This is a genomic window from Streptomyces sp. NPDC098781 (assembly GCF_044759995.1).
In the GTDB taxonomy this organism is placed as follows: Bacteria; Actinomycetota; Actinomycetes; order Streptomycetales; family Streptomycetaceae; genus Streptomyces.
The window spans coordinates 1-57,671 of sequence record NZ_JBIWAK010000016.1; the positions used below are offsets into that span (position 1 = coordinate 1).

The window sequence follows — 57,671 nt, forward strand, 5'->3', positions numbered from 1 at the left end:
CAGCTCTCGCATCTCTTCGATGCGCTCGGTCTCGAAGTCGATGATCTGCATGAACTTCATGGGTGCGTCCACAGGTGCCTCCACCCCGGCCGTGGGGGGGGGGGGGGGGGGGGCCCCCCCCCCCCCCCCCCCCCCCCCCCCCCCCCCGGCCCCGCCGGCGCCGCCGGCCCCCGCCCCCCCCCCCCCCCCCCCCCCCCCCGGGAGGGGGTGGGTCGGCCGGGAGTGCCACAGGAGGGGGAGGCACCCCGGGCCGCACCACCCAGGTGCGCGGTCAGTGCTCGCGAGGCGCGGGCACCACTCGCTCCACCTCGGGGTGGACGGTGAGCAGCTGGCGCATGGCCGACTCGGCGGCCGCGCCGTCGCCGGCGGCCAGGGCGTCGACGATCCTGCCGTGCTGGACCAGCGACGTCTCGTTCGGCCGGTCGCAGCCGGTCACCGGGCCACCGGAGACCTGGAGGGCGGCCGAGACGATCCCCGAGAGGTGCTCCAGCATGCGGTTGCCCGCGAGCTGGATGAGCAGCGAGTGGAACTCGGCGTCGGCACGGGAGAAGGTGAGGACGTCACCCTGGCCCATCGCGTGACCCATGATCTCGACCATGTCGGCGAGCCGCTGCTGGACGTCGTCACGTCCGTGACCTGCGGCGAGGCGGGCGGCGAGCGGCTCGATCGTCCAGCGCAGCTCGCTCAGCTCGCGGCGCTGGTCGTCGCGCTGCGGCCCGAAGGCCCGCCACTCGATGATGTCCGGGTCGAGGAGGTTCCAGTCGCTGACGGGGCGCACGCGCGTGCCGACGTTCGGGCGGGCGCTGACCAGGCCCTTCGCCTCCAGAACGCGGAGCGACTCGCGGACGACGGTGCGGGAGACCTCGAAACGCTGACCGATCTCCTCCGGCACGAGCGGGCGGTCGGCACCCAGGTCACCGGAGACGATCATCTGGCCGAGCTGTTGAACGAGTTGGCCGTGCAGCCCGCGTCCGCGGCTGCCCGCGGCGCGTCGGCCGACCCGGCCCAGTTCCGGATCCGAGCCTTCCCAGGCGGAGGATCCGACGCGGTCGGCGACGGGCGCCTCGGCGTAGGGGTAGCGGTCGAGTTCGCCCGAGCCGGCGAGTCCGGAGTCGGCGGCGCGGGCGGCGGTCATCATGGTGTGCGCAAGGGTACTCACGCATCTTTTGTCGGCGTCGTCTCCAACTCCCTTGAGGTCTTTGGTGAAAAGCACACGAAAGGGTGATCGCTCACCCCGTCGCAATTGACGCCTTATCGGAAAGAAATGGGCTTTCCCCGGGGAGTTGTGAGCACGACAGATCCGAGAACGGCACGGACGGTCGTCATCGGACCCGGCTCCTCAGGGTTGTGAAGAGATAGGCGCAGAGCAGGGCGGTGAGCGACAACGTCAGTGCGCCGCCCACGGGTTGACCGATCACACGGGCCACGGCCGCGAGATACCGCTCTCCCCCGAACGGCCACTGCGACAGGAGCAGCTCCCGCATCCGCAGCGGAAACCCGGCCGCCGTCCGCACGGACGGCCCTTCCAGGACCTTCTGCACGAGGGGTACGACGACGATGGGCACCGTGACGACCGCGGCGAGCCCGGCGGTGGTGGACCGGAAAAGGCCCGCGGCGAGTACGCCGGCCCAGGCGCAGCCGACCACGAGCCCGATCCAACTCGCGCCGAGCGAGAGCCAGTCGGAGGGAACTTCCGCGAGCTCCCGTCCGTAGACGAGATAGAGCACCTCGAGGTCGCAGCCCAGGGTGAGGACGGCCAGCGCCAGGGCCGTGGAGGAGGCGACGAGGAGCTTCGCGGCCAGCAGCCCGAGCCGACGGGGGACGGTGCCGCGATCCGCCGCCAGGGCGGGGTGGCGGAACTCGTCGCCGAACGCGATCGCGCCGAGCAGCCCGGCCCCCAGCGCGGCGGGCGGCAGCGGGAGCTCCCGCGGCCAGGCGACCAGCAGGCGTGCGCGGGGTGTGTGGCCGACGCGGGCCAGCACCACTGCGGTGAGGGCGGACACCACGAGCACCACGGCCGCAGTGACGAACCCGGTGCCGACGCCGGCCGCACGCCGCAGCTCGTAGCGGAGGGGACGGAGGGGGCTGGGGGCGGGGCGGACGGAGATGGGGGGCGGCAGATCGGGGAGGCCGTCGAGGGCGGACGCGGATGGGCGGGCGTGCGACGGATACTCGTCCCCGCCGGCCTCTGGTGCCTCCTCCTGAGCATCGTGGTCCACGGCGGCCCTGGCCTGCCCGGCAGGCGCCTGCGAGGACACCGCGGGCTCCCCTGCCGAGCCCCGCTCCCGGCTCTCACTCGGCGCGGCGTCGGACCTGCGCCTGCGATCGCCGGCCACGGCGATGTCCCGGTACTCCCCCTGCGGGGCATCGTCGGCTCCGGCCTCGGTGGGGCCGAAGTCCGGACCCATGTCGCCGATCTCGTCGGCGAGTTGGTGCACCAGGATGCCGTTGCGGAACGCGATCTCGCCGACCGCGGCACAGGTACTTCCGTACACCGAGAGCCGGTTGCCGGTCTCGCGGACCACCTCGACGGAACGGTGCCCCGCGCGCGCGTCCCTATTGAGCAGGGCGGCGAGGCGGGAGGCGTGCGGGGTGCGGACGGCGACGCGGGGCCGCAGCCGGGTGCGTGCGAACTCGGCGGCGTCCTGGTCGGCGACGAGCGTGCCCCGCTCCAGGGTGACGACCCGGTCTGCGGTGCGTGCGGCCTCCTTGGAGTCGGCCGTGGTCAGCAGGACCGTGCCGCCCTGGGCCGCGTGGGCGCGCAGCGCTCCGTGCAGCCAACGGCGCTCCCGGGTCGTGAGCCCGTCCGCGGGATCGTCCAGCACGAGGGTGTGCGGGTCGGCCAGCAGCGCGCAGGCCAGACCGAGGCGGCGGTCCATACCGCGCGAGAGGGTGCCCAGGCGCTCTTCACGCAGGCTGACTAGGCCGACCACCTCCAGGACCTCGTCGGCACGCCGCACCGGAACGCCGGCGGCGGCACACAACATGCGCAGATGCCCGCGCACCGTGCGCGCCGGATGCCCGGGTACGTCGCCCAGCAGCACGCCGACCTCGCGCGACGGATGCGCGATGCGGTGCAGGGGGCGACCCCTGAAGAAGGTGATGCCACGGCCCTGTTGGAGTTCGAGCATGAGTCTGAGCGCCGTCGTCTTACCCGCGCCCGACGCTCCGAGGAGCGCGGTGACACAGCCCGCGCGAGCCTCGAAGGAAACGTCGTCGACGGCGGGGGGAAGCTCCTTGCGAGGGTTGCTGGTCAGTCCGATCGCCTCGATCACCCGCAGCAAGATAGCGCGCTATGTCCGTTTTTTCGGGTAGGGCAAGGCGTGCTGCACCGGCGACAATCAGCCCGATCAGCCACCTGCTCGCACTTCCGGCCCGGCCTCGGACGCGGCGGACCGCCTCGAGCGGTGAGGCGCCCGACTCCCGCGTCAGACCTCGGGTCGCAGCATCGGAGGGTTGAGCAACGTCGCTCCGCCGGCCCGGAAGAGCTGGGCGGGGCGGCCGCCCTGCCGGGTGGTGGTCCCGCCGGTGGGGACCAGGAAGCCCGGCGTACCCGTCACCTTGCGGTGGAAGTTGCGGGGGTCCAGCGCCACACCCCACACCGCTTCGTACACCCGCCGCAGCTCCCCCACGGTGAACTCGGTGGGGCAGAACGCCGTGGCCAGCGACGAGTACTCGATCTTCGAACGGGCTCTCTCCACGCCGTCGGCCAGGATCTGCGCGTGGTCGAACGCGAGCGGCGCCACCGGTTCCCCGTCACGGCCGAAACCGCCCTGCTGCAACAGCTCGTCGACCGGCGCCCAACGGGCGTTGCTGGCGTCCCCGCCCGCGCGTGGCGCCGGCAGGTCCGGGGCCAGCGCGAGGTGCGCGACGCTGACCACCCGCATCCGCGGATCCCGCTTGGGGTCGCCGTACGTCGCGAGTTGCTCCAGATGCGCGCCGTTGTCCTGCGCCGGACCGACAGGGTCGTGGGCACGCAGCCCGGTCTCCTCGGCCAGTTCGCGCGCGGCGGCCTGCGCCAGGTCCTCGTCGGCCCGTACGAACCCACCGGGCAGTGCCCAGCGCCCCTGGAACGGCGGTTCACCCCTGCGCACCGCCAGCGCGCACAGGGCGTGGCGACGCACGGTCAGCACGACCAGGTCAACAGTGACGGCAAAGGGCGGAAAGGCTGACGGGTCGTAGGGCATGCGGCGATCATAGTCGTCTGCCTGACGATAAACACTCCCTTCGTCGAGCCGGTCGGTGGGTGATCCAATTCGGTTGGGTGGGGCTTGACCTTTGTGGAGGTCGTGCGTTGTACCAGGTCGGGGGTGGGGTGGGGCGGGGTGGGGGGTGGGTTGGGTGGGGGGGTGGAGTGGGTGGGGGTCGGGTGGCGGTCGGGCGAGGTCGGGTGGGTGGTGGGGCGGGGCCATGCGAGGGCGTCGGGCTTGCGGGCGGTGCGGTCAGGGTCGGTGTGGTGAGGTCGGGTGGGTGGTGAGGCGGTGCAACGAGGGCGCCGGGTTTGCGGGCAGCCCGGTCAGGGTCGGTGTGGCGAGGGCGTCGGGCTCGCCGGCGTTGTGGTCAGGCACCGGGGTGGTGGGCGCTCACGCTCGTGGCGTTGCAATCCGGCCCGGTGTCGCGAGGGCTCACGTTCGCAGTTGGAGCCCTTCGGCGGCCTCCTCCACCATGGCGAGGCCAAGCCGGCTGACCCGTACGGAGAAGGGGGCGCCGGCGACGCGAAGGCCCGTAAGGACGATCTCGCCGAGAGGTGCGCTGCGCATGGGGCGCAGCGTGACCGTCCCCGCCGGGGCGTCCGGGCGCAGGCCGGCGAGGGTCGCACACAGCAGCACCCCGGCCGCCGCTGCTGTGGCCGCGGGGCGGCAGGCCGCCGGATGCGGGAGGGGGACGCTCCCTTCGGTGCGCTGCTCCCCCGCGTACATGTCGGGGAGCCGGTGCCCGAAGGCCCCCGCGGCCGCCAACAGGCCCTTCAGCAGGGCGCTCGCCTCCTTCTCGTAGTCGGCGGCGGCTAGGCCGGCTACCGCGACCGCCGTCTCGTGGACTCTCACGGCACCGCTGCGGTGGCCGAACGGGTTGTGTCCCGTCTCCTTGGCGCCCAGTCCACGCAGGCCCCAGCCCGAGTCCATGGCCGGACCGCCGAGCAGCCGGGCGAGTTGTTCGGTCTGCACCTTGTCGAGGAGGCCGGGTGCTTGTTCTCCTCCGCCCAACAGACCGGAGTCGAGAAGGTGGGCGGCAGCAGCCCCCAGATACGGTACGAAGCGTCCGTCCGGGGTGCGGGCAGCCGCGGGCCTGCCGCCGCCCAGGTCGTCGATCCAGAATTCGGCACGGAACTTCGTCCGCAACGCCCCCGCCCAGTGCCGCAGCTCGGCACCGCCCGGTCTGCCACAGAAGTCGAGCAGATCGGCGCCGAGCAGCGCCGCACGATGGGCATGGGCTTGCGTCTCGCAACGGACTGGGCCACCGGGTTGAGGGTCGGGCAGATAGACATCGCCTCCCACAGCGGTCCGTAGCCAGGTCAGGCAGCGCTCGGCGGCTGGGAGGAGTTCCTCGATCTCGGGTTCGGGCAACCCCCAGCGTCGGGCCTCCGCGAGGAGCGCGGGAAAGAGCAGCGTGGCCTCCGTGCCCGTGCAGCCCGGCGGCAGATGTGTGCCGGCGTCCCGCCTCGGCCCGGGGATCATGCCGAACTGGCCGCCTTGAACTCTGAGTTGGGCACGGGCCAGAGTGCGCAGCGTGCCTGCGGCGAGCCGGGTGCCCAACGGCAGGCTCATCCGGGCGGCGGCGAGGGCCTCGGCCGGGGCCAGGCCGCAACGCCAGGGAGCCCCGGCGGCCAGGTAGGTGTCGGAGGGGTGAGCTGGGTCGCGCACCATGAGTGCCTGGAGATCGCCGATGCTCGTGCGCAGCAACGCATCCACCCCGGGATGGTCACCGTCCGCCCGCGCGGGAGCGAGCGCACCGGTCGCGGCCCGGCCCACGGCGCGGACAGGTCCGGCTCCGGCCGGCCTGACCCGCAGTTCGATGCTCGCACTGCCTCCCGGGGGCAGTTCGAGCTCCCAGCGCAGCAGACCTGCCGAGGCCAGCGCCTCGGAGGGCGGCGGGTCGGCCGTGACCACGGAATTCCCCTTGGCACACGACCAACGCAGGCCGGAGTCATGCACGCTAGCCGGGAGTTCGGGTCCTGTGTCGCCGCACGCGATGGCAGCCAGGTCGGCAAGATCCGTGGCCAAGGCGATCTCGACCGGAAGCCGCAGAGCGCGGGCGGCCGCGCTGCGCAGTGTGATCCGTTCCGTGCCGTCGGCATGCCGGGTGCGCTCGACAACGACGTCCGGGTCGGGGCCGGCCTGCGGGGAGGTACGCAGCGTCCCCACGAAGCGGACGCAGTCGGCAGCGGTCATCCGGGCCTGGACTGCGAGGGGTTCGCGTCCGGCCACGCGGATCTGACAGCGCGAGAGGACGCGCCGGCCCGCGCGGTAGATCCCGTCGAGTCCCCGTCCGGTCAACTGGCCCTGGTCCGTGGAGATTGCGAGCCCGGGCAGCGCCACGCAGATCAAGGCGTTGTGGGTGGGAGGCAGGGCGGCGGAACGGCCTGCGGCCGGTGGCTGGGCCAGCGGGGGCTGGGTGGGCAGAGGTTGGCCTGGGGCCGGGGAGACCGGGGAGGCCGGGGAGCGTTGCAGCGGGGATGAGGGGAGGCGCTGGGGTGTAGTTGAGGGTGGGCCTAGGAGTGCAGACGAGGGCGGAAGTTGGGGTGGGGATGAGGGCGGGCGTTGCGGCCGAGGCCAGGGCAGGAGGTTCGGGTTCCTCGGGCTTCCTGGCTGCTGGAGAAGCTTGACCTCACGTCCTTGACGTCCTTGCCCGTCCGGACCGGCGTCTTGGCCTGATGCGGGCCGCCAGGGAGCATCTGAGACCCGGTTGACGCTTCGGGCAGCACCACTGGAAGTCCCAGCAGCGCGCTGACCCGCACGGTCCCGCGCCACGTGCGGCGCCGCATCCTGCCGCTGGGACGGCACAGGACCACCGGTTGTCGAGCATTCGTCGGCGGCTCGAGAGATCGGAGTCGGTTGAGACATGGGGCGGCTTCCTCTGCGCTCATCGCGCCGCAGACGGGTGCGGCGCCGGCTGGGGGATCCGGAGTTGCGGGCGCGGTACGGCGGTGCGGCCGGTCCAGGCGTACCGCCACTCAGGTGAACGGGGCGAGATCCCTACGGGTCACGCCCGTCATGAGCCGGCCCCGACAGCGGGCCAATGCGTCCGTCGGATTCGCCAGGTGGGGCCAGGCGCTGTGAGGCGCCGAGGCACAGGTCAGCGGACCAAACGGGCCGCTTGCGGTGGCTCGGACTCGGCACGTGGAACTGACCACTACGGCTTATGTCACTGACGTCACGACCCCAGACCACCTCACCGTGCGGCTGCTGTCACCAACTGCCCTCCACGCCTCACTCGTCCCCCTCGGCGCACGCGTTTCCGGAACGCACACCATCGGGGAGGGGCCGATTCCGACGCGCGGCACCCTTCCGCGACAGGCGCGCAGCCGTGCCCTTCGCGCCATACGGAGCCGCACTCCTCAGCACACGCGGTGCCGTGCCGCCCTGCCGCTCGGACCCCGGACGTGCACCGGAAGACGTACGAGCACGGCCCGCACCCCGGCCTCGCCCGGCCGCCCTCACGGACCGGGGAACGCCGCCGACCGCACCCGCTGGGCGCCGAGCACCTCGCTGATCATCCGCCCCTGAGGTCGACGGGGTCGACGCACCATCCACCGCATCACCCCGTACTGGCTCCCCGACCTCACTCGCTTCCAGCTCCGCCTTCTCCGGCCGGCAGGCAGGCGTCCGCCCTGCGTCCGTCCGCTCACGCCCGGTGCGTTCCGCTCGCAGGCAGCGGCGGATCGACTCGGGGTCCAGTCCCTCGTTGCAGGCTTGATGCAGCAGACGGGCGAAGAGGTAGTCGGAGTCGGCGCCGAGTGCCATGGCGAGTGCCTCCCGGGCCTCCAGCTCGTCGCCGCTGGACCAGGCGACCCAGCCGGCCAGGGTGAGAGGCGCCGCGGCGTGCTCGCGGTACGGTCCGACGCAGCGGCGGGCCAGAGCTCGCCAGAGTCGTAGAGCGGGCTCGGCTTTGTCGCCTTCCATCCACTCGGCCACCCGGTCGCGCATCGCACGGTCCTGGAGACCGTGAATGAGCCTCGCTGCTTCGTCGTGACCGATCAGCTCGTCGTCACGGAGATCCGCGGTGAACGTGCCTGCCACGGGCGGGGCGGTCGCGAACCGGCTCAGGAGCAGCTCGGCGACTTCCAGCGTCTCCTCTGCCACGCCCGGTCGTTTCTCATCGTCGATGATCCTGTGGACCAGTTCGGCCCCGACGGTTTCGAGAGCGTGCTGCTGTTCCCGCACGGGGCCGCTCTCCCAGGGCAGCAGCCTGGCCCGCAACTCACGCAGTGAGCCTCGTACCCGCACCCCGGCATAGGCGGCAGCGGCTGCCAGTACCGACGTACCGGGCAGACCCATCGGCCGGCCCTCGGCAGGACAGCACTCCGTCCTGTCGCAGCAGTACGACCAGAAGCGGCCGTCGGAGATGCACAACGCCTCGATCACCGGCACGTCCAGGCTTCCGCACGCGACCCGCATTTTCTGGGCCAGCGGTCGCAGCCGTTCCATGACCTGTCGGCCCGTCTCGCCCTTGCCCGGTTCCTGGCAGAGGAACGCGACCATTTCCTCCGGCCGTGTTCCCCTGCGCTCGCTGCCGGTCACCAGTCCATGGGCCAGCTGCCCGGCCGCGTCGTCCCAGTCGTCCGCGCTCGCCGGAATGCCAAGCCGCGCCCGGCCGCCGAAGCGGCCGCGGCCGTCCTTGTCGTGGATGGCGACCAACACGATGCTGTCCTCCGGGCGATACCCGAGCAGATACGGCAGGGCGTCGGCCAGTTCGGACGGGGAGCGCAGGGTGACCTGGTGTTGGGGCAGGTGTGCTTCGTACACCGGGCAGTCGAGCGGGTCTACGGGACGGGGACGTGGTCCGTTTTGGCCCTTCTCTCCGTCCTGCACGTCATGCCCTGCGTCCTGCACGTCATGCCCCGCCTGCGCCTCGTCCCTGCCCTGCACGTCGCGCCCGCCCCAGACGTCACGCAAGCCACCGGCGGCGTTGGCGCTGTCAGTGGCTCCAGGGGCCCAGCGCTGCTCCTCGCCCGAGGCGTCGTCGTGGTCAGAAGATCCAGTCGTTCCGCTGTGGTTCGTCATACGCCGACGATCTCGCGGATCACGAGACTCCGCTTTGCCCTGTGGATAACTCCGAGCAGGGACACGACAACCCTCGAAAACACCCCGCCACCCCAAGCACACCCTCACCCCTCTACCGCCCTGCCCGAGCCCGCCGCCGCGACCCGCTCACCCCCGTTTGTCAGTCCCGTCCTGTTGTATGGAACCCATGGAGCACACGAGCAACGCGGATCTACGGGCGGCGGCCGACGCGGTCCTCGCCCGTCTCGTCGGGGACGCCACGGGCGCAGCCCGCCTGCGCGAGGACCAGTGGCGGGCCATCGAGGCACTGGTCGCCGACAGACGCCGGGCCCTCGTCGTGCAGCGCACGGGGTGGGGCAAGTCCGCGGTCTACTTCGTGGCCACGTCCCTGCTGCGATCCCGTGGCAGCGGCCCCACCGTGATCGTCTCGCCGTTGCTCGCGCTCATGCGCAACCAGGTCGAGGCCGCGGCCCGGGCCAGCATTCGTGCGCGGACCATCAACTCCTCCAACACCGAGGAATGGGACACGATTCAGAGCGAGATCGCGTCGGGCGACGTCGATGTGCTGCTGGTCTCCCCCGAGCGCCTCAACAACCCTGATTTCCGGGACCAGGTGCTGCCCAAGCTGGCCGCGGCGACCGGCCTTCTCGTGGTGGACGAGGCGCATTGCATCTCGGACTGGGGTCACGACTTCCGCCCGGACTACCGCAGGCTGCGCACGATGCTCTCCGATCTCCCGCCCGGAGTGCCCGTGCTGGCGACGACGGCCACCGCCAACGCACGCGTGACGGCCGACGTCGCCGAGCAACTCGGCACGGGTGGCAGCTCCGACGCTCTGGTGCTGCGCGGTCCACTGGACCGGGACAGCCTGAGTCTGAACGTCCTGCGCCTGCCGGACGCAGCGCACCGGATGGCGTGGCTCGCCGATCACCTCGACGATCTGCCGGGCTCGGGGATCATCTACACGCTCACGGTCGCCGCAGCCGAAGAGGTCACAGCCTTCCTGCGGCACCGCGGGCACACGGTCGCCTCCTACACCGGCAAGACGGAGAACGCCGACCGGCAGCAGGCAGAGGACGACCTGCTCGGCAACAGGGTCAAGGCTCTGGTGGCCACCTCGGCGCTCGGCATGGGCTTCGACAAGCCCGACCTCGGCTTCGTCGTGCATCTCGGTTCGCCCTCCTCCCCCATCGCCTACTACCAGCAGGTCGGTCGTGCCGGGCGCGGTGTCGAGCACGCCGAGGTGCTGCTCCTTCCCGGGCAGGAGGACGAGGCGATCTGGCAGTACTTCGCCTCGCTGGCCTTCCCCTCCGAGGACCTGGTGCGCCGCACTCTCGACGTCCTCACACGGTCGGACAGGGCCATGTCGCTGCCCGCCCTCGAGCCCCTGGTCGAACTGCGCCGGTCGCGGCTGGAGACCATGCTCAAGGTCCTCGACGTGGACGGGGCGGTACGGCGGGTCAAGGGCGGCTGGGTCGCCACCGGCGAGCCGTGGGTGTACGAGGCCGAACGATACGACTGGGTCGCCCGTCAGCGCAGGACCGAGCAGCAGGCGATGCGCGACTACGCCTCCACGGCGGGCTGCCGTATGGAATTCCTCCAGCGTCAGCTCGACGACGAGGGGGCCAAGCCGTGCGGTCGCTGCGACAACTGTGCGGGCGCCCGCTTCACCGCCGACATGTCCACGACCGCGCTGGACGCCGCGCGCGTCGACCTCGGCCGGGCAGGGGTCGAGGTGGAACCGCGACGCATGTGGCCGACGGGGCTGCCGGCGATCGGCGTCGACCTCAAGGGCCGTATCCCCGCCGGTGAACAGACAGCGCCGGGCAGGGCGTTGGGTCGTCTGTCGGACATCGGCTGGGGCAACCGGCTGCGACCGATGCTGGCGCCCCAGGCCCCGGACGGCCCCGTACCCGACGACGTGGCGAACGCGGTCGTGGGTGTCCTGGTCGACTGGGCCAAGGGCCCGGGCGGCTGGGCCTCCGGAGCGCAGGACGCGTCACCGCGCCCGGTCGGCGTGGTCTCGATCGCCTCACGCACCCGGCCTCAGCTCATCAACTCACTGAGTGCGCGCATCGCGGAGATCGGCAGGCTCCCGCTGCTGGGTTCCCTGGAGTACTCCGAGGAAGCGGCGCCGGTTTCCCGTAGCAACAGTGCGCAGCGGCTGAAAGCCCTCGACGGCGCCTTGGTCGTGCCATCCTCCCTCGCTTCGGCCCTCGCCGAGGCCCAGGGGCCTGTGCTGCTTGTGGACGACTTCACCGAGACCGGCTGGACGCTCGCTGTCGCGGCGCGCATGCTCCGCCGCGCGGGGGCACAGGCGGTGATGCCGTTGGTTCTGGCCATGCAGGGGTGATCACGACCGAGGCGGGGTTGATCACGACCGGCACGGACGTGCGGCGACCGCGTCTGCCCCAAACTCTGGACGTACGTCCACATCACGGCGTAGGACCTGGTTGCGCACGGTCGCCCCGCGTGTCCCATAGTCATGCACTGGGTAGGGATATAACCCGCGCACCAGCAGATATCGGTCGGTGGCCCCAATTGCTCGTTGCCGCATCCAGGTTCGACAGGAAGAATTGGAGTCCGCTCCCCGCGCGGCTCGTCCGTGATCCGGAAGGGCTCTCTGCGGTGTGCGTTCCCCCGAATCAGACCTCGCCCGCAGTATGGGCGCGTAGCCGAAGGGAGGACCGTGACCTTCGGATTCGCTCCGTCCTCCGCGGCATCCATGTCGACGTCAGCCGACCTGTCCGCCGCATCCGCCAACCCCTTGGCCCGCATGCTCGAACCTGCGGAATGGGCAGCGGCGGGCATCCCGCTGCTGCGCAATCCCCGCGAGGTCGTCAGCGGTCTGCACTCACGGCACCGCCCCAGGCCGGCGACCGCCATCGTCGCGGTGCTCGATTCCGAGGAACGGCTGTGCGCGAGTGCCTCGTTCATCCGCCGACCGGCTCCGGCCGACGGTTGGATGTTCCGCAATGCGCTGCTCGCCCAGTTGCGCCGAGTCATCCCGCACGACCTGCGGCGCCGAACTCCGGTGCGGACTGCCGTGCTGCTCTACTGCCGTGAGGGCGACGCCCGTTGGACGGAGGAGGACGGCGCCTGGATGTGGGGACTGCGTGACGCCTGCACCTTGCACGGTCTGCGTTGCGGCGCCTACATCACGTTGACGAGCGACGGGTGGCAGGTCCTCGGCGACGGTCGCGGCGGCCGCCGCCCCAACGCCGATTCGTCACCGGAGCCCTTCGCCACATCCGAGTCACCGGTCCCGTTGCCGCGCACCGGCGGCGCTGCCTCGGAGGTCCTGCGGCGCGCGGCTGCCCGCTGAGACCACGGCCGTACGCTCAGGGCACGAACGACCGGCGACGGCACAGCGGGAGAATGTCGATCGACGTCACGGTCGCGCCGTACGACGTATGCGAAACGGCAGCCGAGACACTCCGAGCGAGCGTGCGTGCGTTCGGCGACGTCGCCGCGACTACGGACGCCCACCTGTGATCTCCGCGGATCGGCCCAGGCCGCCGCGGTCCCGACGGCCGTCCGTCGTGGACGGCGTTGTGTCCCGAAAACCCGCCTGCGCCTGCGCACGGCACGTGTTCACGCGTCCTCCGCGCACGCCGAAGGCCTCGCCGTGCGGAGACGCCGCCTCAGCGGCGTCCCATCCCCCGCTGTCCCGCGGAAATACCCGCCGGACGAACCGGATCAGACGCCCGCGCCCAACACCGAGTTGATCCGCTGCGGGTCACCGCAGACGATCAGCAGGGCGCCGGCCCGGCTGAGGGCCAGAGGCAGGGCGTCGGCAGCAGCGTTGTCGGGTCCGCCGTTGACGGCCACCACGACCACCGGTCGCACGGCGGCGCGATCCACGACGGAAGCGTCGGCGTAGAACACGTCGTCGCCCGCTTCGTGCTGTGCCCAGTAGGAGGCTTCGCCGAAGGACAGTTCGTGGGTGGCCCACGGATGCTGTTCGCCGGTGGTGATCACCAGCACCTCGCCCGGGGCACGGCCCGAGTCGAGAAGCAGGTCGACGGCCTCTTCGGCGGCGTCGAGGGCGCCTTCGAGCGAGGCGGGGATCAGCTGGATCTGGGGGGTGGTCGCCGACACCGGGGCGGGGGCGGCGGCAGGGGGGCCCGACGGTCCGGGCTTGGCCACGGCCGCATCGCGCGGCGTACGTTGCACCGGCGGCGCGGGCCGAACCGGCCCAGGTCGACCGGGACGCGACGGAGCCGCGGGACGCGGGCCGGGTACGGGACGAGGGGTCGGCGCGGTACGGCCACTGGCCGGAGTGGCGCGGGGACCCTGGGCACTCTCGTGAATCTGAGGCTCCTCGGGAATGAGAGGCATGAGCTGATTTTTATCAAACGCTGGTACGACTCGCGTCGGCGGGTGGCACACGAGTGCGAACGAAATCGTCAGAAGTCGAAGCCGAGCTGTCCCTCGATCTCCGGAACGCTTGCGTCCATCCACGTGCGGACCTTCTTGAGGTGCCGCCACTGGGGCAGCGCATCAAGATACGCCCACGACAACCGGTGGTACGGGGTGGGTCCCCGCTCCGCCAGTGCGGCCTTGTGCACGGGCGACGGATACCCGGCGTTGTCCGCAAAACCGAAGTCTGCATGGTCGATACCCAGTTCGGCCATCATTTTGTCGCGCTGAACCTTGGCAATGACCGAGGCCGCCGCGACCGCCACGCAGGACTGGTCGCCCTTGATCACCGTACGGACCTTCCAGGGAGTCCCGAGATAGTCGTGCTTCCCGTCGAGGATCACGGCGTCAGGGCGGACCGGCAAGGCTTCCAACGCGCGCCCCGCGGCGAGGCGCAGCGCGGCCGTCATCCCCCGCTCGTCGATCTCCTCCGGAGAGGCGTGCCCGAGGGCGTACGACGTCACCCACGTCCGCAGCGCCTCGGCGAGCTCGGTGCGTCGCTTGATGGTGAGCAGCTTGGAGTCCGTGAGGCCCTCGGGAGGCCGACGCAGTCCGGTCACCGCCGCGCAGACGGTGACGGGGCCGGCCCAGGCACCGCGCCCCACCTCGTCGACACCGGCAATGATCTTCGCTCCGGTCGTGGCTCGCAGGGAGCGCTCGACGGTGTGAGTAGGGGGTTCGTACGGCATGGCGCCCTTAGCCTACGCCGACCGAAAGCCGCTTCGACACCCCGGTCCACCGAAGCGGCGACCCGGGCGGCGCAGCAACACCTCAGACCCCTGCCGACCGGAGCAGGGGAAGCATCAACTGGTCGATCATCTCCTCGAGATCCTGGTCATTCCATTCGCTTGCGCACATCTTCGATCGATACATCATCATCGCCGGAATGGCGTCGAAGACGTAGCCGTTCGCCGCATCCTCCCGCACCTCTCCCCGCTCAATGCCACGGGTGATGACCTCACGGAGCAGCTTGATCGTCGGCTCCACGACACCCTCGAAGATCACGGTATGAAAGCGCTCGGCCTGGACGCTGTCGCATTCGTGAATCACCGATCGGAGCGCGAATCCAGGGCGGGAGAACATCGCCTCACGGGCCTGCCGACACAGTTGGAGCAGATCCTCACGCACACTTCCGAGGTCGGGCGCCGACTCGAAGCGCGGCAGGCCCGCTCGCAGCGCATCCGCGACGAGATCCTCCTTGGACGGCCAGCGGCGATAGACGGCCGCCTTACCGGTCTGCGCACCGGCGGCGACACCTTCCATCGTGAGGCCGTTCCAGCCGACGGTGCTGAGTTGGTCCAGGGCGGCATCGAGGATCGCGCGTTCGAGCACGGCGCCGCGCCGACGGAGGGAGGCCGCCTGAGCGGGGGCGGTCGTCCAGCGCGAGGTAACCATCTGAGCGTCTCCAACGAACAAGGGAAGCGGGATTCCGGGGACTTGAGCCCACCGCACGGCAACTACAGGGGACAAGCCGCGCGACGGTTTTGCGAGTGAACGCTTGCGTTCACTAATGGGGACTCACTACGGTTGACGCGACAGTGAACGCGAGCGTTCACTACGGCACTTGTGGGGGACCCATAGTGACAACCTCTCAGTTGATCAAGGATCAAAAGCCAGGTGCGGCCCGCCGGGAGGGGCATCCCGGCATCGCGCTCGCCGTCATCGCGGCCTGCCAACTCATGGTGGTACTCGACGCGACGATTGTGAACATCGCGCTCCCGCACATTCAAGACGCTCTCAAGTTCAGCACCACCGACCTCACCTGGGTCGTCAGCTCCTACACGCTCACCTTCGGCGGTCTGCTCCTCCTGGGCGGCCGGGCCGGTGACATCCTGGGGCGCCGCCGGGTCTTCATGTCCGGCATCCTGCTGTTCACGCTGGCCTCGCTGCTCGGCGGACTCGCCCAGGAACCCTGGCAGTTGCTGGCCGCGCGCGTACTCCAGGGCGTGGGTGGCGCCATCGCCTCGCCGACCTCGCTGGCGCTCATCACCACCACGTTTCCCGAGGGGCCGGAACGCAACCGCGCCTTCGGTGTCTTCGCCGCGGTATCCGCGGGCGGTGGCGCCATCGGCCTGCTCACGGGCGGCATGCTCACCGAGTGGCTCGACTGGCGATGGGTGCTCTTCGTCAACGTGCCCATAGGCATCCTCATAGCCGTGCTCACACCGCTGTACATCAGCGAGTCCGAACGGCACACCGGCCGTTTCGACATAGCGGGCGCACTGACTTCGACGACCGGCATGGCGTCCCTGGTCTACGGCTTCATCCGCGCGGCGGACGAGGGCTGGCGGGACAGCCTGACCATCGGCTCCTTCGGCGCCGCCGTGGTCCTGCTGCTGGCCTTCGCGTTCATCGAGTCGCGAGCCAAGGAGCCGATCACCCCGCTCAGGATGTTCGCCGACCGCAACCGCTCGGGCACGTATGTGATCATGCTCAGCCTCGCCGCGGCGATGTTCGGCATGTTCTTCTACATCGTTCTCTTCGTCCAGAACGTGCTGCAGTACAGCCCGATCGAGGCCGGCCTCGCCTTCCTGCCGGTGACGGTCGTGATCGCGCTCGGGGCGGGCCTGTCGCAGCGCTTCCTGCCGGTGTTCGGACCCAAACCGTTCATGCTCGTGGGCTCGGCCCTCGCGGCGATCGGGCTGGCTTGGCAGACCCTCGTCAGCGCCGACAGCTCGTACGTCGGCGGAGTCCTTGGCCCGATGCTCGTGTTCGGGTTCGGCATGGGGCTGAACTTCGTGACACTGACGATCACCGCCGTCTCCGGGGTCGCCCAGCACGAGGCCGGTGCCGCGTCCGGGCTTCTCAACGCCACGCAGCAGGTCGGCGGTTCCCTCGGTCTGTCCATCCTGACGACGGTCTTCGGCTCGGCCAGCAGGGACGAGGCGGAGAAGCAGCTGCCTCAGTTCATGGCGGAGGCGTCGCCCGCGCAGAAGGCGGAGTTCGCCCAGACGCATCAGCTCCCCGGCCGATGGGGACACGAAGTGCTCACGCAGGGGATCTCGACAGGCTTCGTGGCGGCGGCCGCGATGGCCGTACTCGCCCTGGCCACTGCGTGGTTCGTGATCCGGGTCCGCAAGAGCGACCTGGATGCCCTCGCCGGGACGACGGGTCCGATGGCCGGCTGATCCGGCCGGGCCCCCGAAGGGCCGCGGATGGCCGGATCGTGCCCGGGGGACATACGGCGAGGACGACGAGCCGGCCATCCGCACCACTCTCACGGCGACAGCTGACGCGCCTGCCCCGCAGGTACGGGCAACCGGCACTCCACGCCAGGCGGCGGTCGCCGCAACCATCAGCACAGCCAGCACCGACATGACCCCCACGGCTCCACCTCCCGCGCCCCTCTTGTGACACCTGCGTGTCCGGCCCAAGCGGCCGCACACCGACTGCCACGACAACGCGCCGACGGTCACGCAGAGTTCCCGGGATGCACAGAAAGTTATCGAGCTGCCCGACAAGGTGGGGAAGCCGCGGAAAATGCGGTCCCGGCGGTCCGACGCGACGCCGTCACACGGACGTCGGCACCCACTCCGGCAGCGCCTCGGTCCGCTCCGCCCATTCGGCCGGCACCGCTCCGGCCTTACCGGACCCGATCACGCCGCCCACGATGGCGCAGGTGGTGTCGACGTCACCGCCGACCTGGGCAGTCGTCCAGAACGCCTGCTCGTAGTCGCCCAGAGCCCGTGCGGCCGACCAGAGCGCGAAGGGCACCGTGTCGTGGGCGGTCGTACGCCGGCCGCAGCCCAGGACAGCCGCGACGGTGGCGGCGTCGCCGTAGTCGAGCATGTCCCTGGCGCGCCGCAGCCCGGCTCCGACCGCGCTCTTCGGGATCAGAGCCACGACGTCGTCCAGGAGAGCCTCGGGGCCGGGCGGACCGCCGGGGGCGGCGGCCAGCGCGGCAGCCGCGGCCACGGCCATGGCGCCGACCACGGCCTCGCGGTGCTGATGCGTGGGGTAGGCCGAGATCTCGGCCTGATGGGTCGCCTGCTCGGGGTCATCCGCGTACCAGGCGCCGAGGGGCGCGATCCGCATCGCGGCGCCGTTGCCCCAGGATCCTCGTCCGTTGAAGAGTGCGGCCGACAGCTCGCGCCAGTCGCCGCCTTCCCGGATCAGGCGCAGCAGCCGGTTGACCGCGGGTCCGTAGCCGCGGTCGAAGTCGTGGTGCTCGGCGAAGGAGCGAGCCAGGGCGTCCTGGTCGATGCGGTGGTGGGCGGCCAGGACCGCGACGACGGAGCCCGCCATCTCGGTGTCGTCCGTCCACTGCCAGGGGCCGGGCGGCAGCTCACGGCGCTTGACCAGCGGGTAGTTCACCGGCACGAAGAACTGCGAGCCGAGCGCGTCGCCCACCGCGAGTCCGCGCAGGCTGGCCAGGGCGCGGTCCAGGCGCCCTTCGGGTGAGGAATCAGCGGTCATCGCTCTGCCACTCTATCCGGTGATCCCATACGGTTCCGGATCTCGCCAGCGTTCGAACGGCCGGTCAAGCGTGTACTTGCCGTCGTCCCCGAGAACGAGCATCCGCATCTCCGCGTTCCCCGGGTTCGACAGCGATTCGAATTCGGCGACCGTCCAGTGGAACCAGCGCATGCAGAACAGCCGCATCGCCAGACCGTGGGTCACCAGCAGCACGTTCGGCGGGTGATCGGGCGCCTCGAAGCTGCGGAACAAGCTCTCCAGGAAGCCACCGACCCGGTCGTACACGTCGGCGCCGGACTCACCCTGCGCGAAGCGGTAGAAGAAGTGGCCGTAGGCGTCCCGGTATGACTTCTGGAGGCGTACGTCGTCGCGGTCCTGCCAGTTCCCCCAGTCCTGCTCGCGCAGGCGGGGCTCCTCCCGCACGCGTATGAGCTCGGAGTCCAGGTGAAAGGCGCGCAGCGTCTCGTGCGTACGACGATAGGGCGAGACGTACACACTGACGTGCTCGCGGCCGAACACGTCGCGTAGTCGTTTGCCCGTCTCCTCCGCCTGCCGCCAGCCCCGCTCGGTCAGGGCGAGGGAGTGGTCGGGCTCACGCTCGTAGACGGTGTCATCAACATTGCCCGTTGACTCCCCGTGCCGGACAAGGACGATGCGCCGTGGTCGTGCCATGCCGAAACCCTAGATCGGCCGACGGCTGATCGAGCACTCGTACGGGCTCCATACGGCGTAGGTCACACATTTTCTGCACCACCAGCCACACCGGGGCACACGAGGGGTGGGTCCGGATTTCAAACCGTCCAGGTCGATTCGAGCTCCACGATGTCACCCGTAAGGGCCGCCACGTCGGCCTCCGTCTGGGCTCGCAGCGCCAGCCGCTCCACACGCTCGGTGCGGTATTTGCCGTGCTCCGCGGCCGACTGCCACATCGACAGCACCAGGAACTCAGGACCCGGCGCCTCACCGAACAGCCCCCGGATCATCCCGGGCGAGCCGGCCATGGCGGGGTTCCACACCTTCTCCTGCATCAGCGTGAAGTGCTCGGCCCGCTCCTCATGGACACGGCAGTGGGCCACCCGGACGAGGTCCGCGTCGGTGAAGCGCGGCTCGAAGCCGGTCTTCACGTCGAACCGATAGTCGAAAAGCTTGACCTGGCTGTCCTTGAAGGTGCCCGACTGGGCCGCGGCCAGCCGGTCGTGGGAGCGGGCCATGAAGGAGTCGTAGAAGGAACGGCTCTCCCAGAACGAGAAGATGTGCGCAACCCCCTGCCGGCCCCGACTCCACCCACCACCCTGCCCCCGAAATCCCGGCTCCCCCAGAAGCCCCGCCCATTTTCGCTGCCCCCGCTCGAAGCCGCGGCGGTCCACCACGGTGCAGCGAATCCACTTGACCAGCACCGCGCCATGGTAAGGCCACGGAGCGTGGCGCCGGTCACGCTCGGCCGGAGAGCTCCTCCGCGCACGATCCCGGGTACGTGGCAGGATGGGCAACCGGCCTTGTCCACTGGGCAGTTCGGGCAGAGGGCAGACGCGTTGCGGGGAAGGGGAAGCCTGGTGAACGCCATCAACAAGGGGATCCGGAAAGTCGAGATCTCGGTCAAGTGGGATCCGAGTCCGGCCGGACAGCCGCCCACGGATCTGGACATAGTGGCCGCGACGTACCTGGCAAGCGATCCCTATGGGGATCCCGCGTATGTGGTGCACTTCGACAGCCGTTCGCCCGACGGCACCATCTACCTCAACCGGGACAGCAAGGACGGCAAGGGCTTCGGCTGGGACGAGGTGCTCACCGTGGAGCTCGACCGGCTCGACAGCCGGTACGCGCGCGTGCTGGTCGGAGTGGTGATCCAGCAACGCCCCGCGCAGCGCACGTTCGTGAGCGTGATCAAGCCGGCCCTGCGTATCCGCGAGGGGTACACCGTGATGACCGAGGACGACTTCGGCGGTGTGCTGGGGTCCACGGCGGCCACCGTGGCGGAGTTCGTACGGCAGGGGTCGGACTCGTGGGAGTTCCGCCCGGGCATCCTCGGCTTCGAGGACGACCCGGCGACGTTCACGGCGACCATGGGCGGGGTTCGCCGGCCATGAGCGTCGCAGCACGCGCGTGGGGACGTTTCCCGCGCGTGGGCAACGCGCAAAGATGAGGGGCGCCGACCAAACGTCGGCGCCCCTCATCTTTGCGTACCTGTCGTCAGGGGCCCCTCAAGGGCTACCTGACGACCCAGTCCCGCGCGGGTGTACTGGCGGAGAGTACTTATTCATGGCGTGCGCTATTCCTCGACATCCGGCTCCCGATCGGGGAACGCACGCAGCCTTAACTGTGGCGCCCTGTGGTCGGCGAGCCACCGCATCCGGTTATCTTCCGCCGTGAAGCCGGCGCGTGCGGTGTGGGTCCACTCGTCTCGGTCGAGGACCTTGAGGTACGTCGACCGGAGCTCTTCCTGCTGCGCCGCAGTGCACCCCGCAGCCTTGGGAGGCTCCGTAGTCAGGTGCTGAGTAAGCAGCGCGATCGTGAAGTAGCGCTCGACGGTCGGGCTGAGCGAACCCACATGTCGAGCATGAGCTTCCAGGACCACTCCCGAATAGGGGTAGTGAGCGAGGGTGAGTCCCATCCCCCCGCAGTCGCTCATCAGATGGAGTAGCCGACCGATATGGTCGACCATCTCGCTGTCAGAATCTAGGTCTTCAAGCGCCTCATGGAGCTTGGCGACTGTGGCGACCTTGCCGGCGAAGTATCCGTTGAGGAAGTCGCCGTCGCAGGCCCTGCGAAGCAGCCAGGGTCGGGCAGTTGGATCGTCGAGTCTGCAGAGTGCTTCAACGACATAGACGCGTCCCCAGCCTGTGACTCGCTCGGCGAGCCAGAGCAGGGCTTCAACTCCTCCTGTCTGCCGCTCGAAGGCGTGTGCCGCGAGCGGCCCGAAGCGGTCGGAGAGCAGCCCGATCGTCTGAATCAGTGGGATGTCGTCGACGGTTCCCACAACGGCGAGCAGGGCAAGCCCGACTGTTACTGAGCAGCGATCAATGCCATAGCGGACGAGCCAGCGGCCAGTTTGACGAGCGCGTTCTGTGTCCACCCGCTCAGCCGCAGCGGCGATGTGCTCGTTATGGTGAATCGGTATGTAGACGTCGTGGAAGACATCGGCCAGTTCGCTGGGCAGGGCAGAGGCCCTGGCGAAATGCGTGTCCAGAATGAGCGCAATATCCTTGCCGGTCAAGTGCCGGTCTTTGGGCGCCTTCGGGCCTCGGCGACGGTGCAATGCGTCGTCGGGAAAAGGGTACCCGTCGCGCGGAAGCGGCTCATCCGGAACCAGTTGATGTAGCCGCAGCGCGTGGTCGAACAGCGTTGTCGGCGATCCGGGCAGTCCTGTCCCGGTCGTCTCGCTCATCGACGGACGGAGGACTCGATTCTCTTGATCATGGCCCGGAGCATGCCACGAGAGTAATTGCCGCGACAAGCCCTCAATGCAGCGGCGCGTTGCATCAAGCACAACAGCCAGGCGTCACGCTCGTCGAAGGCGGTGGAGCCGTGAGACCGGCTCCACCGCCTTGAACAGCTACTTCACGCCCTGAAGGCGCTCGGTTTCAGCTGCAACCGCTCGTCGAGCCGCAGCCCTCGCAGATGTAGCAGGAACCGGCCCGCTGCATCTTCGTACCGCAGGAGAAGCACAGCGGGGCGTCGGCCTGGATGCCCAACTGCATCTCCACCAGCTCGGCGCTGGTGTGAGCCTGCTGCGGGGCGGGCTTGGCCGCCGAGGCGTCGGCCTTCGGGGTGGCGACGGCCTTCAGCTCCTGGGCGCGCGGCGCCGACTGGGCCAGGCCCTCGACGTCGACGTCGTCCTCGCTGGACTCGTAGGAGCCCGTCTCCAGGTGACGCTGACGCTCCTCGGCGGAGTGGATGCCGAGTGCGGAGCGGGTCTCGAAGGGCAGGAAGTCCAGCGCCAGGCGACGGAAGATGTAGTCGACGATCGACTGCGCCATCCGCACGTCCGGGTCGTCCGTCATGCCGGCCGGCTCGAAGCGCATGTTGGTGAACTTCGAGACGTACGTCTCCAGCGGCACGCCGTACTGGAGGCCGACGGAGACGGCGATCGAGAAGGCGTCCATCATGCCGGCGAGCGTCGAGCCCTGCTTGGACATCTTCAGGAAGACCTCGCCGAGACCGTCGTCCGGGTAGGAGTTGGCGGTCATGTAGCCCTCGGCACCGCCGACGGTGAAGGAGGTCGTGATGCCGGGACGACCCTTCGGCAGGCGCTTGCGGACCGGGCGGTACTCGACGACCTTCTCGACCGTCTCACGGATGGTGGCCTCGGCCTTCTCCGTGATCTCGGTCTTCTCCTTCTCCTTGGTCTTCGCGGAGAGGGGCTGGCCGACCTTGCAGTTGTCGCGGTAGATCGCGAGCGCCTTGACGCCCATCTTCCAGGCCTCGAAGTAGATCTCCTCGACCTCCTCGACGGTCGCCGACTCCGGCATGTTGACCGTCTTGGACAGGGCGCCGGAGATCCACGGCTGGATCGCGGCCATCATGCGGACGTGGCCCATCGCGGAGATGGAGCGCTCGCCCATGGCGCAGTCGAACACCTCGTAGTGCTCGTGCTTGAGGCCCGGGGCGTCGACGACATTGCCGTTCTCGGCGATGTGGGCGACGATCGCCTCGATCTGCTCCTCCTGGTAGCCCAGGCGGCGCAGGGCCTGCGGGACGGTGCCGTTGACGATCTGCATCGAGCCGCCGCCGACCAGCTTCTTGAACTTGACCAGCGCGAGGTCGGGCTCAAGACCGGTGGTGTCGCAGGACATCGCGAGACCGATGGTGCCGGTCGGGGCGATGACGGACGCCTGGGAGTTACGGAAACCGTTCTTCTCACCGAGGCGCTGCACGTCCTGCCAGGCCTCCGTGGCGGCGGCCCAGATCGGCGTGTCGAGGTCGTCCATGCGGACGGCCTTGCCGTTGGCGTCGGCGTGCTGCTTCATGACGCGCAGGTGCGGCGTCGCGTTGCGCGCGTAGCCGTCGTACGGGCCGACGACCGCGGCGAGTTCGGCGGAACGACGGTACGACGTGCCCGTCATCAGGGAGGTGATGGCACCGGCGAGGGCACGGCCGCCGTCCGAGTCGTACGCGTGGCCGGTCGCCATCAGCAGGGCGCCGAGGTTGGCGTAGCCGATGCCGAGCTGGCGGAACGCGCGCGTGTTCTCACCGATCTTCTGCGTCGGGAAGTCCGCGAAGCAGATGGAGATGTCCATCGCGGTGATGACGAGCTCGACGACCTTCGCGAAGCGCTCGACGTCGAAGGACTGGTTGCCCTTGCCGTCGTCCTTCAGGAACTTCATCAGGTTCAGCGAGGCGAGGTTGCAGGACGTGTTGTCCAGGTGCATGTACTCGCTGCACGGGTTCGAGCCGTTGATACGGCCGGACTCCGGGCACGTGTGCCAGTGGTTGATGGTGTCGTCGTACTGGATACCGGGGTCGGCACAGGCCCAGGCGGCCTCGGCCATCTTGCGGAAGAGGGCCTTGGCGTCGACCTCTTCGATGACCTCGCCGGTCATACGGGAGGTCAGGCCGAACTTGCCGCCCGACTCGACCGCCTTCATGAACGTGTCGTTCACACGGACCGAGTTGTTGGCGTTCTGGTACTGGACGGACGTGATGTCGTCGCCGCCCAGGTCCATGTCGAAGCCCGCGTCACGCAGCGCGCGGATCTTCTCCTCTTCCTTCACCTTGGTCTCGATGAAGTCCTCGATGTCGGGGTGGTCGACGTCGAGGATGACCATCTTGGCGGCGCGGCGGGTGGCGCCGCCCGACTTGATCGTTCCTGCGGAGGCGTCGGCACCGCGCATGAAGGAGACCGGACCTGAGGCGTTGCCACCCGAGGACAGCAGTTCTTTGGAGGAGCGGATCCTGGAGAGGTTCAGGCCGGCGCCGGAGCCGCCCTTGAAGATCATGCCCTCTTCCTTGTACCAGTCGAGGATCGACTCCATGGAGTCGTCGACGGACAGGATGAAGCAGGCGGAGACCTGCTGCGGCTGGGGCGTGCCGACGTTGAACCACACGGGGCTGTTGAAGCTGAAGATCTGGTGCAGGAGGGCGTACGCCAGCTCGTGCTCGAAGATCTCGGCGTCGGCGGGCGAGGCGAAGTACTTGTAGTCCTCGCCGGCCTTCCGATACGTCTTCACGATGCGGTCGATGAGCTGCTTGAGGCTCACCTCGCGCTGCGGGGTGCCGACGGCACCGCGGAAGTACTTGCTGGTGACGATGTTGACCGCGTTCACCGACCAGAAGTCGGGGAACTCGACGCCGCGCTGCTCGAAGTTGACCGAGCCGTCGCGCCAGTTGGTCATGACGACGTCACGGCGCTCCCAGGCCACCTCGTCGTACGGGTGCACGCCGGGGGTGGTGTGGATGCGCTCGATACGCAGTCCCTTGGTCGCCTTGGTGCCCTTGGCGCGGGAACTCCGCGCCGGACCGCTCGCCGTCTCTGTCATGCCGCCTCCCTGTACGGGCTAAAACGCCCTGAAGTGCCCCGATGTTCCCCGTGGCACGTGTTCTGTCTGGTGCTGCGGGCACCCACTGATCGCCACCCGCAGCAGGTTGTGTCGCCGCCTTCTCGACCGGATCCCGGGTCCTGCGACCGGGTTCGGCCCGCCCTCAGTCGGCGGCGTTGGCGGGCACGGGGACCTGTGAAGTCCCTCCGGACCCGCGCTCGTCTTCCTGGCCCCCCGTGGCTGCTTTCACGTCGCCTTCGCGGTCGCCCTCGTCCGCGGCGGGGTCACCCGTCGCCTCCCTCAGTTCCGCGATCGCGGCCTCGAAGTCCTCGAGCGAGTCGAAAGCCCGGTAGACGGAGGCGAATCGCAGAAAGGCGACGAGGTCGAGTTCCTGCAACGGGCCGAGTATGGCCAGTCCCACGTCGTGGGTGGTCAGCTCGGCGCTTCCGGTGGCCCGCACCGCCTCCTCGACCCGTTGGCCGAGCTGGGCGAGCGCGTCCTCGGTGACAGGTCGTCCCTGGCATGCCTTGCGGACACCGTTGATGACCTTGGTACGGCTGAACGGCTCGGTGACCCCGGACCGCTTGATCACCATCAGCGAGCACGTCTCCACGGTCGTGAAACGACGGGAGCAGTCAGGACACTGGCGGCGCCGGCGGATCGACGTGCCGTCGTCGGTGGTACGGCTGTCGACGACGCGACTGTCGGGGTGCCTGCAGAAGGGGCAGTGCATAACTCCCAACCTCCTCACAGCAGACTCAATAGCCTCACTGGGCCTCAGGGGCCCCGCGAAGCAGCCCCAAGCATAGGCGATCTCCGAACGTCCGAAGACCCGGGGGACCACAACTTCTGGGCTGCTGCTGCAATCCAACCACTAGATGTGGGGATTGGCTCATACATCCAGGCGGTACGCGCGTGTCGCGGGAACATCGGTACACGTCGTACGAAGACACGCGCGCGCAACACAACTCTGCTGCACACCCATATCGCTGCGGCACATACGGAGATACCGTGAGCGCCGCACGAAGGGGACGTGGGACTCCCGCACAGATGGGGGTCGGTTCCCGGCTGAAGTGATCCCGGATGGCAGACTGGGGCAACAACCCACGAGGTCGTCACCCCGGCGGTGAAGAGTACAACAATGGGCCCTTTTGCCCGCCGGTCAGCTCGTCAGCCATACACCCCGACGCGTGATCGCGTAAGGCGAACCGCGATTTTTCACTCGAACGTGTGTTTGGCGCAACCTTTCGAAAGCAACTACCGTTGTGCAGCAGGGAGACCATCGAGAGGGGCCGACGTGACCACCACCGCAGACAGTGCCACCATCACCGCCCAGGACCGCTCCCAGGGCCGACTCGAGCCGGTGCATGCGATGAACGAAGCCATGAATCCCGAGGGACACAAGCGTTCCCTACCGGGGCGACCTCCTGGCATCCGGGCGGACAGCTCGGGACTCACTGATCGCCAGCGCCGCGTGATCGAGGTCATCAGGGACTCCGTGCAGCGACGCGGCTACCCGCCGTCGATGCGCGAGATCGGCCAGGCGGTCGGCCTGTCCAGCACGTCTTCGGTCGCGCATCAGCTGATGGCCCTGGAGCGCAAGGGGTTCCTCCGCCGCGACCCGCACCGCCCGCGCGCGTACGAAGTGCGCGGTTCCGACCAGGCCGCCTCCGTGCAGCCCACCGACACCGCCGGCAAGCCCGCCGCGTCGTACGTCCCGCTCGTCGGCCGTATCGCCGCCGGTGGCCCGATCCTCGCCGAGGAGTCGGTCGAGGACGTCTTCCCTCTCCCTCGGCAGTTGGTCGGCGACGGTGAGCTGTTCGTCCTGAAGGTCGTCGGCGATTCGATGATCGAGGCCGCGATCTGCGACGGCGACTGGGTCACGGTCCGGCGTCAGCCGGTCGCCGAGAACGGCGACATCGTGGCCGCGATGCTGGAAGGCGAGGCCACCGTCAAGCGCTTCAAGCGCGAGGACGGCCACGTCTGGCTCCTCCCGCACAACTCCGCGTACGAGCCGATCCCCGGCGACGACGCGACCATCCTGGGCAAGGTGGTGGCAGTGCTGCGGCGCGTGTGACGGCTGCGGCGGGCGAGACCATAAGGCGTCGCCCCCTGACCGGGCCCCGGGACCCCTGCGCCGGTTCCGGGGCCCTGTGCTGTCTCGGGCCGGTTCGGGAGCCCTTCGCTGTCCTGGGCTTGCGGGCCGCGGGCCCCGCGGTCACCCCATGTTGGATCAGTGGTTAGCCTGTCGCGGGCGCCGCGACAGGCTAACCACTGATCACTGGTGCTCTGCGGCCTCTGCCTGCTCTGCCGCCTCCGCCTCGGCCTCCGCCTGCTTCGCTGCCGCGTCGATCGCAGCCAGCGACTTTCGAACCTGGTTACGGTCCGTCGTGTACCAGAGGTCGGGCAGCGACGCCTTCAGATAGCTCCCGTACCGCGCCGTGGCGAGCCTCTGATCCAGTACGGCGACCACGCCTCGGTCCCCCGATGCCCGCACGAGGCGGCCGGCGCCCTGAGCCATGAGCAGGGCGGCGTGAGTGGCCGCTACCGCCATGAAGCCGTTGCCGCCGGCGTCCTCCACCGCCTTCTGGCGAGCGCTCATCAGAGGGTCGTCGGGGCGCGGGAACGGGATCTTGTCCATAACGACCAGCTGACAGCTGGGCCCGGGTACATCGACGCCCTGCCAGAGGGACAGCGTGCCGAACAGGCAGGTCTTGGGGTCGGCCGCGAAATTCTTGATCAGTTCGCCGAGCGTCTCCTCACCCTGGAGGAGGATCGGGAACTCGGGGATGCGCGAGCGGAGCTCCTCGGCGGCCAGCTGGGCGGCCCGCATCGAGGAGAACAGGCCAAGCGTGCGCCCGCCCGCCGCCTGGATCAGTTCGGTGAGCTCATCGAGCATGTCCACGCGATCGCCGTCCCGCGCGGGGCGCGAGAGGTGCTTGGCGACGTAGAGGATGCCCTGCTTGCGGTAGTCGAACGGCGAGCCGACATCCACGCCCTTCCACTGCGGGAGGTCGTCCCCCTCCGTGCCCTCCGGAGCGAGCCCCAGAGAAGCACCGACGCCGTTGAAGTCACCACCGAGCTTCAAGGTCGCGGAGGTCAGGGTGACGGAGCGGTCCGTGAAGAGTTTCTCTCGCAGCAGCCCCGAGACCGACATGGGGGCAACCCTCAGGGAAGCGCCGAAGCGGTCGTGGCGCTCGTACCAGACGACGTCCCACTCGGAGCCGTTAGTGATCCGCTCCGCCACGTCGTGCACCGACTCGACCGAGGCCAGTGCCTGCTTGCGGACCGCGTCCTCGTCCTGCACGGACTTGTCGCGGGTCGCGCCGATCGCGGAGATGACAGTGCGGCACGCGTCGCGCAGCGCCATGAGCGCGTAGGCGAGGTCTTCCGGGATCTCCTCCAGCCGGCCGGGGAGGGCCAGCTCCATCAGTCTTTCGAAGCCCTCTGCGGCCGTCTGGAGCTGGTCGGCGGCTTTCTCGTTCACGAGCTTCGCGGCGCGGCGCACGGCGCGGTTGACCTGACCCGGAGTGAGTTCGCCGGTGGCGACTCCGGTGACGCGGGAGACCAGTTCGTGCGCCTCGTCGACGATCAGGACCTCGTGCTGCGGCAGAACCGGGGCGCCTTCGATGGCGTCGATCGCGAGCAGCGCGTGGTTGGTGACTACGACATCCGCGAGCTTGGCCCGCTCACGGGCCATCTCGGCGAAGCATTCGGCGCCGTACGCGCACTTGGAGGCGCCGAGACACTCCCGAGACGACACCGACACCTGGGCCCAGGCCCGGTCGGACACGCCGGGCGTCAAATTGTCGCGGTCACCTGTCTCCGTCTCGTCCGACCAGTCACGCAGCCTCAGCAGGTCCTGGCCCAGCTTGCTAGTGGGCGCCGCGGCCTCGAACTGGTCGAAGAGGCCCTCCTCCTCGTCCTGCGGAACGCCCTCGTGCAGTCGGTGCAGACACAGGTAGTTCGACCTGCCTTTGAGCATCGCGAACTCCGGGCGACGGCGCAGCAACGGATGCAGCGCGTCAACCGTGCGCGGAAGGTCCCTCTCCACGAGCTGGCGCTGAAGGGCCAGGGTGGCCGTCGCCACGACGACGCGCTCCCCGTGCGCGAGCGCGGGCACGAGGTAGCCCAGCGACTTTCCGGTGCCGGTGCCGGCCTGGACCAGCAGATGAGAATCACCGTCGATGGCCTCTGCGACGGATTCGGCCATCGTCACCTGGCCGGGGCGCTCCGTGCCGCCGACGGCAGTGACGGCAGCATGCAGGAGTTCGGGGAGTGAGGGCTTCGTCATAGCCCAACCACCCTACGGCCCGGCACTGACAATCGTGTCCCCACCGTGGGGAGGACGGACTGGATCAAGACCCTGGGTTCCGTGAGTGGGGATCGGTTCTGTCCAGGTGGGTGCGGGATGGGGTCGGGCCAGGTCGGAGTGGGGTTGGGGTCTGATCGGGGTTGGTTCAGGTGTGATCGGGGTTGGTTCAGGTGTGATCAATCTCGGGTCGGGCGGGGGCGGATGATCAAGGCCGGGCGGGCTGTGGCCGGAATGCGTCGGGGTCGGCGGCGCTCTCGGAGATGTCGACGGGGTTCGTGTGGAAATCGACCCGCCGGAGCGGACGTCGGGGCGATCCGGCACAGGGAGACGGAGACGTGTACGGGGGCCAAGGGCAACCCGACCCCGGCGGAGGCCAACCGAACCGGGCGGAGGCCAATCCGAACCGAGCGGAGGCGGAGCCGAACCGAGCGGAGGCCGACCCGATCTTGGGAGGGCGTCGGCACGTCCGCAGTTCGGTTCGTCGGAATGGGAACCGGATCACCCCGAGCGGTGTACCAAAAGTGACGACACCACGACGTGGCGTCACAGCAGATGGCGCAGGCTCCGGTCCCTGACCATAAGGGCGGCCCGCTTAACGGGCAGGTCGATCTCGGCGGAGAACCGGAAGCCGGCGCTCAAGAAGGCGGCGACAGAAGGGGTGTTACGAATGTCTGGTTCTGCGACGATGCGGGCGCAGGCAGGCCGCTTGTCGAGCGCGAGGTCGGCGACGGCTCGGAGGAGACTTCCGCCCAAGCCTCGGCCCCGGTCACCGGCGGCTCCGATGAGGAGATGGACTCCGATGTCATGGGGTCGAGCCGGGTAGTGGCGGGCAAGTGGGTCGAGGTCGGCCCGATAGATCTCCCAGTAGCTCATCGGAGTGCCGTCCAACTTGCCCACGCACGGGACACTGCGTCCGTCACCGAGCAGTTGGGAACGCAGATGCTCCTCGGTTGCGTTCTCAGGCCCAGCGAGTCCCCAGAAGGCTGTGACGGCGGGGTCGTTCATCCAACCGCTGATGATCGGAAGGTCTCGTTCGATCCGGACGGGGACAAGGTGCAGCACCCCTGCCGATGTGCTCACCGGCCCCCAGTCGACAACGCTGCCCAGCAGATCGGGGGCATGTGGCTCGGCCCAGGCAGACGTGCCCGTGCCGGCTCCCGGCCCCCGCTCCCCGCCCACATCGGAGTTCGCGGCGAAGAGCGCGACGAATTCCACGGGCAGCCGCAGATCCAACGTGTCCTCCGCGTCCGGTCCCGCCTCGGCAGCCGGGCCGACTAGGCACTCGCGGGCGGCCGGGCTCGTGATGGTGCCGAGATCGGTGATCGGGGCGATAGCCGCGTCGGCTCTCGCGTCGGTGTGAGGCACGGGGCGCTCCTCTCAGGAGACGGGGTGGGTCATGTTCCTCAGGAATGAAGGGGGTTGGCGATGGTGACGTAGACGGACTGGGTGTCCACCGGCCCGACGAGTTCGTCGAGGCCATGGAGTCGGGTCAGGAGGTTGGCCTTGCAGCGCAGGACGGGTGAGTCGAGCAGGTGAGAGAGCAGTGACGTGCGCAGCCGATTAGGACCGGAAACCGCTTCGCTGAGGAAACGGCGGAACGCGGCGAGGAGTAGCTGTTCGTCGGCCAGACGCTGGGAGCCGAACGCGCCGATGAGACCGAGCACGTTGTTGATAGCAAGGTAGTAGGCGAAGCGCTCGTCGACGACCTCGTCCGGGACGAAGGAGTCACTGCGCTCCCCGATGCCGGGCATTCGAGCGTCCAGCCCCGCCCTCCTGGACTCACGAAAGTAGTAGCCCTGGTTGTCGCGGTACCTGCCGCCCGCAGGCCAACCGTCGCCGTCCAGCAGAAGCAGCGTGTTCTGCTGGTGTGCCTCCAGGGCGACCCCCGCCTGGGCATCCAGCCACAACACGGGGCGCACCACATGTTCGAGGTAGCGCAGGAACCACTCGACGGCAACGGCCCCTCGCGGGCGCCCGGTTCGAGAGGCGAGTCGCATGACCACCTCGGCGAGGCGGGAGCGCAGGGGCTCCCTGTTCGATCGAGGTCGGACAGTGCTGATTCCGGAGTGTGTACGAGGGAGGGGTGAGACAAGTCCGGCTACGCACGACACATCGTCGGTCGGCCGGAAGGGGTTGTGCCGGATCATCACGTCGAGTCCCGGGACAGGGGCGCCGTCCGGCCCGTCGACAGCGAGCCAGGCCGGGTCGCGGACGATGTCGAAGGTGGGGTGTGCGGCCTGCCATTGCGTCGAGAGGCCGGTGCGCAGCAACCGATGGACCTCCACGCCACGGTGCAGTTCCTTGCGGAGGTTCTCGCGGCAGGAGTTGGTGATCCGCAGACCCAGCGACAGCTTGAGCATGGCTGGGGCATGGGACCTGTGGACGGTTCGTACGGAGGAGGTGGGATGCCAGGAGGCGCCGTGAGCGCCGAGATCGACCAGCAGTCCGGCGTCGAGCAGGGCCGCGCTCTCGGGGCGATACCGGATTTCACGCAGTTGCCAGGGGTGTAGCGGAAGGGCCGCGTAGCCGTGGGGCAACGGCAGGTCGGGACCGGCAAGTCGGGCCGTGAGCTGGGATGCGTGAACGACACGGCCGCGTTCGGTCCATGCCGAATCGCCAGCCAGCACACGCGGATCGACCGCCAGCCAGTGCAAGGGGAAGGAGCCACGCAACTCGGGTGAGTACAACCACGCTTCGCTCTCGGAGAGGCCCTCGCGACTCTTCGGCGTCGGGTGGTACGGGTGCCCGAGCAGAAGTGCCTGCTCGCCGGCGAGGAAGAGGTCAGGGCTGCCAGCGGGACAGTGCCGACGCTCCCTGATGAAGGCGCCGCTTCGTCGAATGGAGTCTGCGACACGGGCGACCAGATCGGTGGCGGCGGTCATGGCGGGGACCGCGGAGGTTGTCGTTCCCGGCGCGGCGTTGGTCTCGGCTTCCTCCGCAGAGGTTCCGGACACGCCGTCAGGCGTCGAGGCGGAGAGAGCAGGAGCGTGACGGGTGCCGGAGGAAGGGGTGGAGTGGCTGAAGGAAGATGCGGAATGAGAGAGCGTCTCCCGCGTGAGTAGCGCGGCGAGGGTCATGGCGTCCACCGGTGGGGCCGGGGCTGGGGCCTCCGCCAGCTGCGGGAGGCCAAAGCGGTGCCACCCCGTCCGGGACCAGTAGTGGACCGGGACCAGCAACGCCGAGCCGCTGGCCAGCAAAGGGATGCGGAGGATCCCGTCATCGGGTGACGGAAGGTTGGTCTCGCGTACCCAGCAGCGAAGCAGGTTCTCCACTGCGGCGGCCTGCGCTGCGGTGTCGGGGTCGGGGTGCTCCAGGAGATCTGCGACGGTCCCGTGCAGGCGCTCGGCATCCAGGGCGGCGGCCTGCGTCGGGGTTCGGAACGGTTTCTGCGTGGCAACGGGTACGTGCGTGGGAGCGGCCTCCTGCGTGGGAGCAGCCGCCTGGGCGGCAACGACCTCCTGTGCGGGAACGGCTTCCTGTGGAGGGCCGGCTTCCTGCGTGACCGCACCTTCCTCGGACGTGGCCGCCCGCTGCGGCAGGCCAACCCCTGCCGGTTCGCCGTCTCGCTGCGGCAGGCCCACCCCTCGCGGTCCGCCGTCTCGCGGCGGCGTGCCTCGCGCGTCCAGCGGGCCTCCCCGCTCCGAGGCACATCCGTCGTGGGCGGCGGGCGCCTGGGGGGCAGCCGAAGAGCCGTCGGTTGTGGGGGTGCTTTTCAAGGCTGCTCCTCTGCGGTGGTTCTGGCTCGCTCGGCGACGGCTGCCGTACTGGGACTGAGGGACGTGGGTGGGAGAGAGCCCCGTTCGGAAGATGCGGTGGGAGGAGGTGTGTCGCTTGAAAGAGAGTTGGGGAGGGAGCGGGATGTATTGCTGGGGGTTCGGCCGCCGCTCGGGTACGGCGCGGTCGGCGGGCGACGATGGGCTTGAGCAGGTCGGGGTAGGTGCTGGCGGGCCTCCGTCGGCTGCTGGGCTATCCCGCCCGGTCGCCACGGCGTCGCTGCCCTGCGTGTGGGGGGTGCAGCCGATCGTGGGCGGCGGGGCCACGGGACAGCGCGTCCACGGCGTCCGCCAGCCGGTCGAGCACCGCGGCCGCCTGCTCGTCGCTGATGGTCAGGGGCGGCAGGAGCCGGACGACGCTGGAGTGGCGGCCGCCGAGTTCGACGATGAGGCCACGTCGCAGGCACTCCCGCTGGATGGCGGCGGCGAGTTCAGGGGCGGCGGGACGGGGTTCCGAGCGCTGCGCCGCATCATCTGCCGGGCCATTTGGCGTGCGCGTTGGGGCCGCTCCGGTCGGCGAACCGCCCGCACGCCGAACGGAGCCGAGCCCCACCGGTTGCCCGGCACCGTCTCCAGGCCGAGCTCCAAGCCCACTCCCAAGCCCACTCTCATGCCCAGCTACGTGCCCGACGAGATCAGCCGAACCTCCTGGCAACCCCGGCCCGGCGGCTGCCCCAGTCCAGTCCCGGGCGGCGAGCGGCTCGGTCCCCCTCTCAGCCGCCAGGGCCGGCGACCGCTCCTCGGCGTGCTGAGGTTCGGCTTCCGGGTCCACGACCTCGACCCCGATCATCAGGCCCCTCCCCCGCACATCCCCAATGCACGCGAACCGGCCCGCGAGACCCTGGAGCTGGTGCAGCATCCGCGCGCCCAGTTCGGCCGCGCGGTCGGCGAGGCCGTTCTCGCGGACGTAGGCGAGCGTCGCCGCACCGGCGGCCATGGCGAGTTGGTTGCCGCGGAAGGTGCCGGCGTGGGCGCCGGGTTGCCAGGCGTCGAGTTCGTCGCGGTAGACGATGACAGCCAGCGGCAGACTGCCCCCGATGGCCTTGGAGAGGACCATCACGTCGGGCGTGACCCCGCTGTGCTCCACGGCCCAGAAGGACCCGGTACGGCCGACTCCCGTCTGCACCTCGTCGGCGATCAGCGGGATGGAGCGGTCAGCGGTGATCTGCCGCATGCGCCGCAACCAGGCATCCGGGGCGGGGATCACTCCGCCCTCACCCTGGACCGGTTCGAGGATCATTCCGGCGGGGTGCCGTACGCCCGATTTGGGGTCGTCGAGGACGGACTCGGTCCAGCGGGCGGCGAGTTCGGCGCCGCGTTCGCCGCCGACGCCGAACGGGCAGCGGTAGTCATGCGGGTAGGGCAGGCGCGCGACCCGCACGTCCAAGGCACCCCCGGACGCTTCGAGCGCGCCGGCGGTCATGCCGTGGTACGCGCCGCTGAAGGCAAGGATGCCGGTGCGCCCGGTGGCGGCCCGGACGAGCTTGAAGGCGGCCTCCACCGCGTCGGTGCCGGCCGGTCCGCAGAACTGCACGCGCGCGTTGTCGGCGAGTCCGGGCGGCAGAGTGCGGAACAGTTCGGTGATGAAGGCGTCCTTGACCGGGGTCGCCAGGTCGAGGACGTGCAGCGGGGCGCCCGAGTCGAGGACCTTGCGGATGGCTTCCAGGACCACGGGGTGGTTGTGTCCGAGGGCCAACGTCCCCGCTCCGGACAGACAGTCCAGGTAGCGGCTGCCGTCCGCCCCTTCGATGGTCAGCCCACGTGCACGCACCGGCACGATCGGCAAAGCACGGGCATAGGTGCGCGCCGCCGACTCGCGCGCCGACTGCCGTCGCAGGATCCCCTCGTGCACGGTGCCGGCTCCCGCCGACTCGGACGTATCCCCGCGCACAGACTCGGTCACGGCCATGGCTCCCTGTCCTCCCGCTGTCCAGGGGCGAGCAGGCTTCTCGTGTCCTCGCCCGCCCCGACATACGAAGCCCCGCGAGCGTCCACTCGAAACTCCGGGGAACTGGGCACAGGGACCGCGCCTGGGCTGCTGGTCCCCACGGCTACCAACACCGGACCGTTCTGCGGGTTACGGGTTGCTTCAAGGTCCTTGCCGAGACGCGGCCGTAGGCGGAACGACCGCGGCCGGCGGTCATCTCGATGTCGGCCGAGCGACACCGATTCCGCTCAGGCGTCACGGCCGGTGCATCCGTCCCCCGCATCCGCCCGCACCCAGGAAACCGTGATCATGGACAGCAAATCGGCTCCGCTCAGGACAAGTTGCCAGATCAGACAGCTCGGGACAGGGCAGACAGCCCGTAGCGAAACCGTTGCCGTTCCGTCGGTGGTGCCCCACAGCGAGCGCATAGTGTGTGATGCCGTCCCAACGTGCCGTGGCCGCACATCGGACCAGCGAGTGATCAAACGAACCGATCAGCGGGAGTTCACGGCCACGGCGCCAAGTACCTTCACCGCAGGGGGAGTCAGATCATGCGATCGATACGGCCGTCGTTCACCGCCCGCCGAGGGAGGAGCGCGCGCCGCAGAACCTCCCCGCTGCCCCTGGTCGCGCTCGCCGCGGCGCTGACCCTCACCGTCACCGCATGTGACTCGGGCGATGCCGAGGCAGGGGGCGAGGCCACCGCGTCCGCCGCGGCCGGAGGCGAAGGCGAGATCACGATCCCGGACGACATCAAGGACAGGCTCAAAGAGCACGGGATCGACATCGACAAGTGGAAGGACGGCGCCTGGAAGAACTGGGACCGGGACGACTGGCTGCGGGAGGCCAAGGACTACATCAACCCGATCATCGAGGGCCTGTGGGACCCGGACCGCATGCGCGACGCCGAGGACCCGGACCGAGGTGTCGACGAGAGCGACCTCTCCGGTGACCAGGGCGTGACCGACCCGACGCCGGCGCCGGTGGACGCACAGGCCGTGTCGCCCACGTACCACGCCAGCGTGCCCGAGGCGGGCAAGGTGTTCTTCGACTCCCCCGAAGGCACGATGGTCTGCTCGGCGACGGTCGTAAAGGACCCCGCCAACCCGGGCAAGTCCAACATGGTGTGGACGGCGGGCCACTGCGTGCACGCCGGCAAGAGCGGTGGCTGGTACCGGAACATCGCGTTCGTGCCGTCGTACAACGACAAGGCCATGGATGCGGCAGCGCTGGAGACCGCGACCAAGGAGCAGGTCGCCCCGTACGGCGTGTGGTGGGCGGACTGGGTGCAGACCTCGGAGCAGTGGATCGCGCAGGGCGGTCCGACGGGCGGTGACGGTGCACCGTACGACTTCGCGGTGCTGCATGTGAAGCCGGAGGCGGGCGGAAACGGCAAGTCTCTGGAGGAGATGGTCGGTTCGGCTCTACCGGTGGACTTCAACGCACCGGCCGTCCCCGATGTGGACAGCATGAAGGCGATCGGTTACCCGGCCGCGGCGCCGTTCGACGGACAGAAGCTGTACCAGTGCCAGGACAAGCCGGGACGGCTGTCGCTCAGCGCGTCGGACCCGACGATGTACCGGATCGGCTGCACGATGACCGGCGGTTCGTCCGGTGGCGGTTGGGTCGCGACGGGCTCGGACGGCAAGCCCGCGCTCGTGTCCAACACCTCGATCGGGCCGGTGGAGTCGGGCTGGCTGGCGGGTCCGCGGCTGGGCAAGGAGGCCAAGGCGGTCTTCGACGGGATGGGCGAGAAGTTCGACGGGCAGTGACGCTCACCGAAGCCGGGGGATGACGGCGGCCGACGGCGGTGCGACGGTGGGGAGAAACCTTCACCGCCTCACCGCCGTTCGGTCTCAACTCCACGGGCATAGTGGGGTGTCGCGTTCGAGGGCCCGCTCGGGAACCCGTGCCCGCACAGGAACCCGCACACCGGCCCCTCCGCGACGAGCACCTGCCTTGGACGAGCACCCTCCGGCCAAGGCACCACACAGCAACACGCTTCAGGGCTTCAGGGCTTCAGGGCTTCAGGGCTTCAGGGCTTCAGGGCTTCAGGGCTTCAGGGCTTCAGGGCTTCAACGGGGGTAATCGCACAATGCGCTTCACGCGTTCCATGCACTACTGGCGTTCCACGCGTTCCATGAATTCCACACCTATGCCCGCGACTCCACGCAGCCGACGGCACTCCCTCCTCGCCGCCACCGGTCTCGTAGCCGCGCTGGCGTTGACCGCGACGGCCTGTGGTGGCTCGACGGGTGAGTCGGGGGCGGGCGACGGAGCCGACGCAGCCGCCTCGCAGGCCGCCGGTGCCGGGGCCGACGCAGGTGAGGGCGAGATCCAGATCCCGGCCGAGATCGCGGACAAGCTCAAGGAGCACGGGATCGACGTCGACAAGTGGAAGGACGGCGCTTGGAAGGACTGGGACCGGGACAAGTGGCTGAGCGAGGCGAAGGACTTCGTCAACCCGGTCATCGAGGGGCTCTGGAAGCCTGACCGGATGCAGTCCGCGAAGGAGGCCAACAAGACGGTCACCACGCAGGACGCCTCGGCCGACCAGGGCGTGAGCGATCCGGAGCCGGCTCCGGTCGCAGCGACTGCGGAGAAGACGCCTTACCACGAGAACGCCGCCCCCGTGGGCAAGGTCTTCTTCGACACCCCCGACGGCCCGGCAGTCTGCTCGGGCACGGTCGTCAAGGACGTCAACCACCCCGGCAAGTCCAACTTGGTCTGGACGGCCGGTCACTGTGTGCACGCCGGACAGAAGGGCGGCTGGTACCGCAACATCGTCTTCGTCCCGGCCTACAACGACCTCGGCAAGTCCGAGGCGGAGTTGGGCAACGCGCCGACCACGGAGATCGCTCCCTACGGCAACTGGTGGGCCGACTGGGTCTCGACCTCGAACGAGTGGATCCAGGGCGGCTCGGACACGGGCGGTGCCGGCGCCGCGTACGACTACTCGGTGCTTCATGTGAAGCCGGAGGCCGGCTCGAAGTCCCTGGAGGAGACCACCGGCGCTCTGGACGTCGACTTCTCCGCCCCGTCGGCGACCGAGGTCGCCACGATGGGCGCCTGGGGCTACCCGGCGGCACCGCCGTTCAACGGCCTTCAGATGTTCAAGTGCGCCGACCGGCCGGGCCGTCTCTCGCTCAGTCCGGCTCTGCCGACGATGTACCGCATCGGCTGCACCATGACCGGGGGTTCGTCGGGGGGCGGCTGGTTCCGGGTGGTGAGCGGCGAGACCAAGCTGGTGTCCAACACCTCGATCGGCCCCGAGGACAACACCTGGCTCGCCGGTCCCCAGCTGGGCAGGGGTGCCGAGGCGCTGTATCAGAACATGAGCAGGACGTACGGCGGTCGGTGACAGCACGTACACGCGTAGTGGCGCAGGCGTAGGCACTGACGCAGACGAAGGCCCGCTCCCCTGGCACAAGGGAGCGGGCCTTCAGCGTTCTCGGGTGCTCTGCTGGCCACCGTCAGGCGGCCCGAGTCCTCAAGCGGCCCGAGTCCTCAGGCTGCCGAAGTCCTCAGGCAGCCGCCCGCACGACTCAGGCAGCCGAAGTCTTCCGGCAGCCGCCCGCACGGCTCAGGCAGCCGGGCCTCTCAGGCCGTAGCCGCCGGAACGTACGGCGCGAGATCCGCCGCCAGCTCCTCATGCACCCGCAGCTTGAGCAGCGTGCCCTCCGGAGTGTGCTCCTCGGAGATCACCTCGCCCTCGGTGTGGGCGCGAGCGACCAGCTTGCCGTGCGTGTACGGCACCAGGGCCTCGATCTCGACGGACGGGCGGGGCAGCTCGTTGTCGATGAGGGCGAGCAGTTCCCGGATGCCCTTGCCGGTGCGGGCCGAGACGGCGATGGAGCGCTTCTCGATCCGCATGAGCCGCTGAAGGGTCAGCGGGTCGGCCGCGTCCGCCTTGTTGATCACGACGATCTCGGGTACGTCGGTCGCGCCGACGTCCCGGATCACCTCGCGCACGGCGGCCAGCTGCTCCTCCGGGTCCGGGTGCGAGCCGTCCACCACGTGCAGGATCAGGTCGGAGTCGCCGACCTCCTCCATGGTGGAGCGGAACGCCTCGACCAGGTGGTGCGGCAGGTGCCGTACAAATCCGACCGTGTCGGCCAGCGTGTAGAGGCGTCCGCCCGGGGTCTCGGCCCGGCGCACGGTGGGGTCGAGGGTCGCGAAGAGGGCGTTCTCGACCAGCACGCCCGCGCCCGTGAGGCGGTTGAGCAGGGAGGACTTGCCGGCGTTGGTGTAGCCCGCGATGGCGACCGACGGCACCTTGTTGCGCCGGCGGACCTGGCGCTGGATCTCGCGGCCGGTCTTCATCTCCGCGATCTCCCGGCGCATCTTCGCCATCTTCTCGCGGATCCGTCGCCGGTCCGTCTCGATCTTGGTCTCACCGGGACCACGGGTGGCGAGGCCGCCGCCCTTGCCGCCGCCCATCTGCCGGGACAGCGACTGACCCCAGCCGCGCAGCCTCGGCAGCATGTACTGCATCTGGGCGAGCGCGACCTGCGCCTTGCCCTCTCGGGACTTGGCGTGCTGGGCGAAGATGTCGAGGATCAGGGCCGTACGGTCGATGACCTTGACCTTGACGACGTCCTCGAGGTGAATGAGCTGGCCCGGGCTGAGCTCACCGTCGCAGATGACAGTGTCCGCGCCCGTTTCGAGCACGATGTCCCGCAGTTCTTCGGCCTTGCCGGAACCGATGTAGGTGGACGCGTCGGGCTTGTCGCGGCGCTGGATCACGCCGTCGAGCACGAGCGCGCCGGCGGTCTCCGCGAGGGCGGCGAGTTCGGCCAGCGAGTTCTCGGCGTCCCGCACGGTTCCCGAGGTCCAGACACCGACGAGTACGACCCGCTCCAGTCGGAGCTGGCGGTACTCGACCTCGGTGACGTCCTCGAGCTCGGTGGAGAGGCCCGCGACACGGCGTAGCGCCGCACGCTCGGAGCGGTCGAACTGTTCGCCGTCCCGCTCTCCGTCGATCTCGTGGCTCCAGGCGACGTCCTCTTCCATCAGGGCATCGGCCCGAAGACCTTCGGCATAGGTGTGCGCGAAGCGCTGCGAGTCCTGGGAAAAGGAAGAAGAGGAGGTCATAGGGTCCTTACGTCTCTGGGGAAATCCGCTTGTGACGACGACGGTGGCTGTGCTCCCCGGCCCAATTCCGTGGTACCCGGAACCACACCTCGTCACTGTCCACAACGCACGAACACCCCGGGAGATTCCCCCGCGGGCCGTGCCGCGCCGACCTGAAAATGGTCGCACGGCACGGCCCGTCTCGTCACCGCCTTATTTCCGACCGGCCCCCTTGCCCGTCACCTTGCCCGCATCCTTGGCCGCCCCCTTGCCCGCCACCTTGCCCGTCTCCTTGGCCGAAGGCTTCCCCGCAGGCTTCCCCGCCTGCTTCCCCGCCTGCTTCCCCGCCTGCTTGCCGGCCTTCGTGGCCGCCTTCTCGGGGTCCACGGACTTCCACTCCGGGTGGCCGGGCATCGGCGGGGTCTTCTTGCCGTACAGCCAGGGGTGCAGGAACCCGTCGAGGTCGCGTCCGGAGACCTCCTCGGCGAGTTCGACGAAGTCGGCCGTCGAAGCCACCCCGTCCCGGTGCCGGCTCACCCAGAGCCGCTCCAGCCGCTCGAAGGCCCCTCGCCCGATCTCCTGGCGCAGGGCGTACAGGGCCAGGGCCGCTCCGTCGTAGACATTGGGCCGGAAGATCCCGTTCTTCTTGCCCGGCGCGGGTGCCTTCGGTGCCGCCGGCGGTCCGCCGGCCGCACGCCAGCGATCGGACGCGGCATACGCGGCCTTCATCCGCGTCTCCAGCGGCCGCCCCGCGGTCTCCGCCGCGTACAGGGCCTCGTACCAGGTGGCGTGCCCCTCGCTGAGCCACAGGTCGGACCAGGTGCGCGGGCTGACGCTGTCACCGAACCACTGGTGCGCGAGCTCGTGCACCATGATCGCCTCGACGTACCACTTCGGGAAGGCGGCCTGAGTGAACAGCTCCCGCTCGAACAGCGAGAGGGTCTGGGTCTCCAGCTCGAACCCGGTGGAGGCGTGGGCCATCAGCAGGCCGTACGTCTCGAACGGGTACCGTCCGACCTTCTTCTCCATCCAGGCGATCTGGCCGGGCGTCTTCTTCAGCCACGGTTCGAGCCGCTCACGGTCCTCGGCGGCCACGACGTCCCGCACGGGCAGTCCGTGCGGACCGGTGCGGTGCACCACCTTGGAGCGTCCGATGGACACCTGGGCGAGCTCGGTGGCCATGGGGTGCCGTGTCCGGTACGTCCAGGTCGTCGAGCCTCCCGCGCGGTCCACATCGGTGGGCAGGCCGTTGGCGACGGCAGTGTAGCCGTTGGGGGCGGTGACCCGGATGGTGAACAGCGCCTTGTCCGACGGGTGGTCGTTGCACGGGAACACCACGTGCGCGGCATCGGCCTGATTGGCCATCGCGAGCCCGTCCGCGGTCCGTACCCAACCCCCTTCCCGCTTCTGCCCGTAGACGGGATCGCTGGTGTGCCGCACGGTGATCCGCATCCAGCTGCCGTCGGGCACCGGCTCCGAGGGCGTCACCACGAGGTCCTCGCCCGCGCTGCTGAACGCGGCGGCCTCCCCGTCGACCTGGACGGACTCGACCTTGCCGTGTGCGAAGTCCAGATTGACCCGCTGGAGATCCTCGGTCGTCCAGGCGTCGATGGTGGTGACGGCCCGCAGGGGCTTGCTGTTGGTGCCGGGATAGGTGAAGGACAGGTCGTACGAGGCCACGTCGTACCCGGGGTTGCCCAGGTGCGGGTAGAGACGGTCGCCGATGCCCAGCGGCGTGGCCGGGGCACTGGCGGCGAGGAGACAGACGGACACGGCGGTGGCCAGCACCGCGGGCACCTTGAGGCGCCGACGAGGACGAGCGCGCTGAGCCTCGTTGCGGGGGGTGAGCAGCATGAACCAGGGCTATCAGCGCACAAGCGGCAGACGTCGACGACGCGCGCCCGGCCCACTCGAACGGGTAGGTCAGGCGGGTGCAACGGCAGGGCGGCAACGCATCCGAGGAGCAAGGGCCGTCAGTCGTGTACCGCGGCTGGGCAGACGAAGAGCGGGAGCCGTAGGTCGTCTACGCAGGCAAGGCACACGGCGATCAGAATTCCCCGCCCTCACGCCCCCGGCCTCTGCGGCTGAGCCCGGCTCACGTCGTACACCCCCGCGACGTCCCGCATCGCTCGCATCAGGCCCGGCAGCAACGCGGCGTCCGCGAGCTCAACCGTGTAGGTGTGGCGCACCCGTTGCTGCGTCGGAGGTTCCACGGTCGCCGACACGATCTCCGCCCCCTCCCCGGCCATGGCCTCCGTGAGGTCGGCCAGGAGATGCGGGCGAACGAACGATTCGGCGACGAGCGTGACCCGGCATTCCGCGGTGTCTCCCCAGCGCACGCCGACCTCCGCGCGCCCCACGCCCTTCATACGCGCCACCGCGGCGCATCCGACGCGATGGACCGTCACCACGCCTCCGCGCACGGAGAACCCGGTGACCTCGTCGGGCGGCACCGGCGTGCAACACCCGGCGAGCCGTACGGTCGCGCCTGGCCGGTCGACCAGCACACTGCCGGCGCCGAGCCGTCCGACGGCCCCCTCTCCGGCCGCCCGCACGACGGTTCCTTCACCCGCCACCCGCGCGTCGGCGCCCTCCGCGGCGGCCGACTGCGCCACGGGCCCGTCCGCCGTGCCTCGGAAGGCCACCCCGGTCTCCCTGGCGTCCGAGCCGCCCTGCGCGGGATGTGCGGCCAGCCACCGCTGGATGGCGATGCGCGCGGCGGGCGTGTGGGCGTGCTCCAGCCACTCCCTGGAGGGCTCGGAGGCCGGATCCTGTCCCATCAGCAGCTGAACGGTGTCGCCGTCCCGCAACACCGTGCTGAGCGTCGCCAGACGCCCGTTGACCCGCGCCCCCATACAGGCGTGGGCGTCGTCGCCGTACTGCGCGTACGCGGCGTCCACGCAGGTCGCCCCCTCGGGCAGCCCCAGGGTGCCGCCGTCGGGCCGGAACACGGTGATCTCGCGGTCCTGCGCGAGGTCCTCCCGCAGCGTGGACCAGAAGGTGTCCGGGTCGGGAGCCGACTCCTGCCAGTCCAGCAGCCGCGACAGCCAGCCGGGCCGGGTCGGGTCGACGCGCTCACCGTCACCCGGAGCGGCAGGGTCCTCCGAAGGGGGCGCGTAGGGATTGCCGAGGGCGACTACGCCGGCCTCGGCCACCTTGTGCATCTGGTGGGTACGGATGAGGACTTCGACGACCTGCCCGTCCGCACGGGCGACGGCGGTGTGCAGCGACTGGTACAGGTTGAACTTGGGAACGGCGATGAAGTCCTTGAACTCCGAGACCACGGGCTTCATACAGGTGTGCAGTTCACCCAGGACGCCGTAGCAGTCGGCGTCCTCGTTCACCAGCACGAGCAGCCGTCCGAAGTCGGCGCCGCGCAGCCGGCCGCGTTTGCGGGACACCCGGTGCACGGACACGAAGTGCCGCGGCCGGATGAGGACTTCGGCCTGGATGTCCGCCTCGCGCAGGACGGTGCGCATCTCCTCGGCCGCCTCGGCGAGCGGATCGTCCGCGCGGGAGGCGTTCTCGACGATCAGCTCGCGGGTGTGCTCGTACTCCTCCGGGTGCAGGATCGCGAAGACCAGGTCCTCCAGCTCGGTCTTGAGCGCCTGGACCCCCAGCCGTTCGGCGAGCGGGATGAGGACGTCGCGGGTCACCTTGGCGATCCGGGCCTGTTTCTCGGGGCGCATCACGCCGAGGGTGCGCATGTTGTGCAGCCGGTCGGCGAGTTTGATCGACATCACGCGGACGTCGTTGCCGGTGGCGACGAGCATCTTGCGGAAGGTCTCGGGCTCGGCGGCGGCGCCGTAGTCGACCTTCTCCAGCTTGGTCACGCCGTCGACCAGGAACCGGACCTCCGCGCCGAACTCCGCACCGACCTGGTCGAGCGTCACATCGGTGTCCTCGACGGTGTCGTGGAGCAGCGACGACGTCAATGTCGTGGTCTCGGCGCCGAGTTCGGCGAGGATCAAGGTCACCGCGAGCGGGTGCGTGATGTACGGCTCGCCGCTCTTGCGCATCTGGCCGCGGTGCGAGGACTCGGCCAGCACGTAGGCGCGGCGCAGTGGTTCGAGGTCCGCGTCGGGATGGTGGGCCCGGTGGGCGTCGACGACATGGCTGATGGCGTCGGGAAGCCGGTCGCGCGAGGCCGAGCCGAGCAGCGCCGCCCGGCCGAGGCGGCGCAGGTCGATGCGTGCGCGGGCCTTCCTGCGCGGCACGGCGGGCGGCACAGCGCCTGCTACCGGGCCTGGCATCGCGGAATTCGTGGCCTCCGCACTCATGGGCACCTCCGGCTGCGTGGACCGGCGGACGGGGTACCCCATGGCGGACACGGCTCAGGGGATGGCGGCATGTCCCCCGTCCGGGCCGGTGCTTGATGCTACCGACCCCATCACGCCCGACTGACCGCCTCCCGCCCAGCGTGAAACGGATCACCCATTCGAGCGAGGGTTTGCAGGTTTACGGTTTTGCGCCATACGGCCAGCGGCAGTTCGCGCTTTCGAACGCGCCGGGGGTGCGAGAGCACCTGTTCCCCACCCGCGAACGACTGGACGCTTCACTTCTCAAGCCAAGGAAACGCTCAGCGAGTGAACGTTTCCAGCCACTCGGCATCGATCTCGCCCTCGGCCACGATCACCGCGGGACCGGTCATCTCGATGTCCCCGTCGGGCCGCTCGGTGATCACCAGAGTGCCGCCGGGCACATCGACGGTGTACGTCACGGGGGCGCCGGTCGCCTCCGGGGCGGCACCGTCCCGGCGCGCGGCGGCCACGGCGACGGCACAAGCGCCCGTGCCGCACGACCGGGTCTCGCCGGAACCGCGCTCGTGCACGCGCAGCGCGACATGGCGGGGTCCGCGGTCGACGACGAACTCGACGTTGACCCCGTCCGGGTAGGCGGAGGCCGGGCTGAACGGCGGCGGGGAGTACAGGTCGCCCGCGTGCGCGAGGTCGTCCACGAAGGCCACCGCGTGCGGATTGCCCATGTTCACGTTCCGGGCCGGCCAGCTGCGCTCGCCGACGCTCACCGTGACGTCGCCCTCGGGGAGACGGGCCTTGCCCATGCCGACGGTGATGTCACCGGCGGCGGAGTCGCCACCGGACACGGTCTTGGCGATGTGCACGGTCTTCACGCCCCCGCGCGTGGCGACGGCGAGGTCGCCCTCACCGACGTAGCCGGCGCGCTGGAGGTAGCGCGCGAAGACCCGTACGCCGTTGCCGCACATCTCCGCGATCGAGCCGTCGCCGTTGCGGTAGTCCATGAACCACTCGGCCTCGGCGGCCATGTTCTTCGCCTCGGGGTGCGCCGCGGACCGCACGACGTGCAGCAGGCCGTCACCGCCGATGCCCGCGCGGCGGTCGCACAGCGCGGCGACGGCGGCCGGGGACAGGTCGATGGCGTTCTCCGGGTCCGGGACGATCACGAAGTCGTTCTCGGTGCCGTGACCCTTGAGGAAGGCGATCCGCGTGCTCATTCCTCGATCGTACGGTGCCCCTACGACAGAGCCGAAAAAACGGCCCTCACCGCAGGCGGGCGACTCTCCACACGGCCAGTACGACGATCGCGGCGACGACCAGGACGTACGCCAGCACGACCCGCCAGTCCGGGCCGCGCCCCGAGCCCCGCGGGGGCAGCCCGGGCCACGTGTAACCGACGCGGCGGGCGGCCATCATGCCCCAGCCGGCCGCGCAGGAGCAGATGAGAAGCCCCAGCATGGCGATGACGGCCCCGCTGTCGCCGAAGTCGAAGGCCAGCGGGAAGGCGAACATCAGGGAGCCGACGGCTGCCAGGCCCACGATGGGTGCGAGCTGCCAGATGCGCAGCCGGCGCTGCGGGCGCAGCTCGACCTCGACCTCCGGGCCGCTCGCGTACATCTCCTCGGGCTCGGGACCGTCGTCGGTGACGCCGCCGTCGGTCTCGTCGAGCCCGTCGGGGATCGGACGGTCGCCGTCCGGATTCCGCTCACCCGTGTCAGTGGTGAGGTTCTCGGTGCCTTGTGCGGTGTCGCGAGGGCCGGCCTCCATCGCCACGCGCCCTCCCAACTCGGACTCCACTTGGTCGATCGAAGCTCGATGATGGCACGGCGCCGGAGGCCCGGATGGCGGCCGGAGCGTCCCGATGCCATCACGTGATCAGGCTGTAACCGGTCGTTCGACCAACGCCAGGGCGAGATGCGGAAGTTCTGTGAGATCTGCCGCAGCCCCACTGAGCCAGTGCACCCGCGGGTCGCGCCTGAACCATGAATCCTGGCGGCGCGCGAAGCGCTTGGTGGCACGGACGGTCTCGGCGCGCGCCTCTTCGAGGGTGCACTCCCCGGTGAGCGCCGCGAGCACCTGCTGGTAGCCGAGCGCACGCGAGGCCGTACGCCCCTCGCGCAACCCCTGCGCCTCCAGTGCGCGCACTTCGTCCACCAGCCCGGCGTCCCACATCCGGTCCACCCGGCGCGCGATGCGTTCGTCCAGCTCGGGGCGGGCCACGTCGACGCCGATCTGGACGGTGTCGTAGACCGAGTCGTGGCCGGGGAGGTTGGCGGTGAAGGGCTGGCCGGTGATCTCGATCACTTCGAGGGCGCGGACGATACGGCGGCCGTTGCCGGGCAGGATCGCCCGCGCGGCCTCGGGGTCGGCGGCGGCCAGGCGGGCGTGCAGCGCACCGGAGCCGCGCAGGGCCAGCTCCTCCTCCAGGCGGGCCCTGACCTCGGGGTCGGTGCCGGGGAACTCCAGGTTGTCGACGGCCCCGCGGACGTAGAGTCCCGAGCCGCCGACGAGGACCGGCCAGCGTCCCTCGGCCAGCAGCGCGTCGATCCGCTCGCGCGCGAGCCGCTGGTACTCGGCGACGGACGCCGTGACCGTCACGTCCCAGATGTCCAGGAGGTGGTGCGGAACGCCCGCGCGCTCCTCGGGCGTCAGCTTGGCGGTGCCGATGTCCATCCCTTGGTAGAGCTGCATGGAGTCGGCGTTGACGACCTCGCCGCCCAGTCGCTGGGCCAGGAAGACGCCCAGATCGGACTTTCCGGCCGCGGTGGGTCCGACAACGGCGATGACACGGGGGGCGGAAGGTGCGCTGCTCACCGCCCCAGTCTCGCAAACCTCACGGGGTGGACTCGAACGAGTTACGTGACGGCACATCCGCGAGGTCGTTGCCTGTTGCGAGGTTTTCGCCGCCGGTTTCGTGGAGGCGGCGACCCGGGGGCGCAAACGGACGCACCGGACGACGCGGGATTTCGCCCGCACGAGTAACGTATGGAGTGGATATGGGCGTTTTCGCACGACTTTTCCGGAGGTCGAAGGCCACGGAGACGGCGTCAACCGCCGAGGCACAGGCCGACACACCAACGGCCGAGCCCGCGGCGGAGGAGTCGGCAGAGGCGAAGGGGGCGGCCGGGACGGAGGCCGAGGACTCGGCGAAGCCGGCCGCGGCGGACTCCGTCGACGCCGATGGCGGTGACGGCGACGACGGTGTCGAGATCCCCAAGCAGCAGTCCGCCGACGACGCGGCGGACAGCGAGGCCGGTGAGAGCGCCCGCACGTAACTGCCCCGCGCGGGAAGGTGAACGATGGGTCTGATGGACAATTTGAAAGCCAAACTCGCCCCGGCCAAGGACAAGGTCTCCGACTTCGCGCAGCGGCACGAGGAGCAGGTCCACCACGGTCTCGACAAGGCCGCCAAGGCGGTCGACGACCGGACCAAGGGCAAGTACAGCGACAAGATCCACACGGGCACGGGCAAGGCCAAGGGCGCCATGGGCCGACTCGCGCACAAGGACGACGACACGGCGACCGGCGGTGGCACGCCGCCCTCGGACTCACCCCCGCCGCCCCCGCCGACCACCTGAAACGGCACATCGACGGACGGTCGCGGAGCTTGACGGCTCCCGGCCGTCCGCCGTTTCGTCCGGCCCTCCCCCACCGGTCCGACGACCTCGCAGGGCCTACGACCAGGTCGCGACCAGGTATCCCACCCCGTACGGCGCGTCCTCGTACAGCAGGGCGCCCGACAGGTCGGTCTCCTCGGCGGCGCCGGCGAGGACCTGCCAGGGAGCCCGCCCCGATGCCATCAGCTCGTGGGCGAGTTCGGTGTCCAGCGTCTTGAGCGCGGCCACGTCCGCCTTGCCCAGGGCACGCGCGACGGACGCGTCGAAAGGTGCCGCGCGCTCGTCGAGGTAGCCGGGCGCCTTGAGCGTGCGGCAGGCGCTGGCGTCACCCATCACCAGCAGCGCCACCCGCTCGGCCCGGGCGGCGACTTCCCTTCCGATTTCAATACACCGCTCGGGCGTCAGGGGTTCCCCCACCCCGAGTCCCTCGATCGGGGCATCCGCCCAGCCGGTCCGCTCCAGCAGCCAGGCTGCGACGGCGAGCGACACCGGAAGCGGGCGTGCCGAGGGTTCGGCGGCGTCGGTCCCGGCCCGCCCCAGCCGTACGTCGAGGTCCACTCCGAAGCCGCGGAAGGAACCCCGCGCCCCCTCGGCGTACGCCCCGTGCTCGCGTTCCTCACCGGGGCCCACGACCACCAGCCGGTCCGGCCGGGCGGCCGCGAGCAGGCCCAGCGCGTCCGTGCAGGCGGCGCGCGCGGGATCGAGCTCGGGTGCGGCGCCCGCCGCGAGGTCGGGCACGAGGAGCGGGGGGCAGGGGCAGACAGCGGCGGCGACGAGCATGATCGGCAGGGTAACGCCGTACCGCTGTGGAGGGTCAGTCCTCGATCAGCACGTCGGTCAGGTCGATCAGCGTGAGGACGAGCACGACGAGCGTGCCGTCGCTGATCACGTACTCGACGAAGAGGTTGCGGGAGAGCGCGATCTCCCGCGTCGCCTCGTCGCCCCGGACGGGCTGGGAGAGCTTGTGCCGCGGGTCCGTCACCAGGATGGCCAGGCCTCGCTCCAGCACCTCCCGCCGCTCGGCGGGCAGGCTGTCGCGCACCTGGGCGGCCTCTTCGGTGAACGCGACTCGGTGCGGCAGCATCCGACGCTCCTCTCCGCCCGTCCGTGGCAGGCCGTCAGTCGCAGCCGCTCCCCGCGGCCACCGGCAGCTGCTGCTCCGGGACGCCGATCTTCGGCAGCCCCAGCATCACGCCCGCCGGCTTCGCGGCCTCGGCGGCGTTCCGCTTCTCCCAGGCGTCCCCCGCGCGCGTGCGGCGCACATCGAGGACGGGCCCCTCGGCGAGGAGGTGGTGCGGGGCGGCGTAGGTGACCTCGACGGTGACCACGTCGCCGGGACGGACCTCCTGGTCCGGCTTGGTGAAGTGGACCAGGCGGTTGTCGGGGGCGCGGCCGGACAAGCGGTGCGTGGTGTCGTCCTTGCGGCCCTCGCCCTCGGCGACCATCAGTTCGAAAGTGCGGCCGACCTGCTTTTTGTTCTCCTCCCAGGAGATCTCCTCCTGGAGGGCGACGAGACGCTCGTAGCGCGCCTGGACGACCTTCTTGGGGATCTGGTCCTCCATGGTGGCGGCCGGGGTGCCGGGCCGCTTGGAGTACTGGAAGGTGAAGGCCTGCGCGAACCGGGCCTCCCGCACGACGTGCAGCGTCTGCTCGAAGTCCTCCTCGGTCTCGCCGGGGAAGCCCACGATGATGTCGGTCGTGATGGCCGCGTGCGGGATGGCCGCGCGGACCTTCTCGATGATCCCCAGGTAGCGCTCCTGGCGGTAGGAGCGGCGCATCGCCTTGAGGACCGTGTCCGAGCCGGACTGGAGGGGCATGTGCAGCTGCGGCATGACGTTCGGCGTCTCGGCCATCGCCGCGATCACGTCGTCCGTGAAGTCGCGCGGGTGCGGTGAGGTGAAGCGGACACGCTCCAGGCCGTCGATCTTTCCGCACGCGCGCAGCAGCTTGCTGAACGCCTCGCGGTCGCCGATGTCGGAGCCGTAGGCGTTGACGTTCTGGCCGAGCAGGGTGATCTCGCTGACGCCTTCGCCGACCAGGGCCTCGATCTCGGCGAGGATGTCGCCGGTGCGGCGGTCCTTCTCCTTGCCGCGCAGGGCCGGGACGATGCAGAAGGTGCAGGTGTTGTTGCAGCCGACGGAGATCGACACCCAGGCCGCGTAGGCGCTCTCGCGGCGGGTGGGGAGCGTGGAGGGGAACGCCTCCAGCGACTCGGCGATCTCGACCTGCGCCTCCTCCTGCACCCTGGCGCGCTCCAGCAGGACCGGCAGCTTGCCGATGTTGTGCGTGCCGAAGACGACGTCCACCCAGGGCGCCCGCTTCACGATGGTGTCGCGGTCCTTCTGCGCGAGGCAGCCGCCGACCGCGATCTGCATGCCGGGCCGGGCGGCCTTCTTCGGGGCGAGGTGGCCGAGGTTGCCGTACAGCTTGTTGTCGGCGTTCTCGCGGACCGCGCAGGTGTTGAAGACGACCACGTCCGCGTCGCCGTCCGACCCCTCGGGCGCGCGTACGTAACCGGCGTCTTCGAGCAGCCCGGACAATCGCTCGGAATCGTGGACGTTCATCTGGCACCCGTAGGTGCGGATTTCGTAACTCTTGGATCCCTGAACGTCCACTGCGGAGCTCCGGTCGCTGCTGATGGTCATGGCTCAAGGGTAGGCGCTGCCGGGAGAGCCCGGTCCTGCTCCTGGACGAAGACGACGATCATCCCCCTGGGCCTGCCCTGTTCTCCGCGTAGGTGCGCCGCCGCGATCTCGGTCAGCGGGTGCACGCTGTCGATGACCACCCGGAACGCACCCGACGCGACCAGTGGCGGGACGGCCGCGATCGGTTCGGCGGACGGTGTGCGGCTTCCCGTGGACGTGCGGATGCCGAGGGAGGCGGCTTCGAAGTCGGCGATGGTCAGGACGCGGCGCGGGTCGCCGGTCAGCTCGATGGCGGTGCGGGCGAAGCCCCGGCCCGCGGCGTCGTAGACCGCGTCGACGCCTCGGGGAGCGTGGCGGCGGATGCCGGCCGCGACGCCGTTGCCGTGGGCGACCGGGATCGCGCCCAGCGAGGCCACGTGGCCGTGGTTCGGCGCCGAGGCGGTGCCGATGACCGTGACGCCTCGCGCGGTAAGGAGCTGCACGACGGCGCTGCCCACCACGCCGGCGGCCCCGTGGACCACGACCGTCCAGCCGGGCCGGACCCCGAGGGCACCGAGCCCGCGCGTCCCGGTCTCCAGGGCCACGGGCAGTGCGGCCGCGCTCTCGAACGACACCCCCTCCGGCATGTCGGCGAGTGCCTCGACGCGAGCCGTGCAGTACTGCGCGTAGGCCCCCGATTCGGTGAACCCGACCACGCGGTCCCGACGGACAGGCCGGTCACGCCGGGCCCCAGGGCTTCGACGGTTCCCGCGATCTCCTTGCCGAGGACGGCCGGGAGCGGGGTGGGGAAGACGTCCTCCAGCACGCCGCTCCGGATCTTCCGCTCCAGGCTGTTGACGCCGATGGCGACGGTACGCACGAGAACCTGGCCGCGCGCCGGGACCGGGTCCGCGACTTCGGTCAGCTCGACCTGTTCTCGTCCCCGCGGGTCCGAGCTCGCACGCAGCGGGGGCGAGCTAACGCGCAGGTGGAGTCATGCCCGTCGGACGCTGTGGCCACCCCCTTCCCAGCAGTCAAGGACACCCACCATGACCAGCACCGTTCACTCCCTCTCCCTGGACTCAGGCGACCTCGATGTCACCGTCGAGGGACGGGGTCAGGGCCGGCCCTTCCTGCTGCTGCACGGCGGCGGCGGTCCGCAGACGGTCACGCCGTTCGCCGGACTGCTCGCCGAGCAGCGGCCGGCCAGGGATTCTGCCTCACCCCCGCGGAGCTTCTCTGGGACTTCGCCGACGCCGACCGACCGCACCGCTGAGGCCCGGTGCTCACTGGGCGCGGACGACGTCGGCGGGCGGCATGCGCAGGGCCTGGCGGGTGGGGAGTTCGACGGTGAGGAACGCCGTGACGGTGACCGCGAGGGCGAGCGCCGGGAGCAGCCACACCGGGCCCGCCGGCCATGGGCGGCCGAGGAACCCCTGGCCCAGGAGGGCGAGCGGGACGGCCGACAACAGCACGGCGGCGCCGAGCGCGGTGGCGGCGGTCACCGCTGCCTCGCGGCGCATCATCGCGCGGATCTGACGGGGCGTGGTGCCGTTGAGGCGCAGTGCCGCCATCTCGACCCGGCGCTGGGCGGTGGCCGCGACGAGTTTGTTGGCGATGCTCAGCAGGAGGTAGACCAACAGGACCACCACGGTGGCCAGGTTGATCCACACCTCGGGCGGAGCGTCCTTCAGGTCACCGACGGCCGGCAGGCTCGTCCTCTCCAGAGCCAGCCCGGGGCGCGACGCGGCCAGCTCGGCCAGGCGCCGGTCGGCGGTGGCGGTGCCGTCGGTCCGGACGAGCACGGACTGGTCGAGGCCGCTCGTGGTGTGTCCGGCCGCGAGGTCGTGCGAGAGGACGACCGCGCCGAAGCCGAGGCCACGGGCGTAGACGGCGACCACCCGGGCGTCGACACGTGCGCCGTCGCCGAGGACCAGACGCACCTCGCTGCCCGGTTCCGCGCCGCGGGTGCGCGCGACATCGCTGCTGACGGCGACGGTGGCACCGGTGAGCCGGTCCAGGCTGCCCTCCCGTACGTCGAGGTCGAGGACGCCCGCCGCGTCCGGGGTGAGGATCGTCGCGGGCTCCGCGTCGGCCTGTGGGTCGCCGAACTGCTCGTAGGCCCACACCACGGTGGTGGTCCCGACGGGGGCCGCCGCGCGTACTCCGGGTGTGCGGCGCGCCTCGGGCAGCACGTCGGCGGGCACTCCGCCCAGGCCCGGTGCGCTCATCCGCTGCTGCGCCAGGGTGCCGGCGCGGGTGTCGTCCGCGGTGGCCGCCAGCACGGTGGTCTGGGTGAGCGTGTACGTCAGGACGAACACGACGGCCATGGCCAGGGTGCTGACGATCCCGGCGTTGTGCAGCGCGTAGGCACGGATGTTGGCCATGGCCAGCCAGGTCGGTGCGGACGTACCGGAGCGCGTGCGCCGGGACACCATGGCGCCGACGCCCCGGACCAGCGAGGGGCCGGCCAGCGCCAGTCCGATCGCGCCGAGGATGCCCGCGAGGGAGGTGGCGGTGGCGCCCAGGACGGTGCGGGACAGCAGCGGCACGACCGCCAGCGTGGTCGCGGCGAGGATGATCAGCAGCCCGGCCCGGGTGCGGACCTTCGACGGTTCACGGGGCTCGCTGCGTGACTCGGCGACCGCCTCGGTGGCCGGCATGCGGGAGGTGCGCCAGGCGGCGCCCCGGGCCGACAGCTGGACCGCGACGACCGTGAGGAGGACCGTCGCGACAGCGGGCAGCGGGCCGACGGTCAGGGGCAGTTCGACCGGGATCACGCCACGGTCCGCCAGCAGCCGGCGGAACTGGCCGGCCAGCAGATAGCCCAGCCCCACCCCCGGCAGCAGCGCCACGCCCGCGACGACGGTGGCCTGACCGGCCGCGAGCCGCCGTATCTGCCGGGGTGTCGCCCCGACGGCCCGCATCAGCGCGAGATCGCGGCGCTGCCCGGCGACTGACACGGTCAGCGCGCTCGCCATCACGAACCCGGTGATCAGCAGGATGACCCCGGCGAGCGAACCGGCGAGGAGGATCAGCAGGGAGCGGGACGCGCCGGCGCCGGGCGACACGACGTCTCCCCGGCCCGCACCGGTCGTCACGAGCAGCCCCGTGCCCTCGACCCGCTCCCGGGCCGCCGCGGCCACGTCGTGGGCGGCTCCGGGCTCGGCCCGCAGGCCGATCAGGTCGACGGTCGCGGCGCGCGGGCCCTCACCGGCGGCGCGCCCGGACAGTCGTACGGCGGTCTCGTCCGCGAAGTACATGCCCGCGCCCGGCGATTCGACGACGGCGGTGACGCGGTAGCCCGTGGCGGGGCGGCCGTTCGCCACGACCCGGACCCGGTCGCCCAGGCCGATGCCGGTTCCCTCGGGCACGGCGACCTCGCCCGCGCCCGACGGCGCGCGGCCCTGGACGCGCGGGTCCGCCAGCAGCTTCGTCGAGGACCAGCCGTGTCCCGCCGTCCGGGGGTCGTCGTCGGTGGTGACGACCCGGCCCCGGGCGTCGACGAGCGCGGCGGGGAACCCGATGTCGCCCACCACGGCGGTGACGCCGGGCAGCCCGGCCAGCCGGTCGACCAGGCCGGCCGGGACCGTACGACGCTCAGGAAGCGCGATGGGCAGGTCCTCGGCGGCGTGGAACTCCTGGTCGGCGGCGACGACCACGGCCGCGCCGGCGAGTCGGCCGGCCGGCAGCTGGGAGCGCAGCCCGGACTCGGCCAGGACGCCGGTGCCGGTGATCAGGGCGGCCCCGCCCAGCACGGCGCATGCCACGGCGATCAGTGCGGTGATCCGCTGTCCTGCCATGAGTATCGCGAGACGGAACACGGCTCACACCCCTCCCAACGCGACGAGACGGTCGGCGAGTTCCGGGGCGGTGGGCGTGTCGAGTGCCTCGACCACGCGGCCGTCGGCCATCACCAGCACCCGGTGGGCGCGGGCCGCGGCGGCCGGATCGTGGGTGACCATGACCACGGTCTGGTGCAGCTCGGTCACGAGGTCCCGGAGCAGGTCGAGGACCTCGTGGGCGCTGCGCAGATCGAGCGCGCCGGTGGGCTCGTCGGCGAAGACGACGGCCGGCCTGGCCACCAAGGCCCGGACCACCGCGGCCCGTTGCTGCTGGCCGCCGGAGAGCTCGGCCGGCCGGTGGGCCAGCCGATCGGCCAGCCCCACCCGCCCCACCAGCGTCCGCAGCCACTCGTGGTCGGGGGCTCGCCCGGCCAGTCGCAGCGGCAGGGTGATGTTGTCCTCGATGGTGAGCGACGGGATCAGGTTGTACGACTGGAACACGAAACCGACGCGTTCGCGGCGCAGTTCGGTACGCCGCGTCTCGTTCAGTCCGGCGATCTCCCGGCCGTCGATCCGGATGCTCCCCGAGGTCGGCGAGTCCAGCCCGGCGGCGCAGTGCATCAGCGTGCTCTTACCGGAACCCGAAGGGCCCATCACGGCGAGAAAGGTGCCGCGTTCCACGGTCAGCGACACGTCGTCGAGAGCGCGGACGCCCCCCGGGTAGGTCTTGGCCACACGGTCCAGCGCGATGGCCGGCGTCTCGCGCGCGGTGGTCGTCTCGGCGGTGGCGGTACTCATCGCCGTCCTCGCAGACCGCGTACGACGAGGGTGCCCGCGGCGAGCACGGTGACCATGCCGCAGACGAGGTGGATCCAGGTGTCGGCGCTGCCGTAGGAGGCGGCCATGTTGGCGACCGCGCTGATCACGACCGTGGCCCACAGCAGCGTACGGGCGATGTCCCAGCCGGTGACGGCGGGTGACGACGCGCCGTGCGAGCCGTCGGCGGCCGAAAGTCGGTAGGGGTCCACGCCCGTCGGAGTCGGCGTGGGGTCGGCGGGCTTCGTCATGGGTTTCCTCTGCTCGGTTCCGCTGCGGCTGTCCGGTACCGAAGCTATGGACCGGGCCCCCTCCGGGCCGATCCCGCAGTCCGCCCGACTCGGGGTACAGCAGGCTGTACCTTCCGCCTCCGCGACTGCCGGTGTACGGGCCCTGCGCATAAGGTCGTTCGGGACGAGGGGAGGGCGCATGGCCATTCCGAGCGCCGCGTCCGGTGACCGGGGTACGGATGCCGGGCTGAAGGACGTCGTCGTGCGCACCACCGGCGCCGCGGGCGCCGCGATCGGTCAGCTCGCCTCGGGTCTCGCCACGGCTGCGGCGGCCGTACTCGTGCTGGTCTGGGGTGCCGTCGCCGTCGTGACGAGCCTGGTCGGGGTCGGACTGCTGATGGCACCCGCCGTACTGCGCGCGCTGCACGCCCTGGCCCGCCGGGAACGGCAACGGCTCGGGCGCTGGGGGCCCGAGGTCGTCGCCCCGGATCCGCCGCCCGTCCGGCTGCGGCTCGCGCTGGTCGATCCCACCACCCGACGCGAGCTGCGCTGGCTGGTCCGGCACGCCACGCTGGGGTTGGCGCTGGGACTGCTCGGTGTCTATCTGCCGGTCTCCGCCGTGCGCGACAGCACGTTCCCGCTGTGGTGGCGGCTCGCCCCCGGGGACGCGACCAGCACGTCACTGGGATTCGGCACCGCGCACTCCTGGCCGGACGCTTTCGCCGTACTTCTGCTCGGCGTGGGGTGGATCGCCATCATCCTGGGTCTCACGCCGGGCATGGCCCGGCTCCAGGCCGAGCCGGGCCGACGGCTCCTCGCCGCGGGTCCGGACACCGACCTGTCCCTGCGCGTCGCCGAACTGACGGCCACTCGCGCCGCCGCGCTGGACGCGCACGCCACCGAGCTGCGCCGCATCGAGCGGTCGCTGCACGACGGCACCCAGAACCGGCTCGTCACGGTCACCGTCCTGCTGGGCGCCGCCCGCCGCATGGCGGCCCGCGATCCGGCCGGCGCCGACGAGATCCTCGAACGCGCCCAGTCCGCCGCCGAACAGGCCCTGGCCGAACTGCGCACGGTCTCGCGGAGCATCCTGCCGCCGGTGCTGGCCGACCGCGGCCTGGCGGGCGCGCTGTCCGGCCTGGCCGCCAACTGCGCGGTGCCCTGCCATGTCGAGGTCGACGTGCCCGAACGCTGTGCCGCCTCCGTAGAGGCGACCGCCTACTTCGTCGTGGCCGAGGCTCTGACGAACATCGCCAAGCACAGCGGCGCCGGGGCGGCCACGGTGACGGTGAACGGCAGAGGCGGCCGGCTGCGGCTGCGGATCGAGGACGACGGCCGGGGCGGGGCGGACGAGGACGGCGGCTCCGGACTCACCGGGATCCGCCGCCGGGTCGCGGCCCACGACGGTACGCTCCGCGTGACCAGCCCGGTGGGCGGCCCGACCAGCCTTGAGGTCGATCTTCCCTGTGGCTCCTGACAGTCGGACCGTCACGCGCGAGTCGGGACACGGGGACCGGGACATGGGGACGGGACAGACGGATCAGGACACGTGGATCGTGATATGCGGATCGTGATAGCCGAGGACGACCCCCTGCTGCGCGAGGGCCTCGCCCTGCTGCTGCGCGCGGAGGCCCTGGAGGTGGCGGCCACCGCGGGCACCGCCGAGGAGGCGCTGGAGGCCATCGACGCGCACCGGCCCGACGTCGCCATCCTCGACGTACGCATGCCGCCCACCCACACCGACGAAGGCATCCGCGCGGCCGTCGAGGCCCGGCGCCGCCGACCCGACCTCGCGGTGCTGGTGCTGTCCGCCTACGTGGAGCAGAGCTTCGCGACCGAGCTGCTCACCGGGGGTGTGGGCGGCCTGGGCTATCTCCTCAAGGAACGGGTGGGCCGGGTCGGCGAGTTCCTGGACGCCCTGCACCGGGTGGCGGACGGCGGGACCGCCATCGACCCGGAGGTCGTCGCCCAGTTGTTCACCCGCTCTCGCCAGGACACCCGTCTGGAACGGCTCAGCCCGCGCGAGCGGGACGTACTGGCACTGATGGCCGAGGGGCTGGGCAACACGGCCATCGCGGAACGGCTCGTCGTCACCGACGGGGCCGTCCACAAGCACATCCGCAGCATCTTCGCCAAGCTCGACCTGTCGCCGACCGACCAGGTGGACCGGCGGGTCGCGGCCGTCCTGCGCTATCTGGAGAGCACGCCGGGCAACGGGAGCCAGGTACAGCAGGCTGTACCCAGGACCGGCCCGCAGGCGTGATCGTGAACCGCGTCTCTCCTTCCTAGGTTGGTGACCGCACCGCACACCGCGACGCACTCACCAACCGCCAAGGAGAGACAGCGACATGACGTACCGTCAACGCCACATCACGGCCCCGGCACTGGTGGCGACGCTGGCCGCCCTCGGCCTCGGCGTCACGACGACCGCCGCGGACGCCACCACGACCCCCCGGCACCACCGGCTCCAGGACGGCGTGAACGCCATCCAGAAGACCGGAACCGTCGGCGTCGTCGCCCGGTCGACGGGCCCGTACGGCAGCCGTGTCGCCACCGCGGGGGTCGCGGACACCACCACCGGCGAGGCGGTGCGCGCCGGCGACCGCTTCCGGATCGCCAGTTCCACCAAGACGTTCGTGGCGACGGCACTGCTGCAACTCGTCGATGAGGGACGCGTCTCGCTGGACGACACGGTCGAGCAGTGGCTGCCCGGAGTGGTG

At 70.4% G+C, this 57,671-nt stretch carries 43 protein-coding genes and 1 pseudogene (1 of these 44 running past the window's edge); 12 read left to right on the forward strand and 32 right to left on the reverse strand.

Annotated elements, in window-relative coordinates; all coding sequences use genetic code 11:
• Positions 1–271 precede the first annotated feature (271 nt).
• From ACIQWG_RS39415 to ACIQWG_RS39435, 5 genes are all read right to left on the reverse strand, one after another.
• The gene (locus ACIQWG_RS39415) at positions 272–1,159 is read right to left on the reverse strand and encodes a FadR/GntR family transcriptional regulator (protein ID WP_404105522.1); all 888 of its coding nucleotides are present in this window, start codon (positions 1,157–1,159) and stop codon (positions 272–274) included.
• 163 nt (positions 1,160–1,322) lie between these two features.
• On the reverse strand, positions 1,323–3,275 hold the full coding sequence (locus ACIQWG_RS39420) for an ATP-binding cassette domain-containing protein (protein WP_404105525.1): 1,953 nt from the start codon (positions 3,273–3,275) through the stop codon (positions 1,323–1,325).
• 153 nt (positions 3,276–3,428) lie between these two features.
• Positions 3,429–4,187, reverse strand: a complete 759-nt coding sequence (locus ACIQWG_RS39425) for an NUDIX domain-containing protein (RefSeq protein WP_404105528.1) — start codon at positions 4,185–4,187, stop codon at positions 3,429–3,431.
• A 438-nt stretch (positions 4,188–4,625) separates the two neighbouring features.
• The gene (locus ACIQWG_RS39430) at positions 4,626–6,536 is read right to left on the reverse strand and encodes a glycogen debranching N-terminal domain-containing protein (protein ID WP_404105531.1); all 1,911 of its coding nucleotides are present in this window, start codon (positions 6,534–6,536) and stop codon (positions 4,626–4,628) included.
• 891 nt (positions 6,537–7,427) lie between these two features.
• Positions 7,428–9,221 (reverse strand): DUF4192 domain-containing protein, encoded by a 1,794-nt coding sequence (locus ACIQWG_RS39435; protein WP_404105533.1) that lies wholly within the window; start codon positions 9,219–9,221, stop codon positions 7,428–7,430.
• A gap of 187 nt (positions 9,222–9,408) precedes the next feature.
• Here ACIQWG_RS39435 and ACIQWG_RS39440 point away from each other — a divergent pair, with 187 nt between their 5' ends.
• Both ACIQWG_RS39440 and ACIQWG_RS39445 read left to right on the forward strand, forming a co-directional pair.
• Entirely contained in the window at positions 9,409–11,574 is a 2,166-nt protein-coding gene (locus ACIQWG_RS39440; RefSeq protein ID WP_404105536.1) for a RecQ family ATP-dependent DNA helicase, read from the forward strand.
• Positions 11,575–11,910: 336 nt separating this feature from the next.
• On the forward strand, positions 11,911–12,546 hold the full coding sequence (locus ACIQWG_RS39445) for a hypothetical protein (RefSeq protein WP_404105539.1): 636 nt from the start codon (positions 11,911–11,913) through the stop codon (positions 12,544–12,546).
• A gap of 374 nt (positions 12,547–12,920) precedes the next feature.
• Here the strand turns inward: ACIQWG_RS39445 and ACIQWG_RS39450 are convergent, their stop codons facing one another.
• From ACIQWG_RS39450 to ACIQWG_RS39460, 3 genes are all read right to left on the reverse strand, one after another.
• Positions 12,921–13,562 carry a hypothetical protein gene (locus tag ACIQWG_RS39450; RefSeq protein WP_404105542.1) on the reverse strand — a complete coding sequence of 214 codons (642 nt, stop codon included), beginning with the start codon at positions 13,560–13,562 and terminating at the stop codon, positions 12,921–12,923.
• 68 nt (positions 13,563–13,630) lie between these two features.
• Positions 13,631–14,332, reverse strand: a complete 702-nt coding sequence (locus ACIQWG_RS39455) for a ribonuclease HII (RefSeq protein ID WP_404105545.1) — start codon at positions 14,330–14,332, stop codon at positions 13,631–13,633.
• Positions 14,333–14,414: 82 nt separating this feature from the next.
• Positions 14,415–15,038 (reverse strand): TetR/AcrR family transcriptional regulator, encoded by a 624-nt coding sequence (locus tag ACIQWG_RS39460; RefSeq protein WP_404105548.1) that lies wholly within the window; start codon positions 15,036–15,038, stop codon positions 14,415–14,417.
• Between the two features lie 185 nt (positions 15,039–15,223).
• Here ACIQWG_RS39460 and ACIQWG_RS39465 point away from each other — a divergent pair, with 185 nt between their 5' ends.
• Entirely contained in the window at positions 15,224–16,771 is a 1,548-nt protein-coding gene (locus ACIQWG_RS39465; protein WP_404105551.1) for an MFS transporter, read from the forward strand.
• A gap of 382 nt (positions 16,772–17,153) precedes the next feature.
• Here ACIQWG_RS39465 and ACIQWG_RS39470 read toward each other — a convergent pair whose 3' ends face one another.
• From ACIQWG_RS39470 to ACIQWG_RS39480, 3 genes are all read right to left on the reverse strand, one after another.
• Positions 17,154–18,059 (reverse strand): ADP-ribosylglycohydrolase family protein, encoded by a 906-nt coding sequence (locus ACIQWG_RS39470; RefSeq protein WP_404105554.1) that lies wholly within the window; start codon positions 18,057–18,059, stop codon positions 17,154–17,156.
• A gap of 12 nt (positions 18,060–18,071) precedes the next feature.
• Entirely contained in the window at positions 18,072–18,731 is a 660-nt protein-coding gene (locus tag ACIQWG_RS39475) for a histidine phosphatase family protein (protein WP_404105557.1), read from the reverse strand.
• 119 nt (positions 18,732–18,850) lie between these two features.
• Positions 18,851–19,456 carry a YdbC family protein gene (locus ACIQWG_RS39480; RefSeq protein ID WP_404105560.1) on the reverse strand — a complete coding sequence of 202 codons (606 nt, stop codon included), beginning with the start codon at positions 19,454–19,456 and terminating at the stop codon, positions 18,851–18,853.
• A gap of 156 nt (positions 19,457–19,612) precedes the next feature.
• On the opposite strand from ACIQWG_RS39480, the gene ACIQWG_RS39485 reads away from it, so the two are divergent.
• On the forward strand, positions 19,613–20,146 hold the full coding sequence (locus ACIQWG_RS39485; RefSeq protein WP_404105563.1) for a TerD family protein: 534 nt from the start codon (positions 19,613–19,615) through the stop codon (positions 20,144–20,146).
• 182 nt (positions 20,147–20,328) lie between these two features.
• Here ACIQWG_RS39485 and ACIQWG_RS39490 read toward each other — a convergent pair whose 3' ends face one another.
• The 3 genes from ACIQWG_RS39490 to nrdR form a co-directional block, all read right to left on the reverse strand.
• A complete protein-coding gene (locus ACIQWG_RS39490) occupies positions 20,329–21,444 on the reverse strand; it encodes a hypothetical protein (RefSeq protein WP_404105566.1) in 1,116 nt (371 codons plus the stop codon).
• Positions 21,445–21,640: 196 nt separating this feature from the next.
• Positions 21,641–24,535: a vitamin B12-dependent ribonucleotide reductase gene (locus ACIQWG_RS39495; RefSeq protein WP_404105569.1), complete on the reverse strand. Its 2,895-nt coding sequence runs from the start codon at positions 24,533–24,535 to the stop codon at positions 21,641–21,643.
• 163 nt (positions 24,536–24,698) lie between these two features.
• Positions 24,699–25,268, reverse strand: a complete 570-nt coding sequence (gene nrdR, locus ACIQWG_RS39500) for a transcriptional regulator NrdR (RefSeq protein ID WP_404105572.1) — start codon at positions 25,266–25,268, stop codon at positions 24,699–24,701.
• A gap of 564 nt (positions 25,269–25,832) precedes the next feature.
• Between nrdR and lexA the strand changes: the two genes are divergently transcribed.
• A complete protein-coding gene (gene lexA / locus ACIQWG_RS39505) occupies positions 25,833–26,612 on the forward strand; it encodes a transcriptional repressor LexA (RefSeq protein ID WP_404105575.1) in 780 nt (259 codons plus the stop codon).
• Between the two features lie 201 nt (positions 26,613–26,813).
• Here the strand turns inward: lexA and ACIQWG_RS39510 are convergent, their stop codons facing one another.
• From ACIQWG_RS39510 to ACIQWG_RS39525, 4 genes are all read right to left on the reverse strand, one after another.
• Positions 26,814–28,829, reverse strand: a complete 2,016-nt coding sequence (locus tag ACIQWG_RS39510; protein WP_404105578.1) for an ATP-dependent DNA helicase — start codon at positions 28,827–28,829, stop codon at positions 26,814–26,816.
• A gap of 564 nt (positions 28,830–29,393) precedes the next feature.
• Entirely contained in the window at positions 29,394–30,215 is an 822-nt protein-coding gene (locus tag ACIQWG_RS39515; RefSeq protein WP_404105581.1) for a GNAT family N-acetyltransferase, read from the reverse strand.
• Between the two features lie 38 nt (positions 30,216–30,253).
• Positions 30,254–32,203 (reverse strand): IucA/IucC family protein, encoded by a 1,950-nt coding sequence (locus ACIQWG_RS39520; protein WP_404105730.1) that lies wholly within the window; start codon positions 32,201–32,203, stop codon positions 30,254–30,256.
• Between the two features lie 613 nt (positions 32,204–32,816).
• Positions 32,817–34,532 carry a diaminobutyrate--2-oxoglutarate transaminase family protein gene (locus tag ACIQWG_RS39525; protein WP_404105584.1) on the reverse strand — a complete coding sequence of 572 codons (1,716 nt, stop codon included), beginning with the start codon at positions 34,530–34,532 and terminating at the stop codon, positions 32,817–32,819.
• Between the two features lie 569 nt (positions 34,533–35,101).
• On the opposite strand from ACIQWG_RS39525, the gene ACIQWG_RS39530 reads away from it, so the two are divergent.
• Together ACIQWG_RS39530 and ACIQWG_RS39535 are read left to right on the forward strand one after the other, a co-directional pair.
• Positions 35,102–36,322, forward strand: coding sequence for a trypsin-like serine peptidase (locus tag ACIQWG_RS39530; protein WP_404105587.1), 1,221 nt, complete (start codon positions 35,102–35,104; stop codon positions 36,320–36,322).
• 368 nt (positions 36,323–36,690) lie between these two features.
• Positions 36,691–37,911, forward strand: a complete 1,221-nt coding sequence (locus ACIQWG_RS39535; RefSeq protein WP_404105590.1) for a trypsin-like serine peptidase — start codon at positions 36,691–36,693, stop codon at positions 37,909–37,911.
• Positions 37,912–38,150: 239 nt separating this feature from the next.
• Here the strand turns inward: ACIQWG_RS39535 and hflX are convergent, their stop codons facing one another.
• The 6 genes from hflX to miaA all read right to left on the reverse strand — a co-directional run bounded on the left by hflX (position 38,151) and on the right by miaA (position 46,693).
• Positions 38,151–39,644, reverse strand: coding sequence for a GTPase HflX (gene hflX, locus ACIQWG_RS39540; RefSeq protein ID WP_404105593.1), 1,494 nt, complete (start codon positions 39,642–39,644; stop codon positions 38,151–38,153).
• A 192-nt stretch (positions 39,645–39,836) separates the two neighbouring features.
• On the reverse strand, positions 39,837–41,477 hold the full coding sequence (locus tag ACIQWG_RS39545; RefSeq protein WP_404105596.1) for a M1 family metallopeptidase: 1,641 nt from the start codon (positions 41,475–41,477) through the stop codon (positions 39,837–39,839).
• 209 nt (positions 41,478–41,686) lie between these two features.
• Entirely contained in the window at positions 41,687–43,903 is a 2,217-nt protein-coding gene (locus tag ACIQWG_RS39550) for a RelA/SpoT family protein (protein WP_404105599.1), read from the reverse strand.
• A 299-nt stretch (positions 43,904–44,202) separates the two neighbouring features.
• Positions 44,203–45,096 (reverse strand): diaminopimelate epimerase, encoded by an 894-nt coding sequence (dapF, locus tag ACIQWG_RS39555; RefSeq protein ID WP_404105602.1) that lies wholly within the window; start codon positions 45,094–45,096, stop codon positions 44,203–44,205.
• A gap of 46 nt (positions 45,097–45,142) precedes the next feature.
• Positions 45,143–45,646: a hypothetical protein gene (locus ACIQWG_RS39560; RefSeq protein ID WP_404105733.1), complete on the reverse strand. Its 504-nt coding sequence runs from the start codon at positions 45,644–45,646 to the stop codon at positions 45,143–45,145.
• Positions 45,647–45,754: 108 nt separating this feature from the next.
• The gene (gene miaA / locus ACIQWG_RS39565; protein WP_404105605.1) at positions 45,755–46,693 is read right to left on the reverse strand and encodes a tRNA (adenosine(37)-N6)-dimethylallyltransferase MiaA; all 939 of its coding nucleotides are present in this window, start codon (positions 46,691–46,693) and stop codon (positions 45,755–45,757) included.
• Between the two features lie 182 nt (positions 46,694–46,875).
• On the opposite strand from miaA, the gene ACIQWG_RS39570 reads away from it, so the two are divergent.
• Both ACIQWG_RS39570 and ACIQWG_RS39575 read left to right on the forward strand, forming a co-directional pair.
• Positions 46,876–47,154: a hypothetical protein gene (locus ACIQWG_RS39570; RefSeq protein ID WP_404105608.1), complete on the forward strand. Its 279-nt coding sequence runs from the start codon at positions 46,876–46,878 to the stop codon at positions 47,152–47,154.
• Positions 47,155–47,178: 24 nt separating this feature from the next.
• Positions 47,179–47,457, forward strand: a complete 279-nt coding sequence (locus tag ACIQWG_RS39575; protein WP_404105611.1) for an antitoxin — start codon at positions 47,179–47,181, stop codon at positions 47,455–47,457.
• A gap of 96 nt (positions 47,458–47,553) precedes the next feature.
• Here the strand turns inward: ACIQWG_RS39575 and ACIQWG_RS39580 are convergent, their stop codons facing one another.
• From ACIQWG_RS39580 to ACIQWG_RS39615, 8 genes and pseudogenes are all read right to left on the reverse strand, one after another.
• Positions 47,554–48,276 (reverse strand): class III extradiol dioxygenase subunit B-like domain-containing protein, encoded by a 723-nt coding sequence (locus ACIQWG_RS39580; RefSeq protein WP_404105614.1) that lies wholly within the window; start codon positions 48,274–48,276, stop codon positions 47,554–47,556.
• A gap of 34 nt (positions 48,277–48,310) precedes the next feature.
• On the reverse strand, positions 48,311–48,580 hold the full coding sequence (locus ACIQWG_RS39585) for a hypothetical protein (RefSeq protein ID WP_404105616.1): 270 nt from the start codon (positions 48,578–48,580) through the stop codon (positions 48,311–48,313).
• 34 nt (positions 48,581–48,614) lie between these two features.
• Positions 48,615–50,141: a tRNA (N6-isopentenyl adenosine(37)-C2)-methylthiotransferase MiaB gene (gene miaB, locus ACIQWG_RS39590; protein WP_404105619.1), complete on the reverse strand. Its 1,527-nt coding sequence runs from the start codon at positions 50,139–50,141 to the stop codon at positions 48,615–48,617.
• The gene (locus tag ACIQWG_RS39595; protein WP_404105622.1) at positions 50,138–50,836 is read right to left on the reverse strand and encodes a zinc-binding dehydrogenase; all 699 of its coding nucleotides are present in this window, start codon (positions 50,834–50,836) and stop codon (positions 50,138–50,140) included. The genes miaB and ACIQWG_RS39595 overlap by 4 nt, the downstream gene beginning before the upstream one ends.
• A gap of 59 nt (positions 50,837–50,895) precedes the next feature.
• Positions 50,896–51,000, reverse strand: a pseudogene (locus ACIQWG_RS39600) (NADP-dependent oxidoreductase); the annotation flags it as partial.
• Between the two features lie 406 nt (positions 51,001–51,406).
• Entirely contained in the window at positions 51,407–53,923 is a 2,517-nt protein-coding gene (locus ACIQWG_RS39605; protein ID WP_404105625.1) for an FtsX-like permease family protein, read from the reverse strand.
• A 24-nt stretch (positions 53,924–53,947) separates the two neighbouring features.
• Positions 53,948–54,703, reverse strand: a complete 756-nt coding sequence (locus tag ACIQWG_RS39610) for an ABC transporter ATP-binding protein (RefSeq protein ID WP_404105628.1) — start codon at positions 54,701–54,703, stop codon at positions 53,948–53,950.
• Positions 54,700–54,972: a hypothetical protein gene (locus ACIQWG_RS39615; protein WP_404105631.1), complete on the reverse strand. Its 273-nt coding sequence runs from the start codon at positions 54,970–54,972 to the stop codon at positions 54,700–54,702. Before ACIQWG_RS39615 ends, ACIQWG_RS39610 begins: the two co-directional genes overlap by 4 nt.
• A gap of 178 nt (positions 54,973–55,150) precedes the next feature.
• Between ACIQWG_RS39615 and ACIQWG_RS39620 the strand changes: the two genes are divergently transcribed.
• The 3 genes from ACIQWG_RS39620 to ACIQWG_RS39630 all read left to right on the forward strand — a co-directional run.
• On the forward strand, positions 55,151–56,428 hold the full coding sequence (locus ACIQWG_RS39620) for a sensor histidine kinase (protein WP_404105634.1): 1,278 nt from the start codon (positions 55,151–55,153) through the stop codon (positions 56,426–56,428).
• Between the two features lie 84 nt (positions 56,429–56,512).
• Entirely contained in the window at positions 56,513–57,214 is a 702-nt protein-coding gene (locus ACIQWG_RS39625; protein WP_404105637.1) for a DNA-binding response regulator, read from the forward strand.
• 85 nt (positions 57,215–57,299) lie between these two features.
• Positions 57,300–57,671, forward strand: the start of a protein-coding gene (locus tag ACIQWG_RS39630; protein WP_404105640.1) for a serine hydrolase domain-containing protein. The gene runs 804 nt beyond the window's last position; the window shows 372 of its 1,176 coding nt (coding positions 1–372); it begins with the start codon at positions 57,300–57,302; its stop codon lies off the right edge, out of view.

Excerpts from the sequence above, each read along its gene's own strand:
- ACIQWG_RS39455 (WP_404105545.1), bottom strand. The coding sequence starts at position 14,332 with ATGCCGTACGAACCCCCTACTCACACCGTCGAGCGCTCCCTGCGAGCC.
- ACIQWG_RS39560 (WP_404105733.1), bottom strand. The coding sequence starts at position 45,646 with ATGGAGGCCGGCCCTCGCGACACCGCACAAGGCACCGAGAACCTCACC.
- ACIQWG_RS39550 (WP_404105599.1), bottom strand. The coding sequence starts at position 43,903 with ATGAGTGCGGAGGCCACGAATTCCGCGATGCCAGGCCCGGTAGCAGGC.
- ACIQWG_RS39525 (WP_404105584.1), bottom strand. The coding sequence starts at position 34,532 with ATGGCCGTGACCGAGTCTGTGCGCGGGGATACGTCCGAGTCGGCGGGA.
- ACIQWG_RS39440 (WP_404105536.1), top strand. The coding sequence starts at position 9,409 with ATGGAGCACACGAGCAACGCGGATCTACGGGCGGCGGCCGACGCGGTC.
- ACIQWG_RS39495 (WP_404105569.1), bottom strand. The coding sequence starts at position 24,535 with ATGACAGAGACGGCGAGCGGTCCGGCGCGGAGTTCCCGCGCCAAGGGC.
- miaB (WP_404105619.1), bottom strand. The coding sequence starts at position 50,141 with ATGACCATCAGCAGCGACCGGAGCTCCGCAGTGGACGTTCAGGGATCC.
- ACIQWG_RS39510 (WP_404105578.1), bottom strand. The coding sequence starts at position 28,829 with ATGACGAAGCCCTCACTCCCCGAACTCCTGCATGCTGCCGTCACTGCC.
- ACIQWG_RS39460 (WP_404105548.1), bottom strand. The coding sequence starts at position 15,038 with ATGGTTACCTCGCGCTGGACGACCGCCCCCGCTCAGGCGGCCTCCCTC.
- ACIQWG_RS39450 (WP_404105542.1), bottom strand. The coding sequence starts at position 13,562 with ATGCCTCTCATTCCCGAGGAGCCTCAGATTCACGAGAGTGCCCAGGGT.
- ACIQWG_RS39475 (WP_404105557.1), bottom strand. The coding sequence starts at position 18,731 with ATGGCACGACCACGGCGCATCGTCCTTGTCCGGCACGGGGAGTCAACG.
- ACIQWG_RS39570 (WP_404105608.1), top strand. The coding sequence starts at position 46,876 with ATGGGCGTTTTCGCACGACTTTTCCGGAGGTCGAAGGCCACGGAGACG.
- ACIQWG_RS39435 (WP_404105533.1), bottom strand. The coding sequence starts at position 9,221 with ATGACGAACCACAGCGGAACGACTGGATCTTCTGACCACGACGACGCC.
- ACIQWG_RS39625 (WP_404105637.1), top strand. The coding sequence starts at position 56,513 with ATGCGGATCGTGATAGCCGAGGACGACCCCCTGCTGCGCGAGGGCCTC.
- ACIQWG_RS39545 (WP_404105596.1), bottom strand. The coding sequence starts at position 41,477 with ATGCTGCTCACCCCCCGCAACGAGGCTCAGCGCGCTCGTCCTCGTCGG.
- ACIQWG_RS39610 (WP_404105628.1), bottom strand. The coding sequence starts at position 54,703 with ATGAGTACCGCCACCGCCGAGACGACCACCGCGCGCGAGACGCCGGCC.
- dapF (WP_404105602.1), bottom strand. The coding sequence starts at position 45,096 with ATGAGCACGCGGATCGCCTTCCTCAAGGGTCACGGCACCGAGAACGAC.
- ACIQWG_RS39585 (WP_404105616.1), bottom strand. The coding sequence starts at position 48,580 with ATGCTGCCGCACCGAGTCGCGTTCACCGAAGAGGCCGCCCAGGTGCGC.
- ACIQWG_RS39620 (WP_404105634.1), top strand. The coding sequence starts at position 55,151 with ATGGCCATTCCGAGCGCCGCGTCCGGTGACCGGGGTACGGATGCCGGG.
- ACIQWG_RS39470 (WP_404105554.1), bottom strand. The coding sequence starts at position 18,059 with ATGACCGCTGATTCCTCACCCGAAGGGCGCCTGGACCGCGCCCTGGCC.
- ACIQWG_RS39615 (WP_404105631.1), bottom strand. The coding sequence starts at position 54,972 with ATGACGAAGCCCGCCGACCCCACGCCGACTCCGACGGGCGTGGACCCC.
- ACIQWG_RS39425 (WP_404105528.1), bottom strand. The coding sequence starts at position 4,187 with ATGCCCTACGACCCGTCAGCCTTTCCGCCCTTTGCCGTCACTGTTGAC.
- hflX (WP_404105593.1), bottom strand. The coding sequence starts at position 39,644 with ATGACCTCCTCTTCTTCCTTTTCCCAGGACTCGCAGCGCTTCGCGCAC.
- ACIQWG_RS39535 (WP_404105590.1), top strand. The coding sequence starts at position 36,691 with ATGAATTCCACACCTATGCCCGCGACTCCACGCAGCCGACGGCACTCC.
- ACIQWG_RS39575 (WP_404105611.1), top strand. The coding sequence starts at position 47,179 with ATGGGTCTGATGGACAATTTGAAAGCCAAACTCGCCCCGGCCAAGGAC.
- ACIQWG_RS39530 (WP_404105587.1), top strand. The coding sequence starts at position 35,102 with ATGCGATCGATACGGCCGTCGTTCACCGCCCGCCGAGGGAGGAGCGCG.
- nrdR (WP_404105572.1), bottom strand. The coding sequence starts at position 25,268 with ATGCACTGCCCCTTCTGCAGGCACCCCGACAGTCGCGTCGTCGACAGC.
- ACIQWG_RS39605 (WP_404105625.1), bottom strand. The coding sequence starts at position 53,923 with ATGGCAGGACAGCGGATCACCGCACTGATCGCCGTGGCATGCGCCGTG.
- ACIQWG_RS39580 (WP_404105614.1), bottom strand. The coding sequence starts at position 48,276 with ATGCTCGTCGCCGCCGCTGTCTGCCCCTGCCCCCCGCTCCTCGTGCCC.
- ACIQWG_RS39490 (WP_404105566.1), bottom strand. The coding sequence starts at position 21,444 with ATGAGCGAGACGACCGGGACAGGACTGCCCGGATCGCCGACAACGCTG.